Here is a 57,671-nt window from a genome sequence, read left to right as displayed (position 1 = left end):
ACGATATAATCATCGTAATAGTATATTTTTCTTTCAGGGTGGATCTTGCTTCCAAGCTTGTAGGCGAATACAGCTTCATCATGTGCATAGTTTAAGTACTTTAAAACATTGCACACCTTGCTGATACCGATAAAATAGCTCAATCCCTTAAAGGAGTATTCGATTCGTTTGATCAGTTCAGAATAAAATTCAATGATATATCTTTCATTGAACTGCTCGGCGTTGGTTGAAGTGATGAATATTAACCTCTTGCTCTTTTCTATCAGATAGTACTCCTTTGTACTCAAATCCAGATGACTTGTTGCAATATTTACAAACCTTCTATAATTATCAACACTGATTTCAGGCATTTGAACTATCCATACATAGCGACTCTTGTTGAACTCCATATCGAAATATGCTGCTTCCTCCCTTAGCTTCCTTTCGTTATTTGAATAATCCCCCTCGATGAGACATTGATAAAACTCATTGAGACTCTTGTAATGACTGAGATTATGGTGCGAATTTGAAAGCAGATATATTGATATGAATGGAATCGTCTCTTCCACCAGCTCCAGGTCCGTTTCTGATATGGATTCTGTTTTGGGATAGAACACACCCATATACGCAACAATTTGATTGACTGCTTCTATTTTAAAGAAAAAATATTGTCCTTCTTCTTTTTCTATATGACCATACCTTTTGTCGGTTTGAAACAAGGTTTTGTAATTATCCATAAGTGTCCTGTGAATATTCCTGGTTTCCAGAACATCGGAAGTATTTATCTGTTTCTTGTTGTTCTCCCAAAAAACACTTACAGTACTTCCAATGTATACCGACAGCAAGTCGGTAATAGCATCAAGATTATAATTGTTCTTCATCTCCTCCTTCAACTCTTTTTTATATGTCTTAAGGATATAATCGCTGTATTTTTCCGTATCTACCAATTTATTGGCAACAGGCCACAGTATGCTGCTGTATCTCATGTGGAAGGGGACGTTTATAATAGGGAAATTGTTGTTTTCAGCTATCTGAACGATTTTTTGAGGTATCTTGTCAATATATCTTCCAAGCTTAATTGCCAGACCGGCAGCCTTATGGTATATCAGCATTTTTATGAAATTTTCAAAGGCGACCTCGTCATTTCTAAAAAAATATCCCGTAGTAACGAGAAGATCGCCTTCCTTTACCCAATAGACTCCTTCCGGAACCTCGGTAACTTCAATATTATTGATTTCATTGTCCTTGCCATCTACTCCACATATGTATTCGAATTTCCTAAAATCCTTATTCAAAGCAAACAATTCATCAATCTTCATATACTCACCTATACAGTAATCATACCATACACCAGTTCAGTCAGCTTGACCAGTTCATCAACCTTAATGCATTCATCCGTTGTATGTGCATTGTTCACCCCACATGCAATATTTATCGCCTTTATTCCCTTGGAATTGAACACATTTGCATCACTTCCGCCTCCAGAAGATGCCGTATATGGGTCCACACCAATACTTCTAAGTTTCTCCATTACAAATATCACATTGTCTTCATCATCACCAAACTTATATGGATCATACATCTCTTCAATTTCAATCTCAATTTCGGCGCCATGCTTTTCAGCCGATTCCCTGAAACATTTTTCCATGTGCTCAGTCTGGACTGCAATCTTCTCCCTGTCGAGGCTTCTCACCTCACCGATAATTCTGGCTTTTGGGCTGACAATATTTGTCGCTCCCACTGCTTCAAAGGTACCGATATTGGCTGTTGTCTCTTCATCAATTCTCAGAAGTCTCATATTGCTTATTGCATCTGATCCTGCCATTATTGCGCTGACTCCTTTCTCAGGTGCAATGCCTGCATGGGCCGGTTTTCCCTTTATCGTAGCAGTAATCTTATTCTGGGCAGGAGCCTGGACTATTATCTTTCCTACAGGTCCACTGCTGTCGAATACGTAGCATCTGTCGGAAACAAGCCTTTTGAAATCAAGATTCTTGGATCCCTTAAGTCCCCCTTCCTCGCTGATGGTGAATATTATCTGTATTGGCCGATGATTTTCATCCTTGTCCTTCACTGCTTTCATGGCTTCCATAATCGCAGTTATTCCCGACTTGTCATCGCTCCCAAGTATTGTATCTCCCTTGCTTTTTATCATGCCGTCTTCAATTATTGTCTCTATGTCTTTCCCGGGCTTTACTGTGTCCATGTGACAACTGAATATGAGGGGTTTAATACTCTCATCGCCTTCAAACCATGCATATATATTATTTGCATTTGAACCGCACTTTTCACCCGCATCGTCTACGGTAACCGCCGCTCCAAGTTTTTCAAGATCATCTATCAATCTTTCGTAAAACTCTCCTTCACAACCCGTCTCACTGGCTGTCTTCACATATTCCGTAAACCTTCCAACTATCTCTTGCTCATTAAACATATACAACCTCCTAATTAATCAAATCATCAAGCTTCGATACCATATTGATAATAAATTTAGTATCAGATTTTTCAAAATCATATCCAATTATCTCTTGGATCTTGTTCAATCTCTTATACAATGAGTTTCTGTGCAAATACAATTCATCCGATGTTTTAGAAATATTGAAATCGTTCTTCACATAACATTTAAGGGTTTTAATCAGTTCTTCCTTATTGCCGCTTTCGGTTCTGATTTTAACAATAATGTTATTATACAATTTCATGACTGTAGGATGATTATGCAGCTTTGTCATCACATGATAAACAATGTAATCATCATAAAATCTTATCTTCTCATTATTTAGAGCATTCCCCATTTTATATGCGAATTCAGCTTCTTCATAGGCCGATTTGATATTCTTCAAACTCCTGCATTCCTTGCTGATGCCAAATTCCATATTCGTACAGCTGCTGTTCAATTTCATTTTCCCGATTATATCCGCACAGATCTTTTCGATATGCTCTCTATCTATATCCTCAATTGACAATACCATCACAATTTTTTCACCATCATCAAAGCAATAGAATCCTTTGTTTTTCAAAGAAAACATACGCCTCAAAAATTCCGCTTCACTTTTCCTGTCTGTTTCTTCCAAATACTCCTTGCATTTGAGATACAACACTACCCTGCTTTCATGATAGTCAAGACTCAGCAATTTAGCCTCTTCCCTTAGCCTGCTTTCCTCTTCGTTATAATTCCCGATAATTAATTCCATGAAAAGATCCTCAGCGGACTCAAAGTACTCATACCTCTGCTTGTTGTAGCTTAAAATATGAATGATAATATGTGGCAATACTTCATTCAGCATCTTGTTGTCGAGCGCATTGCTCTCGTTCCTGTACCTGTCCGATACAATCCCCAAGTATCCATAATCAATACCGTGGTGGGCAATCTTTTCTACCTTAAACCATTTATCATCAATTTCTTCAAAAAAAGTATCATTTCCAATATTGTCGATATTGCTTTTAATAATCTGCCTCAACTTGTTGTATTCATCCTCAAGAGGCATGCTTTTTATTAAACCAAATTGATCTTTGTCGATGATGTATACATCTCCGTTCAAATAACTGTTTAGAAGCAAGACAATCTCATCCAAATAGTACTTTTTATTCACGATGCCGTTTAGCTCTTCCTTGAACTTCGACATCATATAATCTTCATAGCTGTCTTCTCCAAGCAAAGAACTGACTACAGGCCATATAATGCTTCCCCAGTCTACATGAATAGGAATATTAATAATTGGAAAATTCATTTCATTGGCCCTGTCAATGATTTCCTGAGGCAAGCTGTCTATAAATCTGCCCAGCTTTATTCCTATTCCCGAAGCATTTTTTTTAGCATGGTATTCAACTACACTCATCAAATCCTCAGGATTATCCTTGAAATAGTACCCCGTTGTTATGCTGAATTCACCTTCATTCAACCAAAGCAACCCGTCAGGAATTTCAAATACATCTATATCCGTTATTTCCCTATCAAGACCATTTTCACCTGCAATCACTTCAAACTTTGAAAATTCCTTGTTTATCGAAAACAGATCCCTTACCTTCATATGATCACCTCAAATCAATTAAAGTAATTATAACATAAAATCGAAGTAAAAGGCCTCCCGTTAAGGAAGGCCGTTCATTTTTATTTTTTCCCCAATTTCAATGTTGAAGTAAAGAAACCATAGACTGCAGCACCTGCAATGAATCCAGCTCCAAGTACGTACAAGGAATTTTGTCCTTCCTGCTTGAATATTTTTACGACTATTGTTCTAATAATCAAACCTGCGATTACTGTTATTCCGGCAATTGGATAGTTGATTAAAAGACCTGTGGCGAACAATACTCCAAGCTGTCTCGAAGGCCCTCCTGCAAACTGTATTATGGCTCCGGGTACAGCCCAGATCAACAACTTCATGGCTACGTCTATATTTGCACCAGCCTCTATTGTAGCTACATATACCCTGTCAACAGGTGGGAACAGGTCCTGCTCAAAGTAGAAGTTGTGAGCAAATGCAACTACAATTATGGCTACCATGAAACTTATCAATTCGGCAATATACTGCTGCTTTCTTCCCTCTTTTTCAAATTCAGGATCAGCTCCCGAACCTCTTAGAATCCATCCGGCTTTAAGGTCATAGGCCATGTCGGCAAATGCCGGTCCTGTCGAAGCAGTGAATCCGACCAGCAAGGCCAATGCCAGCGGTGGAAATCCTATTAACATTCCCAGGACCAGGAAGATGAGTGCCGTTGCAAATGCAGGAAACCATCCGGAGTGCATGGCGGCTATACCGACTATCAGCTCTGAAGCTATAGCGGCAAATGCGGCAAATATTATCCAGAAAACCATCATAGCCGGTGACATGTGGCTCAACAATCCACCTGCGAGTGCTATGACCAAAGCAATTGCAATATAGGCAAGGTAACCTCTTCCCATTCCTTTTTTCATTTCAAACAAAGATCTGGTGAAGTTTTCTCCTGCACTGTTTTCGCCTTCATCCTTCTTGAAAAGTATCCTTATGATCTGTATCAATGCAACAAGACCTGCACCTATCATAACTCCGTGAGGTATGTACATTGCATTCAGGTCGAGTCCAAACCATTGAGGAGCATATCCCCTGAAAATCAAGCCGACTCCAAAAGCCAGCAAGGCAAATATATTTCCAATCCATGCCACGCCGAAAATATCTGTAGGTATTGTCAACATCTTTCCTACAACTCCGCCTGCTATTCCTACCAGGAGAAGAACGCCTTTTCTGCCTTTTCTTGATGCAGCAAGTATTGCTTCCGCTGCAGCTATTCCCGGAGGCCAGGCACCTATGGCCGGAAATGCTTCCGTGTCAAAGCTGAAGTAAAGTATTGTTGCATCGGTTACAACAGCCAGACCGGCTCCAATCAGCATTGGTACTACAAGTTCTGGTCTCCCCATCAAATAAGGTATTCCTATAGGCAGCATGAGTCCGTTGGCAGCCGAAAAAGTGGCGCCTGAAATCGCTGTCTGTACCAGGTTTTGTGAGTTGATATCCCTGAAGCTCTTAAAAATGTTTATAGGTATTCTGGCTATCAGTATTGCAAACAATGCACCGACTATTGAGGTATTCGTACTTATACCAAGCCTGGTGATAAGCTCCATACCTATTATTGCTCCCAGCACCGAAACTATTATGTTCAGAATCAGTATGCCCGGATGCAGGGCCGATGGATGTTTCTTTTTCATATTGGTTGATTGTTCCATATTCTCCTCCTAAAATATATTTATAAATTGTTGATAATTCCTATTGCAAGGGTCCTAGGGAGTATTGTCGTCTTGCCGGATATGCTTTCTACTATGGTTTTCATTTCCCTTGTGTATCCCATACAATCCATATATATGATATCTACTTCTTCATCCTTTAATTCTTCTGCTGCCTTTTTCAAGTTTTCCGGATTTTCATACGGTGAAGCAACTTTGACTGTCAGACCTTCTGACATGTTCCACCATTTATACATCTGATCGACTTGCGATTCATCAGGTATTATTATTCCCAGTTTCCCACCGTCAATGATCTTCTTAATCATCTGTGGTATTATTTCCTGTGGTTTTATGAGCAGTGAGTTGTGCTTGATTTCCGGAAACTTGCCTGTACACATGAGCAGGATTGTCTTGCATCCCGATCTTTCCAATTCATATACAGCATCCTGTATCAAAGGCAGTATATGCTTTTCAGCTATTACAACCTGCCTTCCATCCCTCAATCTAGATACCAATACTGTATCTCCTTCAACCGGCTTGAATCTTCTTGTGATTTCTTCATATTCATAGCCGTCCAGTGCACCTTTTTCAACAATCCGGTATTCTGATGAAAGTATCGGTACAATATCTTTCAAGAAATCAGCTCTGGGCGACTGTCCTATTGTTATGACTCCAAGCTTTTTCGTCTTGACTTCCTTGAGTTCACCACTCTTATATGAACATCCTGTATGAAACTTGCATCGCTTGGACGGATAGGCGCATTCCATCAAGGAAACAGTTTCCCCTGAAACTTTGATGGTTTGATTTTTCAATTCCTCTAATACCTTGAGTATCCTGTCCACCTCAGCATCTTCACCGGATATTTGAAATGTCTTGCTTCCATTTGCGTTACCGATGCCACCGGATCCGATCACCTTGACGTCAACCTCTCCCAACTGCCTGAATGCATTTATTTCTGTAAAAATCTCACCATGAAGAGGTATCAATCCGACAGACATTCCATTTGAAAAATCGATATCCTTTCTCGATGCAAACCTGATGGATTCATTGAGGTTTCCAGGTACAAGTTTTTCCAATCCAACAGGTATTAACACCTTCACCCCCTCCGTATACCATCTGGATATCGATTGTCCTATTGAGCCTCCGCCTTCACTTCCTGCCATCAACACGGCATTGCCGTAAACATCAATGGCGTTGGCCGAACATACTATCAGGTCGTTTGAGTCCAGAGCCGACAATTCATCCAAGAGATTGCCGTCGATGTTTCTGGATACACCCCCATTCAATAGAAGGGTGTGCGGATTATCAGTTTCAATGTCCGAGGTCACAGTTCCCCTTTCCGTAATTCTGCCGCATATCCGCAAAGGTATGCCGGTTGACTTCTCGCAAATTCTTGATACCGTGGTTCCTCCCTTAAAGACAATGCTGCCTGATTTGAGGGACTTTTTGAAACTTGGATGAAAAAGTATGTTTTCAGCTATAAGTTCTTTTGATTCTTCTACAGTCAAAGTCACCTGTATCTTTTTCATTATGCATTCCCCTTTGTCTGAAATCTCTTCATATCTCCATACAGGGCTATTATTTTTTCGAATTCCTCCTCATCATAAAATTTGCACTTTCCTTCCGTGTAGTCCTTTGCCGTTTCGACTGCATATCGTGCCGCCAGCTCAACATCAGTAATATGGGTTGCTCCTGTTGCACATCCGGCTACGGGAACCTCTGTCGATACGGCTACACCAACTACCGGTGCACCTGTCGCTATTGCCGGCTGGAGAATGCTGTTCAAGTGATACAATCCGTTCCCGTATGGAGTAATATCCTGTTGCGACAACGCGAATACATTGGGAAGCTTGCCTGTAACCCTCATCATTATGTTCAGCAGGTCTTCGCTGACCTTCAGAATATAGCCATCCTTCACTGTAGGTGATATTGCGATTCCCTTGTTTGTTATTATATAGTTACCCTTAGTCGTATCGATTGAAAGTATGCAGTCCATCTCGTCGATGACTTCCACATCATTCATCTCCTGAATATCTACAGGCGAACCCATGAATGGAACGGGCTTATGAGGCCTTGTCGGTGCATCGGGGCATATGTGGGTCGATACGATGACATCTCCTTCCAGAATGTCGCCATTCTTGTGCATTATCCCAAGCTTCAACCCTGCAGCCAAGGCAGCCAGTGCTCCGTCACCGTCAGATACAAATCCTGTAACCTCAGGTCTTGCTCCGATACCTCCAAGTCTTCCCACGATTCCCAGGGTAGGTGCATCCCCTCCGTTTTTTCTTCCATTTTTTCCCGGGATTGTGACTCTGATGAAGTCGGTACTCCCCTTTTCTCCGGATATGCGATTAACGAAAATATCTTCAATATCCGTTTCACTCCTGAAATATTTCTCGACTTCATAACCGTCAACAGAAGGTTTGTCCAAGATTTCAAATAAATCAATAACTTGTTTTAACATAAACTACTCCTCAATAAATTTTACTATTTCTGTATTCAAGACCTTTTCAACCAGTCTCAACTGTTCCCTGTTCTTCATACCTGAACCCAAGATAAGATTTTCTTTGGGTATCCTGTACAGACAAACTTCGTCGCCTTCCTTCACAGTTGCACTCGTCAATATCTCTGTAGTCTTCGAATCAATGAGACCAATCAAATCCGGGAATGTGGCTAACCTTACACCCTCTTTGTCAATGGTCATAAATTCATTCCAGAATGTGACCTTGAATTCATCATTCCCATCTCCTATTGTTACATGGCCATGATCAAATCCACCTTCAATAGTCAGGCTGCAATCGATGACTTTCCCATATGCTATGGTCTCAAGATTGTATCTTTCATTCAGTTTATCCGTTATTCCCTTGCAGTCATCATATTCTTCAAATATTTCACCTATTTCAACAGCCATGGCAAGTGATCCGATTGCAGCATTCTTCTTTACATAATCCGCTTCAACAGGATTTCTCAAAACAGTAACGAGTCCGCCCGCTTCAACAGCTGTCTGTCTCACCATTTTGGCAGCACTATCCATCTTTCCTTTTACATATGTTGCAATTGCTTTCTCATCCTTGCCTCCTGCTGCTGTTTGGACCGTAAGGTAATCCTTCCTGCTTTCAAGTCCCATGCTGCCCATGACTCCCGTTGGATGGGCTCTTCCGTTGCAGGGTGCATCAACCAGAGGAATCCCCGTTGCTGCCGACAATATCCATCCGTTTGTTGTGGAATGTCCTCCATTTTCATTTGTTATGATTCCCTTTATCTCTTTTCCGTATAACATTTTGAAAAGATTGAAATTATCGACCACCTGTTCAACGGATACGTATCCTTCTTTAGATGCAGGTGAACCAACTGCGGATGCGGTGACAATAATGTCATCGTCTTCAAACTCATCAATTCCCTTGACAATGATATCTCCAAATTTTAGAGCTTCCTCTAGTGTTCTGATACCTTCATTTTCCGATCCGCCTCCGCCACCGCCCAGAAATGAACCACCTCTTACAGCACATTTACCCTTAATATTATCTATTTTGTACACAAATTCTCTCCCTCATGCTTTTTTCAGTTATTTTGTATTTCATAATAGTTCCTTCCGCCACTACGGCATCAACAACCGGAATCCCGATATCCTTCAGCATGTCTACTGCATTTGCAGTCGATAATCCCGTGCAGGCAAACGCAATTACGTCGCAGCCTTTTCCCTTCAGTCTCATTGCCGATTCTACTATCGATGCCTTTCCTTTTTCTGTCTGCAAATCATTTGTATTTTCTATTCCCTCCGGCAACTCATATCCTATTATCCTGTTACCCAGAATATCCTCATAGGCCGGCGGCGGATATTCCTCAATGCCGATTATGCCGACTTTTTCACCATAATTGAGAGACAGACTCGCTGCGGAAATACCTGCACCCACAACAGGAATTGACAACATATCTTGAAGATGTCGCACTGCAGGATCACCTGCACAGCTTACTATAAGACCATCAATGTCGTTCTCCCATTTGCTTGCCAAGTCTATGATTTTAGGAAAAGCAACATTGTATGTCTCTTCATCATGGATTCCCTCATATTGATCAGGTATGCACTTTGTTTCATACTCGAATTCCAAGAAAAGGTTTTCAAGTATTTTTTGATGCGCCATTAAAATTTTTGAATCTTCAGTTGTAAGAACTCTTAAAATGCCTATTTTATACTTCTTATTCAAATCACTCACCTCCCGATTCAGATTAAGCAGTTATGTTTGTTAAATTAATTTAATTATATACTAAAATTTTCTTAACAAGGGTATCCATCAGTACACACATAGATTAAAAAAGGTGTGCATACTGCACACCCTAATAAAAGACATTCAGTTCATTTCCTATTTACCATACAATGTCAATACGTATTCCTCTAAACACGTATTTGTACATAGTGCACACAAAGGGTTTTATGTCTTTATTTTAGATACACAACTCCTTATATAGTAGTCACCAGCCAACAAAACCGTTGAAATCAGCTGTTTTTATATTTTCATTAAAACCATAGACAAATATCCCCTTGTTAAGATTTCATAAACTAAATGTTAAGATATTGAAATATTGTGTGCAAGGGTTGGGAAATCACAATTCATTAGTGTGCATTTGCACATAGCAATTCCCGCTACGATTTAATACAATTTTTTGTATAAACACTTAGGAGGCAAAAATGTTATTAAAACAGGTTTTAGAAATCTACGATTTATTGGATAGATCCGACGCCAGTGGAAATCTTGTTAAGGATTATCTTGAAAGATGCGGCGGTGAAGATATTACTGTCACACCGGTTCATGGAGAAGGAGGCAAAACCGACTTCATAAAGATAGTAGTCAGCGGAAAAAACGGAAAAATATCCGGTGGAAATGTTCCAACCCTTGGAATAATAGGCAGACTTGGAGGTCTGGGAGCAAGACCTGAGGTTACAGGATTCGTATCAGACGGAGACGGAGCACTGGCTGCACTTTCTGCAGCGCTCAAGCTTATTGAAATGAAAAAGCGTGGCGATTCACTGGAAGGTGATGTTATAATAACGACTCACATATGTCCCGATGCTCCTACACAGGAACACTACCCTGTACCTTTCATGGGCTCTCCTGTTGATATGGATCAGATGAACAATGTTGAAGTCATCGACGAGATGGATGCTATAATTTCCATAGATACTACAAAGGGAAATGAAGTAATCAACTGCAACGGATTTGCCATATCCCCCACGGTCAAGGAAGGATACATACTTCCTGTAAGCTATGACCTGCTCCAGGTTGCAAAAAGGGTAACAGGAAAGCTTCCCTTTGTATTTGCACTCTCAACTCAGGATATTACACCATATTCAAACGGACTGCCTCACTTGAACAGCATACTTCAGCCAGCCATAGCCACTGATGCACCTGTAGTGGGAGTTGCAATAACAACTGAAGTCGCCGTTGCCGGATGTTCTACAGGCGCTACCCATGGACTTGATGTCGAATCTGCTGCAAGGTTTGCGATAGAAGTGGCAAAGGACTACACCACAGGTGCATGCAGCTTCTACGACGATGATAACCTCAAACAGCTATTGGAATTGTACGGAGACGGCAAAAAATACCAGACTGCCGGAATGAAAAAATAAACCAAGTAATTTGGCATTAAAATGCTAAATATAAATATTTATTTAAGGGAGGAAACAATGACAAACAAAAGAAAATTTTTATCACTTCTGTTGGTTCTGATTCTGTGTTTATCGGCTTTCACCGGATGCAGTCAGCCAACTGAAGAACCGGCTCAAGAGCCCGCTGAAGAACCTTCAGACCAGACTCCAGCCGAAGAACCTGATTCAAATGAACCTGTAGCAGAAGAGGACAAGTTCGGTGGAGTATTGAACATCGCACTTGCATCGGCTCCCAAGAACCTTGATCCGATCAAATATACCGGAGTATATGAAGGACAGGTCATCAGAAGTGTTGCAGATACACTTGTAGCCTACAAACAGGACCTGTCGGGAATAGCGCCTAATCTTGCAACCGAATGGTCTGCCAGCGAAGACGGTCTTGTCTACACGTTCAAGCTGAGAGATGATGTATACTTCCAAAAAGGCGAATACCAGGATGGAAAGCATTTTACTGCAGCTGACGTAAAATATGCACTGGAAAGATCTGCCAACGAATCTGCGATGAACAGGCTTGGAATGCTTGACCATGTCGAAATAATCAACGATTACGAAGTGGAGTTATACTTGAATGAGCCAAGCTCTGCATTCCTTACAGTTCTTACTGATGCAGGAAACGTAATAGTACCGCAGGAAGAAGTTGAAGGATGGGGAGATTCATTCGGCTCGCACCTGGTTGGAACAGGACCTTTCGCATTGAAAGAGTTCAAAATGGACCAAGAGGTTATTCTTGAAAAGAACGAAAACTACTGGGCGGCTGATCCATATCTTGACGGCTTGGTATACAAGATAATAACTGATTCAAACCAAATGACAAATGCACTCAGAACGGGCGAAATAGATGTAGCTACAGATCTTACAGGTGAAAGCGTACAGATAGTAAGAGATGATGCCGACCTGGTTATTCAGGAATTGCCGGGACTCCATGTTGCATATATGTACATGAACCTTATGCACGGACCAACTGCTGATATCAAGGTAAGGGAAGCGATCATAAGAGCAGTCGACATAGATGAAATGGTAAAGGGAATCTACCAGTTCGACGAAGCTCAAAGAGCATATCTTCCATTGCCTCCGGGATCATGGGGATATGATGCTTCCCTTGAAAGCATAGTACCTTCCTACAACCCTGAACTTGCAAAGCAGCTTCTTGAAGAGGCCGGATATCCTGACGGATTCTCATTGGAGATATATGTATCAAACAAGCCTGCAAGGGTTAAGATGTGTACAATACTCCAAGCATACCTGAAGCAGAACCTGAACATAGATCTTGAGATAAAAACTGCAGAATGGGGTACATTCAGCGAAATAGCTTCAAGCGGCCAGGCTGACATGTACGGAATGTCATGGACATGGTATCCGGATCCATTCTTCTTCCTCAACAAAATGTTCCACAGCAGCGAAATAGGTGCTCTTGGAAACGGCCAGGGATTCAACAATCCCGAAGTCGACAGACTCCTTGACGAAGCACTCAAGGTTACGGACACCGAAGAAAGGGCAGCGCTTTACAAGGAAGCTCTTAAGCTGATAACAGAAAACTATTCAAGAATAAACTATTCGAATGAAAAAGTAATATATGGATTCAATCCTGCAGTACAAGATTTCATGATGAGAGCGGATAATCAAATTGTTGTTTGTTCCCCTGAAATAAATGTTTGGATGAAGTAATTTCATCGCTGAAGACTCTGTATGAAAATACAGAGTTTTCGGCTATCATATTGTGTGAAAAATATATTATAATTGTATTTGTCGTAAAATTTAAGGAGTGAGACAATGGTAAAAACGATTCTAAAAAGAATAATACAACTCATACCAATCCTCTTCATCGTTTCCACAATAATTTTCGTAATAACACGAATGATTCCGGGCGATCCAGCCAAAACAATGCTGGGACCCCAGGCACCCGTTGAAGCTGTTGAGGAACTTAGAGAAGAGCTGGGTCTAAATAAAAGCATAGGAGAACAATACCTGATCTACCTGAAGGATGTAACAAAGGGTGATTTTGGAAAATCATACGCCTACAATGAACCCGTCATGAAACTAATACTTGAAAGATTTCCAAACACATTAATTCTGACTGTTGTCAGTCTTTGTCTTGCAATGTTGGTTGCAATACCCATAGGAATAATATCAGCTACCAGACAGTATTCAATATTTGATTATGTATCAATGATTGGAGCATTAGTCGGTGTTTCCATGCCCATATTCTGGCTTGGACTCATGCTTGTACTTGTTTTCAGTGTAAATCTTGATTGGCTTCCATCAATAGGTATGGGAAGCCTCGACAAGGGACTTTGGGATGTAATCAAGCATTTAATACTGCCCAGCGTATGTATGGCAACGATTCCTGCAGCAACATTTGCAAGAATAACCAGGTCAAGCATGCTTGATGTCGTAAAGCAGGACTATATCAAATCCCTTCGCTCGAAAGGTTTAAGGGAAAGCATTGTAATTTGGAAGCATGCTCTAAAGAACGCCCTCCCGCCCATACTGACCGTTATCGGTCTGCAGGTGTCAACTTCACTTTCAGGAGCAATCCTTACTGAGACCATTTTCAGCTGGCCCGGTATGGGAAGGATGATCGTTGATGCAATCGAAAACAGGGACTATATGCTTATTCAAGGTGCCGTACTTTTCATTGCCTTCCTGTTTGTATTCGTTAACCTGATAGTGGACATACTGTATCTTTATGTGAATCCAAAGGTAAGCTACGACGGAGATAAAGGAGGTGGAGAATAATGTCAAAAAGTTCATTGGACATCAAAAACCAGGAAGAAATGCTGAAAAAGGAAAGAACTGCAAACAATGCCTGGAACAAACTGAAAAGAAACAAAACAGCTATGATAGGTCTTGTTATAGTAGTAATTATGACCTTGATGGCGATTTTTTCTCCTATTCTTGCTCCCTACGATCCCAACGAGATGAGTCTTGGCAACATACACCTGAAGCCGGGTGAAAAGGGACACATTTTCGGCACCGATGAATTCGGTAGAGATTTGCTGAGCAGGATAATCTATGGTTCAAGGATATCAATAATTGTTGCCGTAGGAGGTACTATAGTCGGTGGACTCATAGGCATATTTCTGGGACTCATATCAGGATTCAAGGGCGGAATAGTGGATTCAATAATAATGCGATTCATGGACGGCATGTTCGCCTTCCCATTCGTGCTTCTGTCCATAGTTCTAATGACAGTGCTGGGCAACGGGCTTAGGAATGTAATACTTGCAATAGGAATAGCAAATGTTCCAAGATATGCACGTATCGTAAGAGGACAGGTCCACATAGTAAAAAACGAGGAGTACTGTAATGCAGTAAGAGCTCTCGGTGCATCAAGCAACAGGCTGCTTTTCATGCATATACTTCCTAACATAATGTCCCCCATAATTGTTTATGCAACGCTTAACATAGCCGGAGCGATAATATCCGAGGCAGCACTTAGCTTTCTGGGCCTTGGAATCACTCCTCCTACGGCTTCCTGGGGAAACATCCTGAGAGCCGGTAAGGACAGCCTCATAACGGCGCCTCACATAGCAACCATATCGGGTATCTTCATCCTTCTCACCGTCCTCGGATTTAACCTCCTCGGCGACGGAATAAGGGATGTTCTGGATCCAAAGATGAAAAGATAATCGATATGCCACTGAAAGGACAAAAAAATGGATATACATAGATTTAAAGAAATAGTTCAAAACAAAATAGATGAAGTATCGGAAGACCTGTTTGACATTTCCGACTATATATTTAATAATCCGGAATACTGCTTCAAGGAATATCTGGCAGCGGAGAAGCTCACGGAATATCTTGAAAACTCAGGTTTCACAGTAGAAAAGGGTGTGGCCGACCTTGAAACATCTTTCAAGGCAGTCTATGATTCGGGCAAGGAAGGCTACTACATAGGCATAATGGCAGAATACGACGCCGTTCCGGGAATGGGTCATTCCTGCGGCCACAACCTGATGGCTGCAATGGCCGCAGGCGCAGGTGTTGCAGTTAAGTCGGCCATTGACGAAACAGGCGGTAAAATCAGTGTTTTCGGCACTCCTGCCGAAGAAGGCGGAGGCGGAAAGATTCTTATGCTTGAAAAAGGAGTCTTTGATGATCTCGATGCAGCCATGATACTGCACCCTGCAAATGAAACGGTAGTCAACGACATCTCGTATTCCATGACCGATGTAGAAGTCAACTTCTACGGTAAAACCGCCCATGCCGCCACCTTCCCCGAAGAAGGTATAAATGCCCTTAATGCAGTCATTGAACTTTTCAATATCATTAATGCCATGCGCCTTGAACTTGGAAGCGAAGGAAAGATACTTGGAGTTATAACCAAGGGTGGTGAAAATCCAATTTACATACCCGACCACTGTCAGGCAAGGTTCACAGTAAGGTCTTTCAATATGAAGACAAAGAAGGCTCTGGTCAATAGACTGCTTGAAACCTGCGAATACATTTCCAAGATCACAGGAACAAGATTTGAATATGATTTTTATCGCCTGTCCTACGAAGACATCAGAAACAACCACACTATAGAGAATCTTCTGGAAAAGAATCTTGTTTCACTTGGAGAGACAGTCATGCCAAGAAGAAAAGAGCTTGGTATCGGATGTACAGACATGGGCAACATAACCCACCACCTGCCTGCTCTGCAGTCATATATCAAAGTTGCACCCGGATTGAGGGGTCATACGATTGAATTTGAAGAGGCATGCGGTGATGACAGGGGACGCAAGGCGCTGATAACAGGTGCCAAGGCAATGGCAATGACAGCCATCGATCTTATGGCTGATGCAAACATGTCCAGTACAAAAAATGATTTTAAAGCTATGATTAAGTCTTATGAATAGAAGGTGAATAATGAGCGATAATATAATTGAAGTAAAAGATCTTAAAACATACTTTTTTCTTTCCACCGGCACAGCAAAAGCTGTTGACGGTGTCAGCTTCACATTGAAAAAGGGCGAAACGATGGGCATAGTAGGCGAATCCGGTTCAGGCAAAAGCGTAACGGCTTCTTCCATAATGCGACTGATTCCGGAGCCTGTCGGAAAAATTACAGGGGGCCAGATACTCTTCGAAGGCAACGACATTGTGAAAATGAGCAAAAGAGACCTGCTTTCCCTGAGAGGCAAGGATATATCCATGATCTTCCAGGATCCCATGACCTCCCTTGATCCGGTATATAAAATCGGTGAACAGATAATCGAAGTAATAAAGGTCCATCAGAATGTTTCGAAGGAAGAAGCCAGAAAGCTTGCCGTGGAAGCCCTTGAGATGGTAGGCATCCCCGAGGCTGAAAGAAGGATGAATGCATATCCCCATGAATTCTCCGGCGGGATGAGGCAGAGGGTCATGATAGCCATGGCCATAGTCTGCAATCCCAAAGTCATAATAGCGGACGAGCCTACAACGGCACTGGACGTTACGGTTCAGGCACAGGTGCTCAACCTCCTGCGTGACCTTCAGGAAAAGATGGATACTTCCATCCTTCTGATCACACACAACCTGGGAGTAATCTGGGATGTCTGCGACACGGTAATGGTCATGTATGCCGGAAAGACCGTTGAATACGCTAAAGCAACAACACTCTATGAAAAACCACTGCATCCATACACATGGGGCTTGCTTGATTCCATGCCAAAACTTAGCCAGGATACGGAAAAACCGTTGAAGGCTATAAAGGGTTCTCCTCCCGATTTGAAGCTTACTGGCGGATCATGCAACTTCCACAACAGGTGCCCTTATGCTCAGGATCTGTGTATGGAAAAGGCACCTGATTTGATCGAAATAGATAAAGGACACTTTGTGGCCTGTCACTTCCAGACCGCAGAAATGAAACTTGAAAGAAAGGAGGGTGAATAATGGACAATACAGTTCTGAAAATAGACAACCTGTCAAAGAATTTCAAGATAAAGGGAACCCGTCTTTTTGAAAAGCCTAAAATCCTTAAGGCTGTCAACGATGTATCATTCGAAGTATACGAAGGGGAAACCCTTGGAGTAATAGGAGAATCCGGGTGCGGCAAATCGACTCTGGGCAAGTGCATAATCCAGCTACACAACCCCTCGTCAGGAGAAATAATCTACAACGACGACGTCATAAACAAGCTTAAGCACTCTGAACTCAAAGGCATCAGAAAGGATATACAAATAATATTCCAGGATCCGTACTCATCACTGGACCCTAGGAAAACCATAGGTTCCATCATTGAAGAACCTATGATAATCCACAATATCGGAACACCGTCAGAACGAAAGAAAAAGGTAATCGAACTGCTTAAGGAAGTCGGACTTGACACGTTTCATGTCAACAGATATCCCCACGAATTCAGCGGAGGTCAGAGACAGAGGATAAACGTTGCAAGGGCACTGGCCCTCAATCCCAAGGTTATCGTATGCGACGAGCCGGTTTCAGCTCTTGATGTATCCGTACAGGCTCAGGTGCTAAATTTAATGAAAAACCTGCAGAAAAAGTTCAATCTCACATATATTTTCATCTCCCATGACCTTAGCGTTGTCAAATACATAAGCGACAGGATCGCAATAATGTATCTGGGAAAAATTGTCGAGTTGGGAAATGCCAAGGATATATACAGCGCTCCAAAGCATCCCTACACAAAGGCGCTGTTTTCGGCGATTCCGCCTGAAAGCCCCTTCGATAGAAAAGAAAGGTTTGAATTGATAGGCGACATACCGAGCCCCCTCAATCTTCCCGCCGGCTGTCCCCTTTCAACAAGGTGCCCCAAATGTATGGACATCTGCACCAGAAAAATGCCTGAGCTCAAGAGCATCAAAGGGAAACACAAAGTATCATGCTTCTTATATGAATAATACTAATACATAATCATTAAAATAAACTAAAAATACAGGGAGTCAGCCATGAAAGAAAACACCAAACAATTTCTCTGGTCTCAACTGGAGGAAAAAAAAGAAGAATTGATTAAATTGGTATCAGATCTTATAAAGATACCCAGCGAAAACCCTACGGGCAATGTAGAGGAAATCACAAAATTCATATCCGAATATTTGAACGAAGGAAACATCAGTCATGATATTATCAGATCGAAGGAAGAATACCCAAATATAGTCGCACAACTTGGCAATGATGAAGGGAAAACCATAATACTTAACGGCCATGCTGACGTCGTACCTGTCGGAGACCTGAACAAGTGGGATTTCGATCCTTTTTCAGGCGAAATAACTGACACCCGCATACTGGGAAGGGGCACTTCCGATATGAAGGCAGGTCTGGCAGGAATCATGTTTGCAACAAGACTGCTTAAGGAAAACAATGCAAAGCTGAAGGGCAAGATTGTACTTCATATAGTACCTGATGAAGAAACCGGAGGATCCATGGGTACAAAATGGCTCATGGAAAATGGATATGATTTCGATGCTGACGCATGTCTGGTTGCCGAACCTACATCATACAGCAACGTCGAAGTGGGCCAGAAAGGTTCCCTGTGGATAAAGATAAAGTCATACGGGATATCAGCTCATGGCAGCATAGGCAATTATGTTGGAGAAAACGCCATAACAAAACTCATGAAAATCCTGGCAGAAGTCGAAAAGCTCACTGAAATCAAGGGAGTATACAGCGACAAGCAGCTTAAGGTCCTGAAGGATTCCAAAACCATAGCCAAGGGAGCATTGAAGGCTGAAGGCGTAGAGAACGTAATAGACCATGTGGCCGTAAATATAGGAACCATAAGCGGTGGAATAAAAACCAACATGGTGCCTGATTACTGCGAGTCGGCAATAGATGTAAGAATGCCTATCGGTGTAAAGGCAAGTGACATAGAAGAAAAATTCAAGAACATAGTCAAAGGACTGGGTCTTGACAATATTGAGTATGAATTCAACTGGAATTCTGAAGCAAACTACACTGATGTGGACAAGGATATTGTAGTGTCAGCTGTGGAAAATGCAGAGAAAATATGGGACAAAGAGGTTCTTCCTGCTTACCAGTGGGCTTCAAGCGATGCAAGATACTATCGCTACAAAAATATACCCACCATACAGTACGGTCCTGCCAACACTGAAGGTATCCACTCCTACAATGAAACTGTTGACATTGAGGATGTTGTAAATTCTACAAAGGTTTATTTGGGCATACTGACTGACCTTCTGGAGATAGAATAGAAAGGGAGGCTGCCATGTCCATTCTAATAAAAAACGGACAGGTATTCGATGTAAACAAAGGATTCCATGTCGAAAAGGATATACTTGTTTCAGGTTCAAAGATAAAGACTTTTGAAAAGGGAATAAGCCCAAGCGAGGGTACTACGGTGATAAATGCCGAAAACAAGATTGTATTCCCGGGTTTCATTGATGCACATTCGCACCTTGGAATGTGGACAAATACACAGAACGGCAACGATGCAAATGAATGCGTCAGTCCAATAACTCCCCTAATGAGGGCAATAGACGGTGCCAATCCAAGAGACAAGTGTTTTGAAGACGCTGTCAAGGCAGGGTTCACAACAATAATGATTACACCGGGAAGCGGTAACGCACTTGGAGGACAAGCGGCAATAATAAAGACATGGGGGAAAACAATCTCCGAAATGACAGTGGATTCCTATGCTGCACTTAAAGTCGCTTTCGGCGAAAATCCGAAGAATGTCTACGGCTCCATAGGCAAATCTCCCTCTTCAAGGATGTCAACATTCTCCATTCTTGAAGAGGAATTTGAAAAGGCAATGCTTTATCGTGAAAGGAAATCTGCCGATGAAACTATTGTGGATTTCTACTGGGATACGTACCTTCCCTTGCTGGAAGGGAAAATACCGTTGAAAATCCATGCACACAGGTCAGATGACATACTGTCAGGAATACGTCTTGCCGAAAGATTCAACTTGAAATATACATTGGACCACTGTACGGAAGGCCACCTCATCATAGAAGAGCTGTCATCAAGGAAAGTGCCTATAATGACGGGGCCTCCCCTTATGTTCAAATCCAAGCAGGAGCTGAAGAATGCTACAATTGACACTTCAAGGATATTGACAGAAAACGGCTGCCTGGTCTCCCTCACATCCGACCATCCCTTTTCCAACATAAGTTATCTTGCCGTTGCGGCAGGATTGATGGTGAAAGAAGGAATGGAATACAGCGATGCGGTGAAAATGCTTACGATAAATCCGGCTATGGCGATAGGGCTTGCAGATAAACTGGGCAGCATCGAAGAGGGTAAAAATGCAGATATTGTTATTTATGATGGAGACCCCCTTGAAATAAGAACAAACACCGAGACAACAATCATAGGTGGCGAAATCGTATACAGACGAAATTCCACTAACTGATACTGGAGGAAAAATGCTTTTACTAAAGAACGGAAAGATATTCACTTTAAATAATAATAAAGTAATTTATGGAGATATACTTATAGATGGAGGAAAGATAAAAGCTATAGATTCAAACATTTCATCAGGAGAAGCAAAGACCGTTGACCTTCATCAAAACATAGTCTTGCCCGGACTGATAGATGCCAGCACTTCAATTGGACTTATAGAATCCGCTTCAGGAGTTCCAGGAAATGACATGAATGAAAAATATGAGGCGGCAATACCGGAACTTAAGACCCTCCATGGTATAAATCCCACCGACGAATACTTCGAGAAAGCAATTGCTTCAGGTGTTACAAGTGTCATTGTAAATTCAGGAAATTCAAGCGTCATAGGAAGCCAAAGCTGCGCCTTGAAGACTTCATCATCAATCAGGGAAGCCTTGCTGTCTGATTCCATAGACATACGCTGCAGCTTGGGAGACAGCCCCAAGAAATGGAATATAAACAAACAGGAGACTCCTCTGTCAAGGATGGGTATAATCAACGTTCTGAGGGAAAACCTGTACAATGCCACATCATATTGCAACAAAAAGGCTAAGGGTGAAATCAACCTTGACAATTATTCAAGAAAATACGAAAGCCTGATTCCGGTACTGGAAAGGAAATTACCTCTTAAAATCAAGGCGGATCGGATACAGGACATACTGAGTGCAATCGAACTCAAGAAAGAATTCAATATAGATATCATACTTGACGGCGCTGCAGAAAGCTACATGGCAATAGAAGAGATAGCTTCAAACAATATCCCGGTTATACTGGGTACCTGTTTCACCGACAATTCAAGCATTGAACTGCAGAACAGACGACTCGATACAGCGAAAATCCTATCTGAGAATTCAGTAATCACAAGTATTTCAACCAACCATCCGGATACTGTAATAAACATGCTCCTGACTTCTGCATGTCTCTACGTAAAAGAAGGCATGTCATACGAGCATGCCCTCAGATCTGTAACAATTAACCCTTCCCGTACATTTGGTCTGGATGGACGCATAGGCAGTCTTGAACCGGGAAAGGATGCAGACCTTGCCATTTTTGACGGAGACCCGCTAAAAAGCATGACCAGGAATATAATGACAATAATAGACGGAAAAATCAGATTTTCCAGATAATCACGCTTTGTTCCCTTTTCCAATGTTGTTGACCAGGTATCCATATTTTACCCCAAGCTGAAGCATCAACCTTGTTTCAGCCTTTCCGATGGGCATTCTGATAATGGACTCAATCTTGTTCAACCTCTGGTAAAGGGTATTCCTGTGAATATAAAGTCTGTCTGCCGTAACCTTATAGTTGAAATTGTTGTCTATCAACGTGTTCAAGGTCTTCAAAAGAACATCATTTTTCTGTATGTCATAATCTTCTATCAACTTGACCGTATTTGTATACAGCCTTATTACTATGGGGTTGTCCATCTGATTAAACAGCAAATGAAATATCAACAAATCATTGTAGTTGAATATGTTCTTATTATTTTCAAAAATCTGTTTCCCTACAGTAACGCTGAAAACAGCATCCTCATATGCATTCTTCAGCTGGTAAAGAGTTGGATACGCCCTGCTGAAACCTATGTAAAATCTGTATTCAGGAAATCTTATTTCAAGAGATTCAAGAATCTTCAGGTATTTGGGCCATTCCACATCGTCAGGTACATCATCCTTTACCTGAATCGATATTACCTGTGTACTTTCAGTCAGGAAAATATTCTTGTAGAATATCTTTTCCGATACATTACAGGCATACTGCAATATCTGGTTCATGATATGAGAACTTTCGACATCCTTTGTGTTTTCCAAAGGCTCAACCCTGATGATCCATACATAGCGGTTTAAATAATAATCGAAATTGAAGTTTGATGCTTCTTTCTTCAAATCCGACGCATCGCTGATAAATCCGTAAAGGGCACTCTGTAAAAACTCCTCAAAGGACTTTCGCCTGAAAACCTTCGATTTCGAATAATGCACAAGGCTTATGATAAAATACGACAATATTTCACCTATGCGTATTATGTCAAGCCTTTCCCACAAGTCATGGTTCTCCTGTATGCATAGGTAGCCGAGAATATTTGTTTCAGACTTTAATGGAAAACAGAGATAGGAGATGCTTTCATGATAAAGACTGACCGGTTCAAGCGAATATGATGCCGTCTTGTTCCAGGATGAAAGCTCATCAGACCATTTCATCAGAGGTATTTCCTCCTTTGATACCATATGTTCATTCGCTTTACTCAGCATGGTAAAGTCTGACGATAGAAGGTAAACCTCTCTGCAAAAAAACAATCCAACGAGCTTGGTTAAATTATATTCATTGAAATATGGACCATTCATGGCACATATGATATTGTACTTAAGCTGGTCATGTATATATTCTTCAACATTTCCATCTTCCGTCAATATGCTCAGGAGTCTGGTTATATTCCTCATATTGTCAAAGGAAAACAACGGCAATTTAAACGAACGGCACAGATTGATGTCTATTTCCGCTATCCTGGTGTCCGAAACTATGCAGCATCCGGAAATGTTCTTGTCTATGAGCGATTTCAATATATTGTTTATATCGTATTCCTTCACAAGTTCGGATATTATGATGACGAAATCATCACTTCTAATCCAATGATGATTGCCTGGTGCAGTTACTATTGAACATCTAACCTCTCCAAGATCCAGCTTGTCATAAGGTTGGATGAGAGAATTGACATTTTTTAATTCCAAAAATCTACTGAAGTTCATGACTACTCCTTGTGACACTGTTTCTAATAAGTATAATATTTGAAGAAGAAATTATCAAGGAAAGCTCGAAAATTTCAGGAAAGGACGATACATTATGAAAAAGACAATCGGTTTCATTACAATAGGCCAGTCGCCAAGAACGGACATCATGGAAGATGTCAGGGAGATTATTCCTTCAGACATTGACATAATCGAAGCTGGCGCACTGGACAACTACAGTTTCGAATACATAAAGGAAAACCTGTCGCCTGGCATTTCCGATCAGTTTCTGGTCAGCAGAATGAGGGATGGTTCCCAAGTCGAAATTGCAGAAGAGAAAATTCACGGTCTGCTCCAGAACTGCGTTGACGACCTGAATGCCAAAGGATGCAGTATCATACTCATGATGTGTACTGGAAGCATTCCTGAATTCACTTCAAATGTCCCTGTATTGCCTCCTCAAAAAATACTTCACAATATCATTAAAAACATAGGATTCAAGAAAAAAATTGGAGTTTACGTGCCCGAAAAGGAGCAGGAAGAAAAAATAAAAAATGTATGGAATTCTCTTGGACTCGATATCAAGCCTGTTTTTGCATCTCCCTATAGAGGACTTCATGATATAAAAAAAGAAGCAGAAAAGCTCTGTTCAGATGACATTTCAATCATTTTCATGGATTGCATGGGGTATTCAGAAAAAATGAAAGAGGCTGTCCAGGAAATAACCGGCAAGCCTGTAATAATTCCTAGAATGATGATAGTGAAGGTCGCCCTTGAATTAATCTAATTGCAGTTCATCCTTCCATTAGGTTATAATAAAGATATGAAAACCAAAACTAATGAAAGACAATGGCACAGACTGGACAACGCAGGGAAACTTTACCCTTCAATAGTTTCACCGAGAGTTTCTACGGTTCTGCGACTGTCGGCAACACTTAACATGGACGTGGATCCGGAGATTCTCCAAAGGACACTGGAAATAACCCTTCCCAAGTTCAGGCATTTTCAGGTAAGACTGAGAAAAGGATTGTTCTGGTACTATTTCGAAGAGGTAACCACAGTTCCAAAGGTTCAGAAGGAAACATACTATCCCTGCATGTATCTTGACTTCAGGAAAAAGGACATACTTCCCTTCAGGGTAATATACTACAGGAAAAGAATAAGCTTTGAAGTTTCACACAGCCTCACAGACGGATATGGGGCTGTAGTTTTCATGCAGTCACTTTTGCTGAACTACCTGCACCTGACAGGAAACCTTGATGAATCAACAGACCTCGACATGTTCAGCGAATATACCGATACCGAAGAAGTTTACGAAGATGCATTCCACAAATACTATAATGACAAGGTCAGGGAGCCAAGGAAGCCAAGCAAGGCTTATCATCTCCCCTTCAACCTCAATGCAAAGGGAGAATACTTCATCATTACGGGAATCGTTCCCGCCGATGACCTTTACAAGCTGGCAAAATCGTACAATACCTCGGTGACAAAATTTCTTCTGGCAGTATACTTCGAGACCTTTCTTGATTTCCTGAAAACAACAGGTTCGGAAACCAACAGAAGAAATCTGCCTGTGACAATGAACATGCCGGTAAATCTTAGAACACTTTTTCCATCCAAGACGCTGAAGAACTTCTTCGTCAGCCTTACTCCATCAATAGACACAAGCCTCGGAGACTACAGCTTTGATGAGATACTCAAATATATTGAACATTATTTCGGCATGCGCCTGAATACCAAATACATACAGAAATTCATAAGCAGAAACGTTGCAAACGAAAAGAAATGGAAGGTCAGGCTTCTTCCGCTTCCAATAAAAAATCTCGCCATACCCTTCATCTACAGCAGGTTCGGAGAGACAAACTACACCAGCAGCCTTTCCAATCTCGGAGTAATCAAGATGCCCGAAGAAATAAGGAAGCATGTGGACCAGATGGATATCTATCCACCTCCAAGCGTAGGAAATCTAATCAAGATAACAATGCTCAGCTACAACAACAAGACATGCATTTCTTTCGGAAGTCTAACTCCAAACAGGGAAATCGAAAAGCTGTTTTTCAGGAAGCTGAGGAAAATGAACCTGCACGTGAAAATTGAAACGAATACCAAGCTAAAACCGAGTAATGAAAAGGAGGGAAAATAGATGGCTTATTGTCCAAAATGCGGAGTTGAGGTTGACAACAACGTCAGGGAATGCCCGCTGTGTAATTTCCCAATTCCGGACATATATGGAATGCATGAGGATACGGAAACAAACAAATTCCCCGAAGCCAGGAACATGTATGTCAAGACTCTGGAAACACTCAGGAACAAGATATTCATAACAGTCTTTCTCTTGAGCATAATTTCAATCGTAACACTCTTGACTATCGGTCTTATCCGGTCATCAATATCCGACTATATGACGGGAGTGGTGGTCTGTGTAATGGCTGGACTGATCTATCTATTCATCATCATGGGATATATACCCCATCTGAGGATAGGAACCGGCATATTCGGTGCAACCATACTTCTACAATCATTCCTGCTTGACTATATAGACGGGGAAATCGAATGGTCTCTGACCTATGCGTTTCCCATTACAATTTCAGCAATTGCAATATTCATGATAACTGTTCACTTGTACAAGAAAGGAAAACACAAGAACCATTTCATCTTCATCCCAGTCTATACTGCAGTGGGAGTCAGCATACTGTCAATCATAATAGAAACTGTGCTTTCAATAAACAATGACGGAACATTGAAGATATCCTGGTCCCTTGTGGTGTTCATAAGCCTGCAACTCTTTGCAGTCATAATGACGGGGCTTTACAATGTGCTGCCGGAGGATATGAGGGAGAAACTCAGAAGGGTTTTTCATGTATAAGGTATCAACAATCCTCCTTTTTAAAATATAAGGGATTGTTTTACCGGTAGCTAAACACCAACGCTTCAAGGTGTTTTGTGCATTTAGTCATGTCAAGGAAAATAGTGTTCCAATTCAAGTATGAACCTTTGCATCCTCCTGAATTCCTCCAGTGACTCCTCCAAAGCCAACGCCCACAACGGATAACAGTGAAAGAGCCCTTCACCGATTGACAGGGTGGAATTCACTCCGCTTTCAATAAGTTTCTCATGCATCCTTGTTGAATCGTCAAGGAGGGTCTCGTGACTCCCGACATTTATGTATGTGTCGGGCAGTCCCTCCAGGTTTCCGTAGAGAGGGGATATGTAGGGATTTCTCGGATTATCTCTTCCGACGTAACCCCTGCTGTATTCATTCAACAATTTTTCGGGGACGAAAAGCTCGGTCTTTTCATTTTTCCTGATGGATTCTCCTGTGCCTGCGAGGTCAGTCCATGGCGACATGGCAAGTATCTTTCCAGGAAGCTCCCTGCCCTTATCCTTAAGATACAGGGACAAGGCAAGTGCCAGCCCGCCGCCGGCGGAATCTCCCATAAATATCATATCCCTTCCCTGTACTCCTTCCTTGACAAGGAAGTCATACGCCTTGACTGCATCCTCAAAGGCTGCAGGATACGGATGTTCAGGAGCAAGCCTGTAATCGAACATGAATGTGTTTATTCCTGTCTCCTTAACCATTTCACCAATAATCAGCCTGTATTTCTTCTCTGTGCCGTGGGTATAGCCGCCTCCATGAAAGTAGACAATGACTTTACTTCTGTCTATTTCATCTCTGTAAATCCACTCGCCTTCTATGCCGTTTATTCTTATCTTTTTCGATTTGATGCCTGGCGGAAGCTGACTAAAGATTGAAAATAAACCGACTATCCTGCTGGACACCCTGTAATTCAAGGAGCTTCTCCTGTGCTTTCTGTAGTTGTATATGTTCATCTTGAACTTCAGCCTGATTTTTAGCAGGATTTTGACCAGTTGCAGCTTCTTTATCATAATATTATTCCATACTTCCTTATTCTGTACTGCAGGCTCTGCCTCTTTATTCCAAGGGACTTGGCCGCCACAGTTATATTGTTGTCGTTCCGTTCAAGAACCTTTCTTATTACCATATCCTCGAACTTTTCCACCATATATGACAGTTCGCTGTCGTAGATGGAATCCTCGAAAAATCCAATGGATTTCTTTTCTTCTTCAACCTGACCCGTCATAACATGTTTTGGAATATGATCTATCCTGAATTCTCCATCATCCATTACATTGAGGGCATATTCCACTATATGTTCAAGCTCCCTTACATTTCCTGGCCAATGGTACTTCTTCAAATAATCAATGACTTCTGAATCTATCGTTTCTATCCTGTTGTTGTATCTTGGCGACAGCTTGTCCGAAAAATACATTACAAGACTTTCAATGTCACTTTTTCTATCCCTGAGAGGAGGTACTTCAACTATTATAGTAGACAACCTGTAGAGAAGGTCCTTCCTGATACTGCTGGAAAAAGGCTCCTCGTTGCAGGATGAAATAATCCTGACATCCGTCTCAATAAGCTCCTGGCTTCCTACAGGCCTGAACTTTCCATCCTGAATGACCCTTAATAGCTTCGACTGCATATTAAGACTCATGGAATTCAACTCGTCAAGGAAGATGGTTCCGCCATCCGCCTGGTAAAACAGGCCCGTCTTGTTTTCGCTTCCTGTGAAGGCTCCCTTTTCAGTACCGAAGAGAATACCCTCAATGAGGTTTTCAGGAATAGCAGCACAGTTCAGGGGAACGAATTTCTTTCCCTTCCTCCTGCTTTCGTTGTGTATGCTCTGAGCAAAGAGCTCCTTCCCTGTTCCCGTCTCACCGTAGATCAATACGTTGCAGTCCTGTACGGACACTCTTTTCGCAAGGTTCAGTGCATCTTTCAGCTTCCTGCTTTCACCTACTATATTGTCAAAATATATCTTGTTTTCCCTCGCGATCTCCGTATTGCAGCTTATGAAATCCATTATTCCCTGCTGGACCTTTTCCATATATTCATAGCTTTTCTTTACAGCAGACCTATCCCATTCCTTAAGGACCACTCCTTCAACTTCACCGTCAATGATTATTGGCGCTGCTGAATTTGTAGTGGTAAGAATCTTGCCATTCACCCTGAAGGTGTCGCATCTGTGCATTACAGGCTTTTTCGTATCAAGAACGGTCAGCGTAGTACTGTAGTCCTGTACATCCAGATCAAACACTTCGGCAATGTATTTCCCTTCCACATCTTCATTTTCAAGTCCTGATATTCTTCTGCTGTCCTTATTAATATAGACAATCCTTGCATCCTTGTCATATATTTGAATTCCGCAATCCATTTCATCCAGGGACTTTTCAAGCATCGTCATCCTTTTGTCAATCTGCTTCAAGAACAGGAATGATTTCTCCTTTCCGCAGTCCATCATCCTGTAAGAAAACGTCTTGTCCCTCCAGTCTACGGTACCGGCCAAACGCTCCGTATCCATGACAAGAATATCCAGAATATTCATTCCTGTGTACATATCAAAAGAAGGTTTAAAAAACTCAGCAGCCTTCCCTTCATATTCAAGGGACAAAATATTCAGTTCATCATCAAGCTCCAAAATTATATCCGCTATATTCATGGGACCACCATCCTATACAATTTCCAAGCCATCCAGTACACAACGATTGCATCGCATTGGACGCAAAGCGGACAGTGTACAATCAGCATATTTTGTCTATTCTATCATCAAATGATTTGAGTGTCAAAAACACAAAAGTAAAGACAACCATTGGCTGTCCTTACTCCTGCAAGATAATTTCTATATCCGACTATATGCAATTATTCACAAATTTTTCCAAACTAGAACAACATCTCTCCCGTCTCATCTTCAAGGGTTCTCACTATGGTCCCGTCTTCAATGAGGCTGCTGATATATTCGATATACGGATTCATGTTGCAGTCCTCAGTAATGAAGGGCACTTCCTTTCTCACAAGGCTTCTGATCCTTTCGATGCCTTTGGAGGAGCTTTCCTCGTAGAAGTCTCCCGCCTGTACACTGTGGAATATTTCTATTGCCAGTATATACTTGAGGTGAGCCATATTCTCGTAAGCCTGCAGTGAAGCATTGTATCCCATTGACAGATAGTCCTCCTGGTTTGCACAGGTAATGTTGTTGTCTATGGTTGCAGGATGCGACTTGAGCCTCATCTGTCCCACAAGACCGGCAGAAGTATACTGTGCCATCATGAAACCGTTGTTGAATCCCGGGTCCTCTATGAGGAATGGCGGGAGCTCGCTGACGTGGCTGTTGACCATCCTGTGAGTCCTTCTCTCTGCCATCTTCCCAAGATTTGCAGCTGCGATGTTAATACTGTCCATGGACATTCCCACATATGAACCGTCTGCATTGCACCCCATAAGGGATATTCCCCTGCCTTCCTCCTCGAATATGAGAGGATTGTCCACGGATGAATTCAGTTCTATGTCCATGGTTGTTTTGGCATCGTTTATGAGCTTCTTCGCAGCCCCGTGGAGCTGAGGTATGCATCGGAGGGAAAGGGCATCCTGAACCCTGTACCCCTCGTATTTCTTCACTATTTCGCTTCCTTCAAGAATTGATCTTACATTTGAAGCCGTATTGTACTGGTCCACATGAGGTCTTGCCTTCATGATTCTCTCGTCAAAAGCCATCATGGTTCCCTTCAGCACTTCAAGGGACATTGCTGCCGATATGTCTGCCGTCTTAGCCAGCTGTATCGCATCATAGAGAGCCAGTGCTCCAAAAGCCGTAACGGAAGTTGTTCCCGACACAAGGGACAGTCCCTCCTTGATGTCGGCTTCAATTGACTTCATTCCCTTTAGCTTGAGTGCCTCGTCACCATCAACAAGAACACTGTCAACATATGCTCTTCCCTCACCAAGCATAACCAGGGCTATATGAGATTCAAGGGTTAGATACCCTACGGATCCGTTCTTTGGAACAAATGGAGTTATTCCATTGTTCAGCATGTCCTTCAGCTGAGTCAAAGTATTGAGGCTTACTGCAGCATGACCGTTTCCCATATGTGAAAGCATCACTATCATCATGGCTCTTACGGATTCCCTTGTTGCAGGTTCTCCCACAGAGGTGGCATGGGCCCTCAAATGATTCCTGTTTATATCCTTTCTTTTTTCCCTGTCTATGGTTATCTTTACATTGTCTCCAAGACCTGTTGTAATGCCGTATACCCTTTCATTGTTTTCAGCAAAGGCTTCAACAAATCCTCTATACCTGTTTACCCTGTCAACATACTCCTTTGAAAAATGCACCTTGGCTCCATATCTTGCCACTGCCACAATCTCGTTGAGGGTTATATTGCTTCCAAGGGTCACTTCCCTGATGTCATTTGGATATTTTTTTAACTGAAAAACTTTTGAACATTCCATATTATGCCTCTTTCATTTTTTATTATTCTTCGGCCTCATAATGCGAAGCCATTATTTAGTATCTTTATTTCCCGGGAAATACTTCATATTTACTACTTCAAAGCTACTATTGACATGATATTTATGTCTCAAACAGCTTCCTTCTTGAGTCCGATTTCCTTTCCCGGCTTGAGCTCATCAACCGAATAGTTCTTGTCTACCACAAGTCTCTTCATTACTCCGGCGAACATGAACACCATGACTATCATTACGGGAAGTCCCGAGATTGCCAACAGAGTCTTTACTCCGTCTATTCCGCCGACTGTAACGAAGATCACCGCCAGTGCTCCCATCAAGGATCCCCAGAATATCTTTATTGCTATGGGCGCTTCCTTGACGTTTGTGTCTTTAAGAGACATGATTGATATTGAAGATGTCATTGAGTCAGCCATTGTCACATATGAAAGCATTATCGTAACTATTATGATCGGCTGGATGATGTTTCCAAGAGGAAGGAACTCGGCAACTTTCAGCATAACTCCGTCAAATCCCGCAGTCATCATGTAGTTGAACATGTCGAATTTGCCGGCGAACTGAAGGTCCAGCACAAATCCTCCGAATGCTCCAAACCATACCACTGCAAACATCGCAGGTGCAATGAGGTTTATCATTATGAATTCCCTTATTGTCCTTCCGTAGCTTATCCTCGCAAGGAATAGTCCTACAAGGGGTGCAAAGGAAAGCCAGTCCGCCAGATAGAAGGTATCCCACCATTCAGGCCACATGTCGGTGTTTCCCGGAGATGTGAATATCGACGATGAAATGATATTGTCAAGGTAGTGGCCGAAGCTTTGTGCCGTAAGGTCAATTATGTATTTCGTAGGTCCTGCCACTATTGTAATCGTCAGGAATGCTATGAATATCCATGCGTTCTTGTCCGAAAGGAACTTGATTCCCTTCTGAAGACCCGATACGCTTGATATCGTGTATATTACAGTGATTGATACCGCCAGTGATATCCATACTACCGGTCCCGATGGAATTCCCGAGATCATCTCGATTCCGGCGCCAAGCTGGATAAGTCCGTTTCCGAGACCTCCTGCAAGTCCCGAACATATTGCCGTTAGAGCTATTGCATCAACTACATCCTTGTATTTCGATCTTGTGAACTTCTCTCCGTAAAGAAGTGTCATACCGCTTGATACTGTGTTTGGCATCTTCATGTTGTATACTGCATAGGCCACCGAAAGTCCGCACAGTGCGTAAAGGGCATATGGAGTGAATGCCCAGTGCATGAAGGACTTGTTCATTGCGAACTGTATTGCTTCTGGGCTTCCCGCTGCCATTGTAACTCCCTGCGGAGGCGCCATGGCAAAGTAAAGGGGCTCGATCGGTCCCCAGAACATGATTCCCGTTCCTATTCCCGCACAGAGGGCTATGGTGAAGTATGCCCAGGTTGAAAGCTCAGGCTTGGCATCCTTTCCGCCGAACTTGATGTTCCCAACCTTTGAGAACGCCACATAGATCACTCCCGCCAGGAATATAAAGCACGTCACCTGGATTATGGCTCCGAAATACTTTGCTATGAACAGGTATACGTCCATTACAAAGGTTGCTGTCGCCTCTGCGTTCACTATACTTGACCCGATTATTATTGCAAATATTAATATTGGTACTGCAATAAGACTGATTCTGAATTTGTTCATCTGTTTCCTCCTGATATATTTTCTTGCCATGATATAGAGCAATAATCATGCCAAAAACGTTTTACCTCCCTGCGTTTATTGTTTATTTCATGTTTTCCTTCATTTTTCAATACTTTCACCTTCCATACCCACCTATTCACTATTTATCTCGAAAAAACCTTTTTGCATAAATAGCATACTCATTTGGCAGTATAGTGCCAAATGAGTATGCTATTATGCCAAATGAATATGCACCAATTTCCCGCACCACCTGTTTGCCGTCTATATATTGTACTTCTTCATCCTGTATTGAAGACTCTGTCTTCTTATGTTAAGCCTTTCCGCTGTTTTCGTTACATTTCCACCATATTCTTCAAGTATCTTCATTATTATTGACTTCTCATATTTTTCCATTGCCGACTGAAGATCATCATCTTCCTCCATTGAAACAAATCCCATGTCTTCACCTTCAGTTGCTTCATCTTCACCCTCTTCCGGCTGCAGAACAAATTTTTTGAAGGTCCTTAAAAGATATTCGGGAAGATGCTCCCTGTCAAAGAGAACAACATCCTTTGAAGCAATATTGAAGCAATACTCCACAACATGCTGAAGCTCCCTCACATTTCCAGGCCATTCATAAACCCTCAACACGTCAAGAGCCTTATTGCTCATCCCCTTGGCCTTCAAGCCATATATACTGTTGTACTTGTCTATGAACCTGTCAACGAGTATGTCCAGATCATCCATCCTTTCAGACAGGCTGGGCACTTCCAGGACCACTGTAGAAATCCTGAAATAGAAATCCTTTCTCATTAGCCCCTTGCCTATAAGATCCTCAAGGGGCTCGTTTGTGCTGGCTATTATCCTTATATTGCACTTTTCGTATTTTTCACTTCCGACCTTCCTGAACACCTTCTCCTGAAGGGCTCTCAAAAGCTTCTTCTGGAGGTCCAGACTCATGGAATTCACCTCGTCAAGAAACAGTGTTCCGCCATTTGCCTGCTCGAAATACCCTCTCGAATCGATGCTTCCCGTAAATGATCCCTTCACTGTACCAAAGAAGAGGCTTTCCGCCAGGTTTTCAGGCACTGCGCTGCAGTTGACGGAAACAAAGGGTTTCTGAGGAGAGGACTTCCTGTCGCCATAGGTATGTATGGCCTGGGCAATCAATTCCTTTCCCGTTCCGGTATCTCCGCAAATGAGGATGTTGGCCTTGTTGAAGGCAACCTTCTTGGCAAGATTTATCATTCTGTCCATCTTTCTTGACTTGTAGACTATGTCGGAAAAACTGTATAGATTAAAAGGATTGTTGCTTTCAGCCTTGTCGATATATCTCTTCAGATGGTAAGACAGGTCATATTTCCTGTTCAACGTCTTGAAGTCGTTCTCGAACAGTGCCGCCCCTTCTATTTCACCACCCATAAACAATGGCTTTGCAGTATTTATGGTGGTCAATGTCTTCCCCTTGCCGGTGACATACTTGTCGCATCTGTTCAGTATGGGCTCCTTGTGCCTCAATGTTGAAAGTATTGTACTTTCACTTCTTTGATTCTCGTCAAAGGCATAAAGGTCAAGAAGATGCTTGTTGAGGAATTCATCTCTGCTTATACCCTCTATTTCCTCACTCATCCTGTTAATATAGAGGGTGAAGCCGCTCTTGTCGTATATCTGCACCCCTTCATCCATGCTGTCCATGAACTCCTCATACAGTTTCTTCATGAAGGCCTCCCTGCTCAGCACGAGGCAGCTGCCAAGATCCGGAAGATATATCCATTGATAGCCATATGTCTTCCCTACTATCTCTACATTTCCGGAATCTGTTGCTCCCATGTTTTCAAGAAAATCGAGACCGCCTTTCTCTACTATATCTATATGGTTGATTATCTCCCCGCCTTCTTCAGTGAAGCCGAAGCACCTAATAAGTTTTGTTCTTCCCTCGCTCATGCAAATGCAGTCTATTACAGCCATATCATACCTCCAGACACAAATCCCCAAATATTCAACAACTATAGAATACACAAAATACAGTTTAAATGCAAAAGGAATCTGCTTCGAGCAGATTCCTATATAAGTCAAACTTTTCTTGTAATAATCTTGAATCCATTTTACTTTATCTTCACCAACAGATACATGTCGACATCGAAATGCGGGTTTTCCCTGTCGTAGATATCAATACGCTGAATATATGCCTTAAGGGCGCACTGGTCGTTTTCAGCAATTGCATATACCTCATCCAATCCAAGTTCAACATAGCCTTCATAGTCTTCGAATTCATCAAGTATGTCCCTGCCCCAGAGACTGACCATTTCCCTTCCGGCTGAATCGTACAGTGAAATCCTGACATCATCATCGGTATAAGACTGGCTTATGCTGAAGCTTTTTCCATCCTTTTCAAACTCATGCTCATCACTGTCATTCTTGCCGTCTTCAAAGAATCCCATATGGGTTTGAATGAAAAAGTCGTATCCGCTTATATCTACAATATTCATATCAGTCCAGATGTGCAGCTCGTTTTCATCTCCCCTATCCATCTTCTCGTAGGGTGAAAATCCGAAAACATCATTGAAGTCCTCATAATACTCGAAATCCTCAGGCAGCCATTCAATGTCATCCGTATAGTCCATATGGTACAAATATTCAGTGATCTCTGATATTTTCTCCTTTTCCTCCTCGTCGATCTCCGGATTGGCCACTATTTCACCGTCCTTAAGCATGCCATTGTTGACCAGCACATTCTTGAACATCCTTATCTGGCTTGTCCTGCTTACAGTGAATGCATCCACTGGAGGAACCACGGATATGGCTATGCATATTATGAGAACCATGGGAACCAAGCCGTTCTTTTCAACAGATCTGAATGTGAACACAAGACCGGATATGAAGGCGAATATGCCGAACAGTATGACATAGTACCTCCCATAGGTAAGGCCGTAGCTGCCTATACGCAGGAATGAATTGACTGTCTGAAAAAGAACTATTGGCAGAAGAACCTTGGGAAACACCTTCCTGAACACTGATGCCAGCTGGTTTTCAAGTCTGCTAGCAAGAATATATAATAGTATGACCACAACAATATACGATACAAGCATGGGCTCGAGGAGGTCGTCCTCCCAGAAGACTCCACCGATGTTCCTGACTATGTACAAGAGTAGTATCACTGTAAACACCATTGACAGGGGAACTATTATATAGGATATGAGTATCTCAAGATATTTTGGACAGAATGTGAATTTCGACACATCAGCCTCTATTGATTTCAGTTCCTCCTCACCGGAAGCAAGTTCCTTGATTCCAGGATACTTGGGTGTCAGTGAAAGGAAATACATTGCGGCAAAAAGAACGAATACAATGTTTGCGGTATGTGGATATATCTTCTCGGACACGTCAAAGAGCAGCTGGTCCGTTGCACCGTAAATCATTGAAAGACCTGCCATCAATACACCTGAAAAGAATAAGGCTATGAAGAAAGCCTTGAATCCTGCCATGAAGCTTTCATTGAATGAAATCCTGCTCCTTATTGACGGCACCCAAAGAAATCCTATTAAGAGACCGAAAATCACAACCATCGTCTTGACGCCAATCTCCTCACTGAATTCAGAAAGGTTCATGACTGTAAGATAATATCCGAGAGTCAGCAGAATTGCAATGACCATAAACATGATCCTGGCAGCAAGCCTGGTACAGAATCTTTCATAAGCCATCTGGAACACCATGCTGAGACAAGCACCGACAGCAAAGGTAGCCAGATACTTCTCAAAATCAAGGTCATAATCATTGATCATCATGCCGTCCAAAACCACTATAGCGACAAGAAAAAGAGCCGTCAGGGGAAATCTTGAAAAAGCCCTTGAAAATCCCTCTGCACTTGTTTTAAATCTATTGTAAAGCTTCATGAAATCGCCTCCCTTATACAACCATTATACATCAAGTAAAAGGAAGTTGAAAATCATTATTCGTCTTGGCCCGGTTGTTGAAATAGTGAAAGTTTGATAATGGCAGGCATAACATTCAATATATTTGTGTTTTCAGTTGTATGGATTTATAATAATAATGAAGGGGATTTTCAGCAAACATGTTCACTGGAGGAGCGATGAGCAAAAATATTATTGAACTCAAGGGCATATCCAAGGACTACCACATTAGAGTCCTTGACCGAATAAACCTATGTGTAAAAGAGAATGAATTCGTCACCCTGCTGGGCCCCAGCGGATGCGGCAAGACAACCATGCTGAGGATAATAGGTGGATTTGAAAGCCCGTCCGAAGGAGAGGTTTTCTTCAACGGTAAAGTCATAAACGACCTGCCTCCCCACAAGAGGCAGATAAATACAGTATTTCAGAAATACGCACTATTCCCTCATCTCAATGTATATGAAAACATAGCCTTCGGGCTTAGGATAAAGAAATTCGGTGAGAAGAAGATCAGGGAAGATGTTTCCGGAATGCTCAAGCTGGTGGGACTTTCAGGCTTCGAAAAAAGGGATATAGAATCATTGTCAGGTGGCCAGCAGCAGAGAATTGCCATAGCAAGGGCACTTGTAAACAAGCCCAAGGTCCTTCTCCTCGACGAGCCTCTGGGAGCACTGGACCTCAAGCTCAGGAAGGAAATGCAGCTGGAGCTGAAGAACATGCAGAAGGAGGTTGGAATCACCTTCATATATGTAACCCACGACCAGGAGGAGGCACTCACCATGTCCGATACTGTGGTTGTGATGAACAACGGCGAGATTCAGCAGACGGGCACTCCTGTCGACATATACAACGAGCCTGAAAACGCCTTTGTGGCCGACTTCATTGGCGAGAGCAACATAGTTGAGGGAATCATGGAAGACGACTATCTGGTGACATTCCTTGGAAGGAAGTTCGAATGTGTCGACTACGGCTTCGGAAGGAATGAAGAAATAGACGTCGTATTGAGGCCCGAGGACCTTGTAATAACGGAAAAGTCGGAAGGTATGCTCAGTGGTACGGTAACATCCGCCATATTCAAGGGCGTTCACTACGAGATGATTATTCAAGTGGATGATGTCGAGCTCATGGTACAGAGTACCTTGAAGTCCGAGCCGGGCACTGAAGCAGGAATAAAGTTCACGCCTGAAGACATACATATAATGAAGAAGCAGGCAATTTCCGGAGGGTAGTAATGAAATCTAGACAAAAATATCTGGCCTATCCCTACACCATATGGATGGCCCTGTTTATAATTCTTCCCGTCATTCTGGTTTTCCTCTACAGCATAACGGTAAAGGAAGTCAACAACATAAAGACTCTAAGCTTCACACTGGACCACTACAGTACATTCTTCGACCCCCTTTATCTGGAGGTCCTTGGCAGATCACTTGCCCTTGCACTGATATCAACGGTCCTTTGCCTTGCAATAGGATATCCCGTGGCTTATCTGATAGCAAACATGCCTGAAAAATTCAGGAACACCATCCTCATGCTATTCATACTGCCCATGTGGATGAACATGCTTCTGAGGACATATTCCTGGATGACGATCCTCGGCAACAACGGACTCATAAACAACTTTTTCAACATGATAGGACTGCCTAAGGCGAACCTCCTCTACAACAACAGAGCCATAATAATAGGTATGGTCTACAACTTCCTTCCATTCATGGTTCTGCCCATATACACGGTCCTCAACAGGATGGACAGGGGAATCATAGAAGCAGCCTACGACCTGGGTGCGGATTCAAGGAGGACATTTTTCAAGGTAATACTGCCTTTAAGCATGCCCGGAGTCATATCTGGCATAGTCATGGTATTCATGCCTGCAGTAAGCTCCTTTGTAATCCCGAGACTGCTGGGCGGCAACAAGAAGGCTCTCATAGGTACACTCATCGAAAAGCTGTTCCTCGTGACGGGAAACTGGAACTTCGGTTCCGCCGTAGCCATAATAATGATGATTATAATACTGCTTTCAATGTCCGTCATGAACCGGTTTGATGTCGACAAGGAAGGAGGCGGTGGACTGTGGTAAGAAAGCATCTCAACAGGATCTACATGACATTGGTCTTCTTGTTCCTCTATGCCCCTATAGCCGTACTGGTGGTGTATTCCTTCAACGACTCCACTTCCAGGGGGTCATGGGGAGGCTTCACACTGAAATGGTACGGGGAGCTTCTCAAGGACAGGGACATCAAGACGGCCCTGTACTACACATTGGTAATCGCAGTACTGGCAGCTACCATCTCAACAATTGCGGGGACAATATCCGCAATAGGGATATTCAGCATGAGAAAGAGGTCCAGGAACATCCTCTTGAATATAAATTATATTCCGGTTGTAAATCCAGACATCGTAACGGGACTTTCCCTCATGATACTCTATCTGTCGGTGAACATGAAACTGGGATTCATGTCAATGCTGCTTTCACACATAACCTTCGACATTCCCTTCGTCATACTGGCCGTGCTGCCCAAGCTGAAGGGGATGGACCGGCACCTGGCCGAGGCTGCCATGGACCTTGGTGCAACACCTTTCTACGCGTTAAGGAAGATAATTGTACCGCAAATAATGCCCGGAATAATAACAGGTTTCCTGATAGCCTTCACCATGTCAGTGGACGACTTCGTAATAAGCTTCTTCACCACGGGCTCCGGAGTGACAAATTTGTCCATAGTCGTATATTCGATGGCAAGAAGAGGCGTGAAGCCGACAATCAATGCATTATCAACCATAATGCTCGGCTTCGTCCTGAGTTTGCTTTTGATTATAAACAAAAGAACAAAAAATCAATATGAATCGAGGGAGGATTAAATGAAAAGAAGAATATCTGTTTTGCTTGTTTTGGCATTTATTCTAGCCTTATCGGCAGGATGTGCCCAGGAAGAAAAGCCTGTTCTCAACGTATTCAACTATGGCGAATACATAGATATGGACCTTCTTGATGAATTCGAAGAAGAATACGGCATAGAGGTGAACTACGAGATATACCCAACCCCTGAGGACATGTACACCAAAGTGAAGGCTGGAGCCACCGATTTCGACCTCATAATATCCAGTGACTATATGATAGAAAGACTCATAAACGAGGGCATGGTCAACGAGATAAACTACGACAATATTCCAAACTATCAGTATATAATGGAAGAATTCAAGAAGCAGCCTTACGATCCGGATGGCAAGTATACCGTACCTTATTTCTGGGGGACCCTAGGAATACTCTACAACACAGAAGTGGTTGAAGGAACTCCCGACAGCTGGGACCTTCTATGGGATGAAAAATACTCTGGTCAGATTCTGATGATGGACAGCCAGAGAGATTCCCTTGCAGCAGCCCTCAAGAAACTTGGATATTCCCTGAATACCCTTGACGAGGGAGAGCTTGAAGAAGCCAGGGACCTTCTCATCCAGCAAAAGCCCCTTGTAATGGCCTATGTAGTAGACGAGGTAAGGGACATGATGATAGGAGACGAGGCTGCCATAGCACTTCTGTGGTCGGGAGAGGCTGTTGCCGCAATGGGTGAAAACGAAAAGCTCAATTACTATGTTCCCAAGGAAGGATCAAACATCTGGGTTGATGCAATGTTCATGCCTTCAAATGCCAAGAATGTTGAAGAAGCCGAAAAGTTCATAGACTTCCTCTGCAGGAAGGAAACAACACTAAGAAACATAGACTACGTATGGTACTCAACAGTCCACGACGAGGCTGTAAATGAAGTAGAAGAATTCCTTTTCGACAATCCGGGCTTCAACCCTTCAGCCGAAATCCTTGACAGGGTGGAAATGTTCAGAGACCTTGGCGACAAGATAGAAGCATACGACAGAGTCTGGACAGAAGTGCTGTCTCATTGATTTTGACTTTCCAAAGCTGAATTAAAACCGAACCTGATATAAAAAACCGGATGAATCAACTCAATGATCATCCGGTTTTTCAGCGTCTTAATACATCTTTCAATACATGCAGTTTTATCTGCTGCATTCCTCTTTCACCATTCTCTGCTTGTCCTTGGGCACAACACAAGTGCCGCTTGCCCTGCATACAACTATAGGCTCTTCTAGAACCTCTGCAGCAGAATCGCTGAGTTCCGGCCTTGGAATTATTACCTTTCTTGCTTCGAAAACCATTTTTCTCGAAGTGTTTCCTGTCTTGATTATTTCACCTGTAGCCTCGATATAGTCTCCCGCATATACAGGTGCCATGAACTCCACGCTGTCATAAGCCTTGAAAAGACCTTCGTCTCCATCGTTTCTGATCAGGAGCTCCGTTGCAACGTCCCCAAACAATTGAAGCATTCTTGCGCCATCCACAAGACCACCGCCGTAGTGAGCATCATGAGAGCTCATTCTGATTCTGATTACTGATTTCATTTTGATACATCCTCCTGGTTTTATGCCACAATTATAGTTGAGTCAATTCATGAAATCTAAAGTATATAGATGGTTCAACTGTATATGGTAGATTGAATGAATAGAAACGAAACTTATTGTGGAATAAAACATCCTTAAATTTTTTTTTTGCCAAAATAAAAAACACCGGATGATTTCCAGTGCTCCCAATAGTTCAACTGTCTGCAATGAAAATCAACTCAATATCCATTACATAAACAGCTCTCCATATATTTATGGCAGTGACAAAGGTGTACCCCCAGTCACCAAGAATACAGACAGGAACCTGTGCATTCTTTCGGCAGACATATCCTTTGTCTTCGGCATCGAACGTTCCATTTCTTCACATCCTGGACTACCATATGACTGCGCCTCTGATTTATGTTTTATTATATTAATAAGAATACTATATAACCTCATTACCTTTCAACCCATTTTTATGTCAATTTGTTAATTATTTGTAACAATTGTGTCTGGTTTTTTGGACCGGCAAAGTTCATTTCACTGGGTTTCATAAATCATTTGAAGATACTTGCCATATTCTGTATTCTTCATCCTTCCTGCCAGACTCTTCAGCTGTTCCCTGTCTATATAATCCATCCTGTATGCAATTTCTTCAATACATGCAATGTAAAGCCCCTGCCTGCTTTGTACGGCATCTACAAAAACCGATGCATTGAGAAGACTCTTGCAGTTACCCATGTCCATCCATGCCGTTCCCCTGCTGAAAACTTCAATGTCAAGCAAGCCTCTTTTCAGATACTCATTGTTGACAGAGGTTATTTCAAGTTCCCCCCTGTCTGAAGGTTCTATACACTTTGCAACTTCCACTACATCATTGTCATAGAAATACAGCCCCGGTACGGCATAATTTGACTTTGGATTCTCGGGCTTCTCCTCAATGGACAATACATTTTCGTCATCATCTATTTCCACCACTCCAAATTCACTTGGATTGCTGACAAAGCACCCGAAAACAAGAGCTCCTTTACCCAGACTCCTTGCTCTTTGCAGAGAGTTCACCAGACCTGTTCCATAGAAAAGATTGTCTCCAAGAACCAGGCATACATTGCTTTCCCCAATGAAATCCTCAGCAATTATAAATGCTTCCGCAATACCCCTGGGTTCTTTCTGTATAGCGTATTGGATGGAAAGTCCAAGCTCGCTGCCGTCATCCAAGAGCTTCTCAAACGAATGCAGATCGTCTTCACAGGTTATTATCATGATTTCCCTGATTCCCGCAAGCATCAGTACAGACAAGGGGTAGTATATCATAGGCTTGTCATATACGGGCAACAGCTGCTTCGTTACGGATTTTGTAATTGGGTGTAATCTTGTTCCAGATCCACCTGCCAGTATTATTCCCTTCATGTAATCACTCCCAAATCATTTTTGAACTGAATGAAATTAGATTTATCAACAATTCAATATTATGTTGCAGATTTTTTCCACATTTTCCTCAGACAAGCCTCCATAAAAAGGAAGTGCCAGGACTCTTTCAGATGCAGATTGTGCATGCTTCAATTCTTTATTGCTGTAATCCATTCTGTACCAATCAGTATCAGAGCAAAGTGGATGAAAGTACTTTCTAGGAAATACATTGCTGGAATTCAAAGCTTCAAAAACCATATCCCTTGATTTGCCGAACTTCTCCTCGTCAATCTCCACCACCAGATACTGACAGCTCCTACTCCTGCAAGCTTCCGTTACTACTCTTATTCCCTCTATATCACCAAGTATTGCATTGTATATTTTTGCCAGGCCTATCCTTTTTTCCTTTTCCCCGGCCACAAGTTTCAACACCTCAATGCCCATGGCAGCCTGAAACTCATTGAGTTTGCCGTTTATACCCCAGTCAGCCACCTTCCCATCCTTGTCTCTTCCAAAGCTCTTCATCAGTTCAAGCCGCTCTGTAATACCGGCGTCTTTTGATATGATGCATCCGCCTTCAATAGTGTTGAAAAGCTTGGTTGCATGAAAGCTGAACATTGACATGTCACCAAATTCCCATACGGGAACACCTTCATATATGGACCCAAAGGAATGCGCTGCATCATATACAATTTTAAGATTGTATTTTTTGCTTATTTCATCAATCTTCCTTACATCACAAATATTGTCAAATACATGCACACCCAATATTGCAGAAGTATTTTCATTAATAAGATCCTCTATTTTCCCGGCATCCATAGTCATTGAAACAGGATCAATGTCACAGAATACAGGTTTCAATCCGTTCCATTCCAGGGCCTGAACAGTCGCAGGAAAGGTGAAGGGAGTGGTAATGACCTCGCCTTTCAAGTCAAGTGCCTTAAGACCCGCCATAAGTGCAATGGTTCCATTGTTGAAAAGAGTAATATTTTCACAAGCCAGATATTGACTAAGTTTTTCTTCAAGCTCCCTGTGCTGTTCTCCCATATTTGTGAGCATGCCCGTTTTCCAGATTTTTTCAAGGCGACTGTTGATTTTCTCTAGCTCAGGCAACAAAGGTTTGGTTACATATATTGGATTTTCAAATCCGTTTTTCACTAGATCACCTTCTTTTCCAAATCAAGTATGTTTCTAAGTTCCTCCGGTTTCATGGTTTCAATATCCATTATGTCTGCAACATCCCTGACTCTTTTTACAAGCTTGTAATTCGTAGCATATTCCTTTTTCCTGGAATCCATCCAAATATAATCCTCAACACCGGTTCTTACTCCATGGGCCACTGCCATCCCAAGAATGTTCATGTCCTTCTGGCACTTGCCCAGCCCGGCAATGGAAAAGTATGAGTCCTCAGGAAGATTTGCCTTTACAACACCTATGTCCAGAAGATCATCCTGCATCGTAGCTATATTTCCCACCAAAACATTGATGTAATATGGCGGTTTAAGCAATTCCTTTTTTATTAGATACTGGGTAAACTTAAGCATTCCACTGCTGAATATCTCAATTTCCGGTTTTATTCCATTTTCCAGCATTTTATAAGCCAGCTTTTGTATCATGTCAGGACTATTTACACTGCTGACCTTCATGAAATTCATGGATCCCATGGTAAGACTGGCCATATCAGGCTTCAAATCACCCTTGATGTCCAAAACCTGGGACCTTTTTTCAAATTCACTGAAATTCCTTCCACTGGTTGATCCCACGAGAACAAGATTCGGATGCTTTTCCCTTATCTTGTATATGATACGTTCATAAACTTCCTTCTTATATGTAGGATTTCCGGTAATATCATCCCTGGCATGCAAATGAACCATGGATACGCCCAATTCAACACATTTATCAACATCATTAAATATTTCCTCAGGGGTAACGGGTACATGGACTGTCATTTCCTTGGTGGGAACCATTCCTGTCGGCGCCAGATTAATAATAAGTTTTTTCATAAGCATCTCCCAGCACAACCTTTGTCATGCATTCATCTAATTTTTGTATCAATCTCATGAATCCAACTGTTATTCCCTCACTTTTGCAGGGCTTCCAAATACCTTGCCGCCTTCATCAACATCCTTGATAACCAGGGACCCCGCCCCAACAAAACTGCAGTCTCCCATCTTCCTGACACCGCTCATGACCGTAGAACCCATGCCGACGAAGACCTTCCTTCCGAAAACAATTTTCGAACCTATTGTGCATCCCGGAGTGATGAAACAACCTTCTCCCAGGACTGTATGATGAGATATGGAAGACATTGGTGCCACAATGCAAAAATCACCGATTTTCACCTTTGTCCATATGCTGACGGAAGGCTGGATATATACCCCCTCTCCAATTTCTGCCGACGGGCTTACATATGAGCTTGGGTGTACAAGAGAAGGAGTATCTCCACCCTTCGCCCTTATTATCCTGAACCAGTCGTTCCTTATGCCGACATTTCCTATTGTAACAGCATAGTTTCCCTCTATTGCTTCCTGATCAAGAAATTCCTTTATTGGTCCAAGAACCTCTACTCCGTTGACAACAGTACCCGCATCCATTGTGTCGTCATAATATCCAAGAACCTCATAACCGCACTCCACTGCAAGATCGTATATGACATCACCATAGGACCCTGCTCCAATCAAGAATATTCCTTCCATTGCTGCATCCCCTTTCAACATTATATCCTTTTCTCTTCAGCATAATTCTCTTAGTCTATCGGAAACCCTTCAGTTTCATATTCGAAAACAATATTTTAAGACTCTTTAAGTTCTGAATCAGATATTTTATTAAGTATACTAATAATTTTAATACATTCAAAAGATTATTCCAATACAAACATCAATTCAATTGAAAAAAGTGGCGTTCTTACTGGAACGCCACTTTTTTCTGTGTTATGTATATATATCAGAAGGTTTAGCATGTTTGAATCAAACACGAATACCAAGGCCTGCTAAAACTACATGCTTCTCTGATTTTTACAACCATCGGCAGGAATCGGGATATACTGAACTTTGGTGTTTTCCTTCAAATCGCCATAATATGCAATGTAAAACGGCCTGTATACTTTCCGGGTATTCACAACGTTTATTGAGGGAAATCCTCCTGAACGCCTCCTGACAACTTTTCTTATAAGACTCCTGCCCCTGTTTATCATTCTGTCATCACCATACTCAGCATGCTGTACCATGTCTCTTTTTACATCTATGGTTTCAATTTCAGGCATTGAAGTTATTAGAGATGCACCACCGGTTGTACCGTTTCCCAAGACCCTCACATTTTGTTTCTTCATGTCGGTCTTCTTTTTCATGATTTTACTGATGATGTTCGGTTCATGAATCATCTCATAGTTGATTATCTTATATTCAACATAAAGCAGCTTAACTTCCGAAACCTGCTTGTTCATAAGCATCATTTTACCAAAAATCGATCCTTTTTTTTGTGCAAGTTCCATTGCTTCTTCATAGTCCATCTTTAAAGGATAACAGTTAATTTTCATATCATACTCCAATTCATACTTAATACTATACTACTCTCTTCCAACTTCTTTTACTGCTCTTTATTTTTTGTTGACCCTTATGAAGGATGCCACCTGAAACAGGTAAGATGCGAAAATCAATGTGACTGCCGTCATCAATCCATATGGTGCCAGCTTTCCAATAATAAAATCACTTCTGATCATGATTCCATACATTATTGTCGCTACTATGCAAGCATACAGCAGCACAAGAAATCCATCCAAGCCAATCCAGTCAATCTTCAATACGTCATCTACATTCTTTGTATTATCTACCATAATAATTCTCCTTATTTATTATTCCCCATTGCCGGCTGCAACAGGCTGAATCCCATTTCTATCTTCTCCGATACGATTTCCAATATTGTAGCAGATAAAGGCTGCCGCCAATGCGATGAACACAGGGCTGAAAACCGAAAACTCAATCGCTCTAAGTATCAACAGGGTACCACATCCTCCAACCATGGAAAGCAATCCTCCCATTTCGGTTTTTCTTCCCCTGTACATTAAACCGCCTACAACAGGTACAAATAATACAGACATGGAAATCCCCTGCATCCACACAACTACATCATAGATCAATTCAAACCTGAATGCTATTGTAAGTCCCAGGAAACCTACTACGACAATTGCTATTCTTGTAATTTTGACAATTTGTTCCTGGGTTATATTCTCAGGGCCTCTAAGTCTTGCATATATGTCATTGGTTACAAGAGTCGCACCTACCAGGTAGTAACTGTCAAGGGTTGAAATTGTAGCTCCAAGGAGCCCCAGCATGAACAGTCCTTTAACTCCAACGGGCAAGGATTCCAATACCAATGTTATATAGGCGACTTCAGGCTGTGCCTCCGGTCTAAAGGCCGTAACAAGGATTCCCATGACAGTAAGAATTATATCGAAAACTATCCAAAGGGAGAAACATGTAAGCAATGCCCTTCGTGCAGATTTTGCAGATTCAGCAGCAGAAAACCTCTGATAGAAAGATGGATCTGCATATACATTGAATGAAAGGATCACCAGTGTCACCATCTTACCAAGAGACATTCCTTTTGTCGGGTGCAGCAAGGTTTCAGCATTGTCGCCTAATGCAGCCTGAAGGCCGGCAAATCCTCCGATCTCGGAAAACAATCCGGGGAACACCATTGTGACACCGAAAACCATGAAGAAAAACATTATCATGTCTGTTACGGCTACACCCATGAGTCCTCCCAGGGAAGCTATAACAACTGTAAGTGTTATCAATATTATTCCAAACATCACTTCAGGTATGCCCCAGGCCGCAAGACCTATTCGGGCTCCACCCAGAAGACATCCGAAGCTTGCACATGAAAATACCAGTACACAGGCACCGATTATGGCAACTTTCTTGCCGTACAGGTTTTCCAGCAAATCCGGAATCGTTACATCAGTCCTGACCTGCACTTTGGGTCCTACCCACAGGGCAAGGGGTATTCTGGCAGCATGTGCGGCTATACACCATACAGCCCATACGGAAATACCATATACTGCGGCATATCCTATTGATCCTATTACACCGGCTGCCCCATACCAGGAGGCAACAAGCGTACCTACCAGGAGAGACCAGGGCAAGCTTCTGTTTGCCAGATAAAAACTCTCCATATCCTTTGTTATTTTCGAGAAAAAATATCCTATTCCCAGAATTATTATTCCTGCAATAAAAATTATTGAATTATCCAAAAATGTTAACATAGACACCACCTCATAATATTTAATTAATTTCTGTTCTTTTATAAAACTGCTTTTGCATCAAATCCCCCAAACCGCTAGATACTCCTCTATTCCACCCTTTCATCATGAAAATACGGTTCCACCTCCTATTTCATCATCTTCAACTTGTTTACAACACCTCCCAATGAACCTCCATGCCTGACAAAAACTTCTCCATTTCAATCAAATATTGAAAAAGCCTGTTTCAGGTCATTTATTATATCTTCGTGGTTTTCAAGCCCAATTGCCAGCCTCAGCATATCGTCATTTTCCACCTGAATCAGGCTGTGGGCCTCACCCAAACTGGTAGCTATGGAAAACAGCTTTGTTTTATTGCAAAGCATATAGTCCGCCTCCCTTACGCTTAAACCATTGATGCCGTCCTTTAACCAGAAAGATACTATTCCTCCTCCCATATTGTTCATTTGCCTTTTGCATATCCCATTGTCAGGATGAGATTCCAAAGCCGGATATATGACCTTTTCAACATGGGGATTGGACTCCAGATAACTTGCAACTTCCATTGCCGAACTGCAATGTTTTGTTACACGCATCTCCAGCGTTTCCATTCCCCGAAGTATCAGCCAGGCATTGAAGGGAGACAAGGCTGCACCTGTAAAACAAGGCATTCCTGGATACTTAATGATATCCATATGTTTTTTTGAGCCTATTACCGCTCCTCCCAATGCATCTCCATGTCCATTGATGTATTTGGTCAGGCTGTGTATTACGATATCTGCACCCAATGATAATGGGAAAGAAATTGGCGGTGGTGCAAATGTGCTGTCCACTATCAATATGCAATTGTTTTCCTTCGAGAGCTTAGACATTTCAGCAATATCAACAACACTAAGAGCAGGATTTTCCGGAGTTTCAAACAATAGTATTGATGTATTGTCCTTGATTTCACCCTTAACCTCGTCAATATTCTTGAAATCCACAAAGTCAACGGTTATATCCATTTTTTCAAACAATTCCTTAAGAAGGATGTCGCTGTGAAAAAACAGACCTTTGGAAGCTACTATATTGTCCCCCTTCCTGCAAAGACTCAACAGTGTCGTGGCAACAGCCCCCATTCCCGATCCGGTCACGACACAGGATTCGCCTCCTTCCATGGCAGCCAGTCTTTTTTCCAGCGCGATCACAGTAGGGTTACCTTCTCTTGTATACAAATACCCCAAATCGTCCCATGCCTTGTCCATCTGCTCCACCGTATCAAAAGCGAATGTAGCTGTCTGGTGTATGGGCATTGCCATGGACCTGTTCACCGGATCCACTACATGTCCAGCATGTATCATTTTTGTGTCAAACCTAGCGTTGCTTAAATCGCAACTTGACATATAAATCACCTCATAATAAAATTAAATTCAAAATGTATCTCACAAACAATGATAATATATACAGTCTGTGGAGAGTCAACAGCATATGAAAAATATTTTTGAAGGCAGGAAAAAATGAAGTTATTTTCTATTGGCGAAACATCCAAATTAAACAATATTCCTATTAAGACCCTGCGTTACTATGATGATATCGGCTTGCTCAAGCCTGTTCATATCAATGAGAGTACCGGCTATCGATATTACTCCTATGATCAGTTTGCCACAATAGACAAGATAAAACGGTTCAAGAAACTGAACATACCCTTGAAAGAACTGGGAAAGGCTCTTGACAGCGGCAATGATCCTGTTTATATAAGAAACTTCTTCAACAAGGAAAAGGAAAGAATCGAGCAAGAGATGCACAAACTGGAAATACTAAATGTCAGTCTAAACAAACTGGAAGACTATTATGAATACTGCAAGATTGTACATATGAACAAAAGCATATATACAAGACGGATAGAGAAGCGCTGTTATGTAGCCTATGACTGTAAAAAGGATGAAACCGTATATGAAATGGATTTGGGGCTGAGGAAAATCACCAGAAAACATTTTACCGATGCCATCAGCTTTCTGAATCCCTATGGCTATATATTGGATGGAAATGCGTTGAAAAACAATCAAATACTATTTGAAAAATCTACAGTTGGTGTAGAGTTCGAGGAAAGTCATCCGGAAAAATATATTGTGGAAATTCCAAAAGGCAACTATCTATGCTACTGCACCAAGTTATTGTCTGAAAAATGTGATGTTGGTGAATTGAGCGATTACCTGAAGAAAAACGATATCAAGGCAGAAATAGTCATTGCAGAAGAATTTAAATTCCTGAGCAACAGCCCCTACAGCGAAGCGAATTATGAAATACAGATACTTATAGACTGAAAGATGCTCCTAAAGTGTCTACAACAAAACCTGGCAATATTTAAAGGAGATGCACCCGCATCTCCTTTTACATTCCTATTTCTCAAAAATATACCCTACTCCCCTGACAGACTTGATATGTTTTTCATCCTTGTCTATCTTGCTTCTCAGCCTGTTCACATAGGTTGTAACCGTACCTTCATCGTAGACTTCACTTTCCCATACATTGTAGAGTATCTGTTTTCTTGTAAGAGCAGTATATGCATTGTCGATGAAGTATAGCAGAAGCTTGAACTCAGTATTGGACAGGCTTATATCCTCTCCCCCAGCCGTCACCTTGTAGGCATTCCTGTAGACCTTTATATCGCCGAATTCCACTGCCCTGTCGTAGCTGTCCCTCCCATACCTTTCGGCTCTTCGAAGGTGGGCCTTTATCTTTGCAATCAGCACAACGGGGTCGAAGGGCTTCGTTATATAGTCGTCGGCTCCAACGCCAAGTCCCCTCACCTTGTCGTACTGAGTGGCATTTGCGCTGAGGAAAATTATGGGCACGTCATTTGTTACACGGATCTTTTCACAAAGAGTTATACCGTCCATGTCATCCATGTTGATATCCAGGATTATGAGGCTCACTCTTTCATCCAGCATTGCAAGGGCGTCCTTTCCGCTGTATGCCGCAACGGACTTGATATCATACATCTTCATGTACTCCTGAATGAGGTTCACTATCCTCTTGTCGTCATCCACTATCAAAACTCTGCTGTCCATGGCTGCCTCCTTCACCTATTATAAACAACATTCACAATAATTATTATATAACAATACTTCCTCCTATAATTATAACAGTTTCATGACAAAATATCACAATTCAATTACAGTTGAATATAAAACCCGTCAACATCGCAAGAAAACGATTTTTCTATGGTATATTTTAGTTGCAGAGGAAAGTCATCCTTATAAATCATGTCAATGGAGCAATAATGTATAACAGCGAGGTCTCGACTTGGAGGTGCTAAAATTATCATTATTGATTTAAAAATTTTTGTACCGACGGAGTAGGGAGCTGTTAGACATAATTGTGGAATGACACATATTTGACTTTCTGAAGCTGTAAAAATACAAGGAGGAACATTCAATGGAACAAAGAAAACAATTAACAGAAAAGAAATCATACTCAATCAACACAATTCTTAAATTTTTCATCTTCAGCTTCATCGGAATACTAATGTTTTTCATCCCCGTGGAACTTGGAGGCAAGTCCACTATACTGCTGGACCATATAGTAACGGGAATAAAAACCAACCTTGCCCCTCTTACACCATACTATGCACTGATCGTTATAATACTTGGGGCAGTACTGCCATTCAAAAACAAGACATGGAACAAGACAAAGGTGGATATGGTATTTTCAATATTCAAGGTCTTCGGAATCGCCGTTGCAGTCATGGCAATCTTCAACATAGGACCTGCGGTTTTGTTCGAACCTGACATGATACCATTCCTGTTCAACAAGCTGGTTATCCCTGTAGGACTCATAGTTCCCGTTGGAGCAATTTTCCTTACATTCCTGGTGGGATATGGTCTTCTGGAGTTCATAGGAATAATCATGGAACCTGTAATGAAGCCGATATGGAAAACTCCAGGAAAATCTGCAATAGATGCTGTCGCTTCTTTCGTAGGAAGCTATTCCATAGGTCTGCTGATCACAAACAGAGTCTTCAAGGAAGGAAAATACACAATCAAGGAAGCCTGCATAATAGCAACAGGATTTTCAACAGTATCCGCGACATTCATGATAGTCGTTGCCAAGACCCTTGGACTCATGGAGCAGTGGAACATATACTTCTGGTCAACCCTTGTAATAACATTCATAGTATCGGCCATCACCGTCAGACTCTATCCCTTGAGCAGGAAGAGCGACGAATACATAATTGACAATCCTGACGTCCATGAAAAAAAGGAAGGAAACATATTTGCAAATGCTTGGTCCGAAGGAATGGAGGCAGCAGAAAATTCAACGCCTTTCCTTCAAAACATATATGAAAACCTGAGAGACGGATTCAAGATGACAATGGGAATACTGCCATCCATACTTTCCATAGGACTCTTCGGTCTTCTGCTTGCAAAATATACGCCGGTATTCGACATCATAGGATACATCTTCTATCCATTTACTCTTTTGGCGAGAGTTCCTGACCCGATGCTTGCGGCCAAGGCTTCAGGTCTTGAAATTGCAGAGATGTTCCTGCCTGCACTTCTGGTTGCCGGTTCAGACATCATCACAAAGTATGTAATAGGAGTAGTAAGCGTATCGTCCATACTGTTCTTCTCGGCATCAATACCATGCATCCTGTCTACGGAAATACCAATTTCATTGAAGGAGATACTCATAATCTGGGCAGAAAGAACAGCACTTACAATACTCATAGCCGCACCTGTAGCCTATCTGTTGTTCTAACTTCAACTGAAATATGATAAAATAGGGTATCTGCAAATATGCAGAATACTCTATTTTTTATATAGCCAAATTAGATGCAAAGGATGATAATATGAGTCTTAAAAAGAAAATCACTCTGATGATCAGCATAATAATCATAATATTTCTGATTATCATCAGCTTGTTCATTTATTCCATATCAGCCAAGGTCCTAAACGACGAGGCTGAAAAATATATGGAAGTACAGCTGTTGAGAGCACAGGAAAAAATAGACCTTCTGGTGGAATCCATACAACAGGAAACACAGCTCCTTGCCCGGGATGTACAGGTGGAAAAATTCCTCAAGGGTGAAATGGAAATGTATGACCTAAACAGTTACCTTTCAGCCAGAATGGATGAACTGAACAGTGAAAGAAACTACCATATGGACCTCTTCATCATAGATACATCAGGCGTAATTATTTCTACAACAATGACAGAAGCAATATATCTCGACCTTTCGGAAAGGGAATATGTTCAGAAATCACTGGAAACAAAAATGCTTGTCACAAGCGACATCCTCCATGCAAAATCAGACGGATCAATGATAGTCAACACCGTTTATCCCATCACTGACAACCAAGGTGAGCTGATAGCCCTGGCAGGGATAGCCATCAGAGCCGAGGAATTCATAAACTTCATCAAAGACTTCGAGTTGGGAAAATCCGGATACTATGTGATCATCGATTCAAACGGCTTCATTCTATCTCATGTTGATTCTGAAAAAATCGGCCAAAGAGTAGAAAACTCCGACTACGAGATCAACCTGACCGGCTTAAGCAAGGACACCTTCATCAAGGACCGTTCAGAAGGTCTCATCAGAACATACAAGCAGATGAACAGCAACAACTGGATTCTCATGGCAAACCTTCCTGAAAAGGAACTTGAGCAAAAATCAGCCCGTCTTCTCATATACGTATTTGGCTTGGGAATACTGCTCATTTTTGCAGCAATAGCAACAAGCATACTTGTGTCGGGAAAGATATCCAAACCCATAGTATCAATTACAAACTATATAAACAGCATAACCGACAGCAGCAACTATCTTGACACCACAATAGCAAAAACAAAGAGCACCTTCAACGGAAAAAAAGAAGATGAACTGGAAAACCTGAACAATTCATATGAAAACCTTAAGGAATATCTGGACAGGAGGAGCTCACTGGAAAAAGACAGCTATGACCTCATACGCACCTCGGAGGAACTGACAACCTCACTTGAAAAGAAATCATACGAAACAGCCAGGTTCATATCGACCCTGTCGCATGACCTGAGGACATCCATAACTCTTATCAAGGGCTTTTCACAGGGCCTCATTTCAGATATGGTAAAGGATGAAAAAGACAGGAAAAGATTTTTAAAAGAAATATATGCAAGTGCCGAAGGCATAGAAAACATAACCTTTGACATACTGGATTCCACCTATGAAGCGCAATACAACCAGAAGCTCAATATGGAAAAGACATCTGCAGTCACCGCTTCAAGGGCTATGGAAAAGCAGTCAAGAGCTTATGTGGAAAATTCAAACAGGAAATTCGAATCATCCATTAAAGTTGATGAAAATACATGGGTATATATGGATACAATAAAAATCAACAGGGTTATCAACAATCTTATCACAAATGCCGTAAAGTATTCACAGGAAGGATCAACCGTCACGCTCAAAATAGAAGAAGATAGGGACCACATACTGTTTTCAGTCAAGGACAATGGAATAGGAATTCCTGAAAGGGACCAGAAGTACATTTTCGATATGTTCTACAAGGGCGACAACAAGGACAAGAAAAGCTACGGACTTGGACTCTTCATTTCAAAATCAATAATAGATGCCCACGGCTCCGAACTGAAAGTAGAATCACAGGTAAACAAAGGAACCACCTTCTACTTCTCCTTAAACAAAGCGACTTAACCATTTTAACTTAGTAATTTAAAAAGGCATTTGAATTCCAGACGAAAATTCAAATGCCTTTATTAATTAAATAACTCTATGCAACTTTCTTGAGTTTGGCTTTCACAGGGCTGTAGATAGCCTTGCCTATGGGAAGCACTTCCTTGCCGAAAGCACCGTTTACGATTATTGCTCCCGAACCGTAGAACGAAACCATTGAAATCAAGAACTCCGAATATGCTGCAAGTTCATGCGCCAGCTCTTCCATTATATGGAAGGTTGAAAGGGACAATCCCAGAAACAGCAAATCGATAAGGAAAAATATTATGAATAATACCTTGTTTGTTGCCAATGATCCCACAGTCATGAATACGCTGAATATAAGGTATCCTATGAATGCAAATCCAAGTTGCTTCGGATCCACAGCATTGGCAAGGGTTTCACCAAACACCCCTGCATTCATCATCCATGCCATTGCCATTGAATACCAGAACAATGCATATCCTCCAAATGCCGTAGCTCCAAACATGTTGTCCTTCTTAAAATCCATGAAACATGCAATGAGCTGTGCAGTAGCCCCCAAAAACACCACCCATGGAATCAGGTACGAGACTCCGGTAGTGAGTCCCAGCTTTGCAGACGACGCCACAATCGTGACGAGAGCCAATCCCAGCAAGCCCAACGGCGTAGGGTTGGCTACAGTAATTTTTCTTTCATTCATTAATTGAATCCTCCTAATTATATAACTGACCTCGAACATTTTATCATTTTTGAATCCCACCATGCAAGACATAAATGCATTCTTGCATTAATTCCTTTTTTACGTCAGTGAATGATCGTTACCACTTATAAAACACAAGCCATCTGTGCTATAATTGGTGGTGGTAAGCTTTCTACGCATATGAGCTTTCCTAAACTAAAACATAAATAGAAGAGGACTTGAATTTGAAAACAAAAAAGCTATTATATATAATAACAACTTCATTGTTGACCATAGCAACACTGTATATCACCGACCAGGTACTGATGCTTAGCTACAATACCAAGATAGCAGTTAAACTCATAACCTTTCTGACATTTCCACTTATCTATATCTTTGTTACAAAAGACAATATCATAAAGGGCTCCATTGAAAATGCCGGAAGGAATTTCAGGAAACTGAAGATAAAAAGCATCAGCACAATACTTGGATTGGTATTATTCCTTTTTCTTATAGGTATGTTCTCCATCTTCAAGGGCTTCCTTGACATGGAGTCCATGAGGACGGATTTTGCAGACAAATACAAAATAACCAAAGACAATCTTCTTTTTTATGGATTGTACATGTCATTTGTCAATTCACTCCTGGAGGAATACTTCTTCAGAGGATTCATATTTCTTAACCTGAAAAAAATCGGCTATAGAAAGACGGGATACGTAACAAGCTCTATTATGTTTGCAATCTATCACATAGCAAACTTCCAGAACTGGTTCTCCCCGCTTCTTTATATATTGGCCATTGCAGGCCTCTTTGTTGGAGGAACAATATTCAACCTCCTGGACGACAAGGACAATACCTTTTTCAACAGCTGGTTCGTTCATATATGTGCAGATTTGGCCATAGTGCTTATGGGGTATTTGATACTTATATAGACGTTCCAACTGCACAAAAATTCATCTAATATTTCTTGACTTATGATACAAGAAAGAGGCTGCACCTCGTCCGGTTAATCTCCGGTTATGGCACAGCCTCTATGCATTCATTCGCATCATCCCGCCAGAAATTCAGCCTTCACAAGAGCTTTTACAGCATCCTCCATCTTATCTTCATTGACTCTGACTATCGGGCCTGTACACCCCATGCCGCTTTCTGCATAAATGCCTTCCTTCCACAGGGCCTGAACTGCATCCTCAAGATCCATGATGTCTATTCCCGCTATCTGTCCTGTAACAGTCTCCTTTTCAGGCATCTTCACTTCTTCAGCAGTTTCCGCAGCCTTCTTTGTTTCCTTAAGGGAATCAAGTATCTCATCAAGTCCTGACTTTTTAGCTTTCTGGAATTCGGTCCTGCTCTTTTCCGCAAGCCTTCCCTTTGCAAGGTCCTTCGCATATGCCAATGCATTTGCCACTACAGGAATTCCCGATGCCCTTGAAAGGATCAGTATTGTCCTTTCATAGTCCTCTCCTATTCCGGGTCCGTAGCCGAATCCTGATGCCTCGTAGCTTCCTCCGGTAGTGAATGAGGAGAATACCTTCATCATTATGTTTCCAGTGAGGGTGTCCGTAACCATTACATCTGCAGTTCCGCAGAGAAGGTCGTTTCCTCTCATTACGGATCCTCCGTCTGATCTCATGGATTCCGCGAAGTTTATGGCATATCCTCTTGAATCAAGATCCTTAAGTGCCCTTTCAACCTGTCTTGCTCCGTCAAGGTTCAGTATTCCCACTGTAGGGTTTTCAAGTCCCATTGACTTGGCTGTGATTATTCCGTGCAGTGCATTCTTCACCATCGCCTCGCTTCTGTGAACAGACGATGTTCCCGTTGTTGTCGCAAGGTACATCTCTTTTCCCATTCCGGGAGTGAATACCTTTCCTACCGTTGATACTCCTATTGGGAAGTTGTAGTGCATTGTTACACACGCACTTATGTGGTTCGAATCAAGGAGCTCCTCCATCTTTGTGTGCATCTCTTCCTCGGAGTCAACTTCGACAGTCTCTAGTCCCGAGTCATTCTTCGGTCCTATGAGGACCACTTCCATGTCGGGATTGTTCCTTGCCGCGAGGACTGCTCCGTCTATGAGGTTCTTGCTTCCATGCTCGCTTCCAAGGATTGTTATTCCAACCCTTGTCTTTTGACCGAAGGATCCTGTTTCTATGGCTTCGGCTATTTCAAGCATTGTCTTTCCAATGAGTTGTTTTATCTTCTTCTCTTCCATGTCATCACTCCTGTCCGTCAAGAAGCTGTGATGCAAGTCCTCTCATTGCCTCTGCTATCATGGATTTCACCGTATCCCGTGACAATGTATTTTCAGTCGGTTGATCCGACGTAATCTTGCCGCTGTTTCTTTCAATGATTACGGATACTCCGTCAAAGAGGTTTGTCATCCTTCCGAGGAAGAGGCTTCCCTTTCCTACTATCATTACCTTGTTCAGGCTTCCTTCAGTAAGGTCTTCCATTGCAAATCCAAGGTAGGGCACTCCTGAAGGTATGTGTCCCTGGGTTGGGGCCCATCCGTTCATTCCGTGGTCCTTAACGAAATTTGGAAGCTCTTTTCTTTCTATGTCTTTTCTTTTTACTCCAAGGGCTCCTATCATCTTGTAGTTTGATTCAGGAACATTTCCTGCTCCTGCAGGCTTTGTGATATCGGGGTTTTGCATCTCCACCGAGTATTTGTCTATGTCTGTAATCTTAAGGCCTGCCTTGTCAAGAGGGTCCGTAATAAGTGATGTTATTACTGCCTGTGGAGAGGATCCCGTTCCCACCGTATGTCTTCCTACAAGGTCTGTCCTGACCTGAGGGTTCACACCGTCGTTTTCGCTTACCAGTATTGCAAATGCTCCCAGTACGTCTTCAAGGACCGGCATTTCCTTCTTCACGTGGTCCTTTCCGTTCATTCCAAGCTTTGCAGTTGCTCCACCTGCAACCATGACTACATTCTTGTATACTCCCGCCTTGACGAGGGCTGATGCCTGAATGAGGGCATGTACAGGTGCCGCACAGAATCCTCTTGTGTCTGA

The 57,671-nt window shown here is 42.0% G+C and carries 49 protein-coding genes and 1 riboswitch (1 of these 50 running past the window's edge); of the genes, 21 read left to right on the top strand and 28 right to left on the bottom strand.

Going from position 1 to position 57,671, the window contains the following annotated elements:
• The 8 genes from BUB05_RS02030 to BUB05_RS01995 all read right to left on the bottom strand — a co-directional run.
• Positions 1-1,298: the 5' portion of a PucR family transcriptional regulator gene (locus BUB05_RS02030; RefSeq protein ID WP_073046371.1), read on the bottom strand. It extends 298 nt beyond the left edge of the window; 1,298 of the gene's 1,596 nt are visible here — the first part of the coding sequence; the start codon lies at positions 1,296-1,298; the stop codon falls past the left edge of the window.
• A gap of 8 nt (positions 1,299-1,306) precedes the next feature.
• Entirely contained in the window at positions 1,307-2,413 is a 1,107-nt protein-coding gene (locus BUB05_RS02025; RefSeq protein WP_073046368.1) for a M20/M25/M40 family metallo-hydrolase, read from the bottom strand.
• Between the two features lie 10 nt (positions 2,414-2,423).
• Positions 2,424-4,007, bottom strand: a complete 1,584-nt coding sequence (locus tag BUB05_RS02020) for a PucR family transcriptional regulator (RefSeq protein ID WP_073046364.1) — start codon at positions 4,005-4,007, stop codon at positions 2,424-2,426.
• 80 nt (positions 4,008-4,087) lie between these two features.
• On the bottom strand, positions 4,088-5,677 hold the full coding sequence (locus BUB05_RS02015) for an OPT/YSL family transporter (RefSeq protein WP_073046361.1): 1,590 nt from the start codon (positions 5,675-5,677) through the stop codon (positions 4,088-4,090).
• A 20-nt stretch (positions 5,678-5,697) separates the two neighbouring features.
• Positions 5,698-7,203 carry an AroM family protein gene (locus BUB05_RS18395; RefSeq protein ID WP_094762642.1) on the bottom strand — a complete coding sequence of 502 codons (1,506 nt, stop codon included), beginning with the start codon at positions 7,201-7,203 and terminating at the stop codon, positions 5,698-5,700.
• Complete coding sequence (locus BUB05_RS02005; RefSeq protein WP_073046358.1) at positions 7,203-8,138, bottom strand: DUF1177 domain-containing protein; 936 nt, start codon at positions 8,136-8,138, stop codon at positions 7,203-7,205. The genes BUB05_RS18395 and BUB05_RS02005 overlap by 1 nt, the downstream gene beginning before the upstream one ends.
• A gap of 3 nt (positions 8,139-8,141) precedes the next feature.
• Entirely contained in the window at positions 8,142-9,212 is a 1,071-nt protein-coding gene (locus BUB05_RS02000; RefSeq protein ID WP_073046355.1) for an S-methyl thiohydantoin desulfurase domain-containing protein, read from the bottom strand.
• A complete protein-coding gene (locus BUB05_RS01995; RefSeq protein ID WP_094762641.1) occupies positions 9,196-9,879 on the bottom strand; it encodes an aspartate/glutamate racemase family protein in 684 nt (227 codons plus the stop codon). Before BUB05_RS01995 ends, BUB05_RS02000 begins: the two co-directional genes overlap by 17 nt.
• 482 nt (positions 9,880-10,361) lie before the next feature.
• Between BUB05_RS01995 and BUB05_RS01990 the strand changes: the two genes are divergently transcribed.
• The 10 genes from BUB05_RS01990 to BUB05_RS01945 all read left to right on the top strand — a co-directional run bounded on the left by BUB05_RS01990 (position 10,362) and on the right by BUB05_RS01945 (position 21,793).
• Complete coding sequence (locus BUB05_RS01990) at positions 10,362-11,300, top strand: DUF1177 domain-containing protein (RefSeq protein WP_073046352.1); 939 nt, start codon at positions 10,362-10,364, stop codon at positions 11,298-11,300.
• A 57-nt stretch (positions 11,301-11,357) separates the two neighbouring features.
• A complete protein-coding gene (locus tag BUB05_RS01985) occupies positions 11,358-13,004 on the top strand; it encodes an ABC transporter substrate-binding protein (protein WP_073046349.1) in 1,647 nt (548 codons plus the stop codon).
• Positions 13,005-13,109: 105 nt separating this feature from the next.
• Positions 13,110-14,075, top strand: a complete 966-nt coding sequence (locus BUB05_RS01980) for an ABC transporter permease (protein WP_073046346.1) — start codon at positions 13,110-13,112, stop codon at positions 14,073-14,075.
• Positions 14,075-14,968 carry an ABC transporter permease gene (locus BUB05_RS01975; RefSeq protein ID WP_073046343.1) on the top strand — a complete coding sequence of 298 codons (894 nt, stop codon included), beginning with the start codon at positions 14,075-14,077 and terminating at the stop codon, positions 14,966-14,968. The genes BUB05_RS01980 and BUB05_RS01975 overlap by 1 nt, the downstream gene beginning before the upstream one ends.
• A 27-nt stretch (positions 14,969-14,995) precedes the next feature.
• Entirely contained in the window at positions 14,996-16,180 is a 1,185-nt protein-coding gene (locus BUB05_RS01970) for a M20 family metallopeptidase (protein WP_073046340.1), read from the top strand.
• A 10-nt stretch (positions 16,181-16,190) separates the two neighbouring features.
• Positions 16,191-17,195, top strand: coding sequence for an ABC transporter ATP-binding protein (locus BUB05_RS01965; protein WP_073046338.1), 1,005 nt, complete (start codon positions 16,191-16,193; stop codon positions 17,193-17,195).
• Entirely contained in the window at positions 17,195-18,163 is a 969-nt protein-coding gene (locus BUB05_RS01960; protein ID WP_073046335.1) for an ABC transporter ATP-binding protein, read from the top strand. Before BUB05_RS01965 ends, BUB05_RS01960 begins: the two co-directional genes overlap by 1 nt.
• 48 nt (positions 18,164-18,211) lie before the next feature.
• On the top strand, positions 18,212-19,474 hold the full coding sequence (locus tag BUB05_RS01955; protein ID WP_073046332.1) for a M20 family metallopeptidase: 1,263 nt from the start codon (positions 18,212-18,214) through the stop codon (positions 19,472-19,474).
• Positions 19,475-19,488: 14 nt separating this feature from the next.
• Complete coding sequence (locus tag BUB05_RS01950; protein ID WP_073046330.1) at positions 19,489-20,637, top strand: amidohydrolase; 1,149 nt, start codon at positions 19,489-19,491, stop codon at positions 20,635-20,637.
• A gap of 13 nt (positions 20,638-20,650) precedes the next feature.
• A complete protein-coding gene (locus tag BUB05_RS01945) occupies positions 20,651-21,793 on the top strand; it encodes an amidohydrolase family protein (protein ID WP_073046327.1) in 1,143 nt (380 codons plus the stop codon).
• Here the strand turns inward: BUB05_RS01945 and BUB05_RS01940 are convergent, their stop codons facing one another.
• Positions 21,794-23,407 carry a PucR family transcriptional regulator gene (locus BUB05_RS01940; protein WP_073046325.1) on the bottom strand — a complete coding sequence of 538 codons (1,614 nt, stop codon included), beginning with the start codon at positions 23,405-23,407 and terminating at the stop codon, positions 21,794-21,796.
• A 94-nt stretch (positions 23,408-23,501) separates the two neighbouring features.
• Here BUB05_RS01940 and BUB05_RS01935 point away from each other — a divergent pair, with 94 nt between their 5' ends.
• From BUB05_RS01935 to BUB05_RS01925, 3 genes are read left to right on the top strand one after another with little or no spacing between them, the layout of a single operon-like run.
• Positions 23,502-24,173: an AroM family protein gene (locus BUB05_RS01935; protein ID WP_073046322.1), complete on the top strand. Its 672-nt coding sequence runs from the start codon at positions 23,502-23,504 to the stop codon at positions 24,171-24,173.
• A gap of 36 nt (positions 24,174-24,209) precedes the next feature.
• A complete protein-coding gene (locus BUB05_RS01930; RefSeq protein ID WP_073046319.1) occupies positions 24,210-25,529 on the top strand; it encodes a hypothetical protein in 1,320 nt (439 codons plus the stop codon).
• Positions 25,530-26,252: a DUF6320 domain-containing protein gene (locus tag BUB05_RS01925; protein ID WP_073046317.1), complete on the top strand. Its 723-nt coding sequence runs from the start codon at positions 25,530-25,532 to the stop codon at positions 26,250-26,252.
• A 92-nt stretch (positions 26,253-26,344) separates the two neighbouring features.
• On the opposite strand, the gene BUB05_RS01920 is transcribed toward BUB05_RS01925, so the two are convergent.
• From BUB05_RS01920 to BUB05_RS01895, 6 genes are all read right to left on the bottom strand, one after another.
• Complete coding sequence (locus tag BUB05_RS01920) at positions 26,345-27,277, bottom strand: alpha/beta hydrolase (protein ID WP_094762640.1); 933 nt, start codon at positions 27,275-27,277, stop codon at positions 26,345-26,347.
• Positions 27,274-28,911 (bottom strand): sigma-54 interaction domain-containing protein, encoded by a 1,638-nt coding sequence (locus BUB05_RS01915; RefSeq protein WP_073046314.1) that lies wholly within the window; start codon positions 28,909-28,911, stop codon positions 27,274-27,276. The genes BUB05_RS01920 and BUB05_RS01915 overlap by 4 nt, the downstream gene beginning before the upstream one ends.
• Before the next feature lie 221 nt (positions 28,912-29,132).
• Positions 29,133-30,698 (bottom strand): HAL/PAL/TAL family ammonia-lyase, encoded by a 1,566-nt coding sequence (locus BUB05_RS01910; RefSeq protein WP_073046310.1) that lies wholly within the window; start codon positions 30,696-30,698, stop codon positions 29,133-29,135.
• 128 nt (positions 30,699-30,826) lie between these two features.
• Complete coding sequence (locus BUB05_RS01905) at positions 30,827-32,383, bottom strand: BCCT family transporter (protein WP_073046307.1); 1,557 nt, start codon at positions 32,381-32,383, stop codon at positions 30,827-30,829.
• A gap of 261 nt (positions 32,384-32,644) precedes the next feature.
• Entirely contained in the window at positions 32,645-34,330 is a 1,686-nt protein-coding gene (locus BUB05_RS01900; RefSeq protein ID WP_094762638.1) for a sigma-54 interaction domain-containing protein, read from the bottom strand.
• Between the two features lie 137 nt (positions 34,331-34,467).
• Entirely contained in the window at positions 34,468-36,255 is a 1,788-nt protein-coding gene (locus BUB05_RS01895) for a DUF4153 domain-containing protein (RefSeq protein WP_073046305.1), read from the bottom strand.
• Positions 36,256-36,452: 197 nt separating this feature from the next.
• Between BUB05_RS01895 and potA the strand changes: the two genes are divergently transcribed.
• Genes potA through BUB05_RS01875 form a run of 4 tightly spaced genes read left to right on the top strand, consistent with a single transcriptional unit; the run spans position 36,453 to position 40,164 of the window.
• Positions 36,453-37,502 (top strand): spermidine/putrescine ABC transporter ATP-binding protein, encoded by a 1,050-nt coding sequence (gene potA / locus BUB05_RS01890; RefSeq protein ID WP_073046302.1) that lies wholly within the window; start codon positions 36,453-36,455, stop codon positions 37,500-37,502.
• Positions 37,503-37,504: 2 nt separating this feature from the next.
• Positions 37,505-38,347 (top strand): ABC transporter permease, encoded by an 843-nt coding sequence (locus BUB05_RS01885; protein ID WP_073046298.1) that lies wholly within the window; start codon positions 37,505-37,507, stop codon positions 38,345-38,347.
• On the top strand, positions 38,341-39,126 hold the full coding sequence (locus tag BUB05_RS01880) for an ABC transporter permease (RefSeq protein WP_245819714.1): 786 nt from the start codon (positions 38,341-38,343) through the stop codon (positions 39,124-39,126). The genes BUB05_RS01885 and BUB05_RS01880 overlap by 7 nt, the downstream gene beginning before the upstream one ends.
• A complete protein-coding gene (locus BUB05_RS01875) occupies positions 39,127-40,164 on the top strand; it encodes an ABC transporter substrate-binding protein (protein ID WP_073046295.1) in 1,038 nt (345 codons plus the stop codon). It abuts the gene before it with no gap.
• Between the two features lie 114 nt (positions 40,165-40,278).
• Here the strand turns inward: BUB05_RS01875 and kal are convergent, their stop codons facing one another.
• From kal to BUB05_RS01830, 9 genes are all read right to left on the bottom strand, one after another.
• Entirely contained in the window at positions 40,279-40,680 is a 402-nt protein-coding gene (kal, locus tag BUB05_RS01870) for a 3-aminobutyryl-CoA ammonia lyase (RefSeq protein WP_073046293.1), read from the bottom strand.
• A gap of 229 nt (positions 40,681-40,909) precedes the next feature.
• Positions 40,910-41,083: riboswitch (Lysine riboswitch) on the bottom strand.
• A gap of 116 nt (positions 41,084-41,199) precedes the next feature.
• Positions 41,200-42,069: a glucose-1-phosphate thymidylyltransferase RfbA gene (rfbA, locus tag BUB05_RS01865; RefSeq protein ID WP_073046291.1), complete on the bottom strand. Its 870-nt coding sequence runs from the start codon at positions 42,067-42,069 to the stop codon at positions 41,200-41,202.
• Between the two features lie 45 nt (positions 42,070-42,114).
• Positions 42,115-43,227: a DegT/DnrJ/EryC1/StrS family aminotransferase gene (locus BUB05_RS01860; protein ID WP_073046288.1), complete on the bottom strand. Its 1,113-nt coding sequence runs from the start codon at positions 43,225-43,227 to the stop codon at positions 42,115-42,117.
• On the bottom strand, positions 43,227-44,072 hold the full coding sequence (locus tag BUB05_RS01855) for a beta-keto acid cleavage family enzyme (RefSeq protein WP_245819712.1): 846 nt from the start codon (positions 44,070-44,072) through the stop codon (positions 43,227-43,229). The genes BUB05_RS01860 and BUB05_RS01855 overlap by 1 nt, the downstream gene beginning before the upstream one ends.
• 69 nt (positions 44,073-44,141) lie before the next feature.
• On the bottom strand, positions 44,142-44,786 hold the full coding sequence (locus tag BUB05_RS01850) for a NeuD/PglB/VioB family sugar acetyltransferase (protein ID WP_073046284.1): 645 nt from the start codon (positions 44,784-44,786) through the stop codon (positions 44,142-44,144).
• 278 nt (positions 44,787-45,064) lie between these two features.
• A complete protein-coding gene (locus BUB05_RS01845; protein WP_073046282.1) occupies positions 45,065-45,604 on the bottom strand; it encodes a hypothetical protein in 540 nt (179 codons plus the stop codon).
• Between the two features lie 60 nt (positions 45,605-45,664).
• On the bottom strand, positions 45,665-45,901 hold the full coding sequence (locus BUB05_RS01840; RefSeq protein ID WP_073046280.1) for a hypothetical protein: 237 nt from the start codon (positions 45,899-45,901) through the stop codon (positions 45,665-45,667).
• A gap of 18 nt (positions 45,902-45,919) precedes the next feature.
• Entirely contained in the window at positions 45,920-47,332 is a 1,413-nt protein-coding gene (locus tag BUB05_RS01835) for a sodium:solute symporter family protein (RefSeq protein ID WP_073046278.1), read from the bottom strand.
• Positions 47,333-47,529: 197 nt separating this feature from the next.
• On the bottom strand, positions 47,530-48,690 hold the full coding sequence (locus tag BUB05_RS01830; RefSeq protein WP_073046276.1) for a trans-sulfuration enzyme family protein: 1,161 nt from the start codon (positions 48,688-48,690) through the stop codon (positions 47,530-47,532).
• 114 nt (positions 48,691-48,804) lie between these two features.
• On the opposite strand from BUB05_RS01830, the gene BUB05_RS01825 reads away from it, so the two are divergent.
• On the top strand, positions 48,805-49,611 hold the full coding sequence (locus tag BUB05_RS01825; RefSeq protein WP_073046274.1) for a MerR family transcriptional regulator: 807 nt from the start codon (positions 48,805-48,807) through the stop codon (positions 49,609-49,611).
• Between the two features lie 75 nt (positions 49,612-49,686).
• On the opposite strand, the gene BUB05_RS01820 is transcribed toward BUB05_RS01825, so the two are convergent.
• Positions 49,687-50,358: a response regulator transcription factor gene (locus tag BUB05_RS01820; protein ID WP_073046272.1), complete on the bottom strand. Its 672-nt coding sequence runs from the start codon at positions 50,356-50,358 to the stop codon at positions 49,687-49,689.
• 367 nt (positions 50,359-50,725) lie between these two features.
• Between BUB05_RS01820 and BUB05_RS01815 the strand changes: the two genes are divergently transcribed.
• Complete coding sequence (locus tag BUB05_RS01815; RefSeq protein WP_073046270.1) at positions 50,726-52,048, top strand: YjiH family protein; 1,323 nt, start codon at positions 50,726-50,728, stop codon at positions 52,046-52,048.
• Positions 52,049-52,139: 91 nt separating this feature from the next.
• Positions 52,140-53,975, top strand: coding sequence for a sensor histidine kinase (locus tag BUB05_RS01810; protein ID WP_073046267.1), 1,836 nt, complete (start codon positions 52,140-52,142; stop codon positions 53,973-53,975).
• 76 nt (positions 53,976-54,051) lie between these two features.
• Here the strand turns inward: BUB05_RS01810 and BUB05_RS01805 are convergent, their stop codons facing one another.
• Positions 54,052-54,675, bottom strand: a complete 624-nt coding sequence (locus tag BUB05_RS01805; RefSeq protein WP_073046265.1) for an acetate uptake transporter — start codon at positions 54,673-54,675, stop codon at positions 54,052-54,054.
• 224 nt (positions 54,676-54,899) lie between these two features.
• Between BUB05_RS01805 and BUB05_RS01800 the strand changes: the two genes are divergently transcribed.
• Positions 54,900-55,586, top strand: a complete 687-nt coding sequence (locus BUB05_RS01800) for a CPBP family intramembrane glutamic endopeptidase (RefSeq protein WP_073046262.1) — start codon at positions 54,900-54,902, stop codon at positions 55,584-55,586.
• A gap of 116 nt (positions 55,587-55,702) precedes the next feature.
• Here BUB05_RS01800 and grdD read toward each other — a convergent pair whose 3' ends face one another.
• Positions 55,703-56,869: a glycine/sarcosine/betaine reductase complex component C subunit alpha gene (grdD, locus tag BUB05_RS01795; protein WP_073046258.1), complete on the bottom strand. Its 1,167-nt coding sequence runs from the start codon at positions 56,867-56,869 to the stop codon at positions 55,703-55,705.
• Positions 56,870-56,873: 4 nt separating this feature from the next.
• The coding region (locus BUB05_RS01790) for a DUF5940 domain-containing protein (protein ID WP_245819710.1) at positions 56,874-57,671 on the bottom strand (798 nt) is incomplete at its 5' end.

The organism is Dethiosulfatibacter aminovorans DSM 17477 (genome assembly GCF_900142005.1).
Lineage (GTDB): Bacteria > Bacillota > Clostridia > Tissierellales > Dethiosulfatibacteraceae > Dethiosulfatibacter > Dethiosulfatibacter aminovorans.
This window is presented reverse-complemented; position numbering and strand designations above follow the sequence as displayed.

Bases quoted from the DNA above. Each gene is read 5' to 3' on its own strand.
- potA (WP_073046302.1), top strand. From the start codon at position 36,453: ATGAGCAAAAATATTATTGAACTCAAGGGCATATCCAAGGACTACCAC.
- BUB05_RS01985 (WP_073046349.1), top strand. From the start codon at position 11,358: ATGACAAACAAAAGAAAATTTTTATCACTTCTGTTGGTTCTGATTCTG.
- BUB05_RS01840 (WP_073046280.1), bottom strand. From the start codon at position 45,901: ATGGTAGATAATACAAAGAATGTAGATGACGTATTGAAGATTGACTGG.
- BUB05_RS01895 (WP_073046305.1), bottom strand. From the start codon at position 36,255: ATGAAGCTTTACAATAGATTTAAAACAAGTGCAGAGGGATTTTCAAGG.
- BUB05_RS01980 (WP_073046346.1), top strand. From the start codon at position 13,110: ATGGTAAAAACGATTCTAAAAAGAATAATACAACTCATACCAATCCTC.
- BUB05_RS01925 (WP_073046317.1), top strand. From the start codon at position 25,530: ATGGCTTATTGTCCAAAATGCGGAGTTGAGGTTGACAACAACGTCAGG.
- BUB05_RS01905 (WP_073046307.1), bottom strand. From the start codon at position 32,383: ATGAACAAATTCAGAATCAGTCTTATTGCAGTACCAATATTAATATTT.
- rfbA (WP_073046291.1), bottom strand. From the start codon at position 42,069: ATGAAGGGAATAATACTGGCAGGTGGATCTGGAACAAGATTACACCCA.
- BUB05_RS01935 (WP_073046322.1), top strand. From the start codon at position 23,502: ATGAAAAAGACAATCGGTTTCATTACAATAGGCCAGTCGCCAAGAACG.
- BUB05_RS01815 (WP_073046270.1), top strand. From the start codon at position 50,726: ATGGAACAAAGAAAACAATTAACAGAAAAGAAATCATACTCAATCAAC.
- BUB05_RS01920 (WP_094762640.1), bottom strand. From the start codon at position 27,277: ATGATAAAGAAGCTGCAACTGGTCAAAATCCTGCTAAAAATCAGGCTG.
- BUB05_RS02005 (WP_073046358.1), bottom strand. From the start codon at position 8,138: ATGTTAAAACAAGTTATTGATTTATTTGAAATCTTGGACAAACCTTCT.
- BUB05_RS01975 (WP_073046343.1), top strand. From the start codon at position 14,075: ATGTCAAAAAGTTCATTGGACATCAAAAACCAGGAAGAAATGCTGAAA.
- BUB05_RS01945 (WP_073046327.1), top strand. From the start codon at position 20,651: ATGCTTTTACTAAAGAACGGAAAGATATTCACTTTAAATAATAATAAA.
- BUB05_RS01900 (WP_094762638.1), bottom strand. From the start codon at position 34,330: ATGGCTGTAATAGACTGCATTTGCATGAGCGAGGGAAGAACAAAACTT.
- BUB05_RS02025 (WP_073046368.1), bottom strand. From the start codon at position 2,413: ATGTTTAATGAGCAAGAGATAGTTGGAAGGTTTACGGAATATGTGAAG.
- BUB05_RS01845 (WP_073046282.1), bottom strand. From the start codon at position 45,604: ATGAAAATTAACTGTTATCCTTTAAAGATGGACTATGAAGAAGCAATG.
- grdD (WP_073046258.1), bottom strand. From the start codon at position 56,869: ATGGAAGAGAAGAAGATAAAACAACTCATTGGAAAGACAATGCTTGAA.
- BUB05_RS01855 (WP_245819712.1), bottom strand. From the start codon at position 44,072: ATGAAAAAACTTATTATTAATCTGGCGCCGACAGGAATGGTTCCCACC.
- BUB05_RS01915 (WP_073046314.1), bottom strand. From the start codon at position 28,911: ATGAATATAGCGGATATAATTTTGGAGCTTGATGATGAACTGAATATT.
- BUB05_RS01850 (WP_073046284.1), bottom strand. From the start codon at position 44,786: ATGTTGAAAGGGGATGCAGCAATGGAAGGAATATTCTTGATTGGAGCA.
- BUB05_RS01810 (WP_073046267.1), top strand. From the start codon at position 52,140: ATGAGTCTTAAAAAGAAAATCACTCTGATGATCAGCATAATAATCATA.
- BUB05_RS01910 (WP_073046310.1), bottom strand. From the start codon at position 30,698: ATGGAATGTTCAAAAGTTTTTCAGTTAAAAAAATATCCAAATGACATC.
- BUB05_RS02015 (WP_073046361.1), bottom strand. From the start codon at position 5,677: ATGGAACAATCAACCAATATGAAAAAGAAACATCCATCGGCCCTGCAT.
- BUB05_RS01955 (WP_073046332.1), top strand. From the start codon at position 18,212: ATGAAAGAAAACACCAAACAATTTCTCTGGTCTCAACTGGAGGAAAAA.
- BUB05_RS01940 (WP_073046325.1), bottom strand. From the start codon at position 23,407: ATGAACTTCAGTAGATTTTTGGAATTAAAAAATGTCAATTCTCTCATC.
- BUB05_RS01885 (WP_073046298.1), top strand. From the start codon at position 37,505: ATGAAATCTAGACAAAAATATCTGGCCTATCCCTACACCATATGGATG.
- BUB05_RS01965 (WP_073046338.1), top strand. From the start codon at position 16,191: ATGAGCGATAATATAATTGAAGTAAAAGATCTTAAAACATACTTTTTT.
- BUB05_RS01930 (WP_073046319.1), top strand. From the start codon at position 24,210: ATGAAAACCAAAACTAATGAAAGACAATGGCACAGACTGGACAACGCA.
- BUB05_RS01820 (WP_073046272.1), bottom strand. From the start codon at position 50,358: ATGGACAGCAGAGTTTTGATAGTGGATGACGACAAGAGGATAGTGAAC.
- BUB05_RS01970 (WP_073046340.1), top strand. From the start codon at position 14,996: ATGGATATACATAGATTTAAAGAAATAGTTCAAAACAAAATAGATGAA.
- BUB05_RS02020 (WP_073046364.1), bottom strand. From the start codon at position 4,007: ATGAAGGTAAGGGATCTGTTTTCGATAAACAAGGAATTTTCAAAGTTT.
- BUB05_RS01960 (WP_073046335.1), top strand. From the start codon at position 17,195: ATGGACAATACAGTTCTGAAAATAGACAACCTGTCAAAGAATTTCAAG.
- BUB05_RS01835 (WP_073046278.1), bottom strand. From the start codon at position 47,332: ATGTTAACATTTTTGGATAATTCAATAATTTTTATTGCAGGAATAATA.
- BUB05_RS01950 (WP_073046330.1), top strand. From the start codon at position 19,489: ATGTCCATTCTAATAAAAAACGGACAGGTATTCGATGTAAACAAAGGA.
- BUB05_RS01830 (WP_073046276.1), bottom strand. From the start codon at position 48,690: ATGTCAAGTTGCGATTTAAGCAACGCTAGGTTTGACACAAAAATGATA.
- BUB05_RS01990 (WP_073046352.1), top strand. From the start codon at position 10,362: ATGTTATTAAAACAGGTTTTAGAAATCTACGATTTATTGGATAGATCC.
- BUB05_RS01875 (WP_073046295.1), top strand. From the start codon at position 39,127: ATGAAAAGAAGAATATCTGTTTTGCTTGTTTTGGCATTTATTCTAGCC.
- BUB05_RS18395 (WP_094762642.1), bottom strand. From the start codon at position 7,203: ATGAAAAAGATACAGGTGACTTTGACTGTAGAAGAATCAAAAGAACTT.
- BUB05_RS01805 (WP_073046265.1), bottom strand. From the start codon at position 54,675: ATGAATGAAAGAAAAATTACTGTAGCCAACCCTACGCCGTTGGGCTTG.
- BUB05_RS01825 (WP_073046274.1), top strand. From the start codon at position 48,805: ATGAAGTTATTTTCTATTGGCGAAACATCCAAATTAAACAATATTCCT.
- kal (WP_073046293.1), bottom strand. From the start codon at position 40,680: ATGAAATCAGTAATCAGAATCAGAATGAGCTCTCATGATGCTCACTAC.